Below are 49,777 nucleotides of genomic sequence, written 5' to 3' on the forward strand. Positions count from 1 at the left end.
GTCGACCACCGCCGTCCGCAGGCCGCGGAAGCCGGCGTAGTACGCGGCGTACAGGCCCGCCGGACCGGCCCCGACGACGAGCAGGTCGACCTCGATGTCCCGCCCTCCGGCGGTCGGCACGGGGGTCGGGGGCAGGGTGTGGGTGGCCGTCATGTGCCGGCGTCCTCTCGTCGTCGCTCGGAGCCGCGGGTGCGGCGCCGGTCGGGCTCGTGGTGGGGGCGGGGTCAGCCGGTGCCCAAGCGCCCGGTGGTGGCCGCGCCGTCCGCGGCCCGGACGCCGTCGAAGTAGCGGGCCGCGACCTCGGGCGAGGGCGCGACGAACGTCGCCGAGGCCTCGACCAGCGGCAGGTCCGGCGCCGCCTCCGTGGTGATCCCGCCGACGGCGGTCGTGCGCCGGCCGTCGACGGCGGACACCCGCCCGGTCAGCCGCAGTGGTGTGTACAGCGGCACCGGGCGCCGGTAGCGCAGCTGGAGGTCGATCGTCATCCCCCAGCGGCCGGCGACGATCGCCGCCTGCCCGAGGACCTGGTCCATGAGCAGCGCCGCGATGCCGCCGTGCAGGTACGTCGGTGGGCCCTCGTACACCCGGCCCAATCGAGGGCGGGCCAGGACGGCGCCGTCGGCGACCTCCCACTGCAGGGGTACGGCCATGCCGTTGCCGGCACCGACGACCGGGTTGAACACCTTGACGTTGCGTGCCATGTCGTCCAGCGGCGAGAGCTCCGTCGGCGGTCGCTGAGCCGAGGCCAGCACGGCGGTCGCCGCCCGGACGCCGACCGCGGCCGCCCTCAGCTCGGCGGCGGTGGCCGTCGTGCAGACCGCGGCCTCCAGCGCCTGCCGGACGGCGTCTCCGAGGTCGGCGACGGCGGCGGGGAGCTCGGGGTCGAGGCCCTCCCGCTCCCCGCTCACGCGGAGCCCAGGCGCGCGGCCAGGTCCCGGAGCACGGCGGCGGCCTCCTCGGCCATCGCGGGCACGAACTCCGCCACGTCGACCAGGTCGGTGATGGCGGAGGCCACCTGGCCGGTGAGGACCAGCCCGTCCCGCACGTCGCCGTCGGTCTGGGCGCGCTGCATCGACTCGATCTTCCAGCGGGTGAGCTCGACGGCGTCGACCTCGCCATCGGAGCCGTGCCCTCGCCCGAGCAACTGCTCCGACGCGGGGTTCCGGAGCCCGCGGCAGGGGCCGTAGACGCCGTCGAAGGCGACGTCGTCGCCCTCCTGAGCGTCCAGGAGCGCCTGCAGGTAGGCCGGGTGCCAGTCGCTGTTCTGGTGGCTGGTGATGAAGCGGGTGCCCATGGCCACGCCGTCAGCGCCCATGGCGAGCGCTGCGGCCAGCCCCCGGCCGTCGCGGGCGCCGCCGGTCAGCAGGACCGGGACGTCGACGGCCTCGGTGACGCTGGGCACGAGCACGAAGGTGTGCACGGCCTTGCTCGGGGCGTGACCACCCATCTCGAAACCCGCAGCGATCACCACGTCCACGCCCGCCTCGGCGGACCGCACGGCCTGCCGGGTGCTGCCGACCTTGTGCTGGTGGACCATCCCGGCGTCCTTGATGCGGGAGATGTAGGCGCCGGGGAAGCCGGCCGAGGTGGTGAGCACGCGCAGCTGCGCGGCCAGCCCCGCGTCCGCCTCCCGGGCTGCCAGCACCGTGCGGACGTACACGTCGGTGAAGGGCAGCACCTCGCCCTTCCCGTCGACGCCGACCGGGATGTTCACCGCGAAAGGCCGATCGGTGAGCGCGGCGCACTCCTCGATGTGCTCGCGGAAGGTGCGCGCCCCCGCGTCGAGGTCGACCGGCATCCCGGGCATGCTCACCGTCCCCAGGCCTCCCGCCGCCGAGACGGCGGCCGCCAGCTTGGGCGTCCGGAAGGGCCCCAGCCCCTCCTGGACGATCGGGTGCTCGATGCCCACCAGGTCGGTGTAGCGGTTGCTGATCGGACCCACGGCGCCTCCTCGGTCTCCGGACGTTCTACACGTTCGGAAAGAGGGTACCCACGAGTGTCAACCAAAGACCAGCCGCGAGCAGCCCCGGGAGGTCACCCCACGGCCCCGGTGCCGTGCTCGGCGAGCACTCGCGCAGACCGGGCTCCCCGCCACCGGACACGCAGCCAGCCGACGAGGAGGACGGCGGCCCCGGGGAGCGTCGCCACCAGGGTCATCACGCCGAAGGCGGTGGCGACGGCCGTTCCCGGACCGGCACCCCACCCCGCAGCCGCGAAGACCCAGGCCGCGACACCTTCGCGCGGGCCCCATCCCGCGACGTTGAGGGGCACCGCGGCGGCCAGCAGGACGATCAACGCCAGCGGGAGCATCTGCAGCGGGGGAGCGTGCACCCCGGCGGCGCGCGCAGCGAGGAGGAACGTGCCCAGGAGCCCCCCGACGACGAGGAGCGAGGCGAGCAGGACGGCCGGCCAGGTGGACGGCTGCAGCACCGCCTGGCGGATCTCGGCGGCGGTCCCCCGCAGCGCCCGCCCCAGGCGGGCGCTGCGCCCCGCCACCCCGCGGCCGGTGACCAGCACGGCGGCCCCGGCGGCGGCGCCCGCCAGGGCGACCAGCGGGACCGCCCCCTGCACCGGCGAGGGGAGGGCCAGGAGCACCAGGAGCGCCAGCACCACCTGGACCGCCTGTCCCGCGGCTCGCTCCCAGACGACGGCGCGCACCCCGAGGCCGAGGTCACCGGCGCCGACGCCGTGCCGCACGCCCCGGTGGACGTCTCCGAGCACCCCGCCGGGCAGCGTGCAGTTGAGGAACTGCGAGCGGTAGTAGGCGGCGGTGGCCGCGGGCAGCGCCAGGTCGAGCCCCAGAGCCCGGGCCACGACCCGCCAGCGCCACGCCGAGCAGACCGTCGTGACCGCGCCGATCGCCGTCGCGGCGAGCAGCGTGCCGGGGTCGAGCCCGCGGAGGCCGTCCAGGAACGGGTCCGCCCCCAGCTTCCGGAGGAGGACGGCGAGGAGCACGGCAACGCCCAGCAGGCGTGCCGCCGTCCACGCACGTCGCCTCACGACCGGTCGGCCTCCGTCCGTCTCACCACTCAGTACGGAGCGGCGGCCGCTCCCGTTCAGCACCGACGGCGGACAGCACCGTCCTGATCCGCCGGCCGGTCGTCCGCCAGTCCGGGAGGGTCTCCCGGCGTCGCAGGGCCGCCCGCCGGAGACGGCAGCGCACCTCGGCGTCGGTGAGCCAGCGAGCGAGAGCGGCCGCGAGGGCGTCGCTGTCGTCGGGCGGCACGAGGAGGCCGGGCACGCCGGATGCCGTGCGTCCCACGGCCTCGGGGACTCCGCCGACCTCCGCCGCGATCACCGGCAGGCCGGTGGCCAGCGCCTCGGTGATCGCCATGCCGTACGTCTCCGTCCGCGAGGGCACGACGAGCACGTCGGCGCCGCGGTACTCGAGCTGCAGCGCTGCCCCGGTGCGCGGTCCCGGGATCCGCACGCGATCGGCGATCCCCGCGTCGCCGGCCTGCCGTTGCAGCGACGCGACGAAGAGCGGGTCGCGGTCCAGCGGGCCGACGAGGGTGCAGCGCCAGGGCAGGCCGGCCGTTCGGGCCAGCGCCGCCAGCAGCAGGTCCTGGCCCTTGTGCGGCGCGAGCGCCCCGACGCACAGGAGCCGTCCCCCGCCGGCCGTCCCTGGGCTGGCGGGTGCCGTCCAGGTGCCCGGGTGGGCGACGTGCACGCGGGCAGGTGACAGCGCGTACCGGTCGAGCAGCTGCTCGCGGGTCCAGGCGCTGGTGGTGACGACGGCCCGCGCGGCGGCGAGGACGGCCAGCTCGTCGCGTTCGTCGACGGCGTCGCCGCCGAAGACCATGTGCACCAGGACGACGAGCCGCAGCCGCCCCGACCGCGGCACGAGCACCGGGCGGGCCGCGGAGGCGATCAGTCCGTCGACGAGGACCAGGTCCCCGGCCGGCAGGGCGTCGAGCGACCGCGCCAGGGCGTCCAGCGCTGTGGCGTCGGGTCGCGGCCAGGAGCCCGGAGCGGCGATCTCGACCACGGTCCAGCCGGCGTTCCGGAGGTCGTCGCAGACCTCCCGGTCGTAGCGGTTGCCGCCGCTCACCCGCGCGGGGTCGTCGATCCCGTCCGGGACGACGACGTGGACCCGGTCGACGGCGGGGTGGACCGCGCGGCCGCTCCGGTCGGGCCCGCCCACGGACGCCCTCGTCACCGTGGCGGGCGGGGCACGGTGAAGGCGTCCAGGAACCGGTCGCGGAAGGCGTCCATGCGCCACACCGGAGCGGTCGCGCTCGGCAGCAGCCCGTCCTCCCAGCGCCAGGGAGCGATGCGGTCCAGCACCGCGGGGTCGGAGGCGACCACGGAGACGGGCACGTGGTGGCTGGCGTCGGGGCCGCTGACCGTCGTGGCGGGTTGGTGGTCACCGAGCAGGACGAGGACGAGGTCGTCGTCGCGCAGGTTCACGACCCAGGAGATCAGGGCCTCCAGGGAGTACTCGATGGACTGCCCGTAGAGCCGGCGGAGCGTGTCAGGGTCGCGCAGGGCCTCGTCGGGCGACAACCCCCGCGCGGGCATGGGGTCGAAGACGGTGCCGTCGCCGAGCTGGTCCCAGGGCACCATCGTCGGCAGCGGGGTCCACGGGTGGTGCGAGGAGACGAGGTTGATCTCGGCCATCACGGGAGGGTGCCCGGGGCCGAGTTCGAGCTGCTGGAAGGCCGCCAGCGTGTACTGGTCGGGCATCGGGGCGAAGCTGAACGCGGGGCCCCGGTAGCCGAGGCTGTGCCGGTCGTAGAGCTGGTCGTAGTGGTAGAAGGACGTGCCTTGCGGCCACGGCTGGTCGTTGGCGGGAGCGACGTTGACCGTGCGCCAGCCCGCCTCGCCGAAGGCGGCACTGAGGGTGACCCGGTCGCTGGCCATCAGCTGGTCGTAGCGCGGTTGACTGTCGATCCACAGTCCGGACTGCAGGGTCGAGTGGGCGAGCCAGCTGTAGCCGCCGAAGGTGGGGGAGTCGAGGAAGGCGCTGCGCGCCTCGAGTCCGGCCCGGGCCAGCCGGGTGGTGCCGCTGCGCAGGACGGCGGCGACGCCGGGAGCGACGACGGAGTCCTGCACGGCGACCTGCCCGTAGCTCTCGATGAAGGCCACGACGACGTCCTTGCCCTGCAGGCCGGCCAGCAGCTCCGAGGTGACCCGGCCCGCAGCCGGGTCGACCGACCGGCTGGCCGCCTCGAAGCGCTGCTGGTCCCGCACGGCCTCCTCGACGTCACGGCCGTGCGCGATGGCCAGCCCGGCGGTGCTGGTCGAGGCGACCGGGCCCGCCGGGACGAGTTCCAGCGACAGGGCGGCGCAGACCGCCCACACAACGCCCAGGACGGCGAGTCCGCGAGCCGAGCGGCGGCGGTGCCGGGCGGTCACGCTGCTGACCCGGAGCGTCGACCCGACGACGACCGCGACCACCAGCGCGAGGGCGAGCCCGGCCAGGACGAGGACGACGGTGGCGGCGGTGGCTCCGATCGAGTCGCGCACCACCCCGATCGCCGGTCCGAGGAAGCCCCGGTCGAGCACCGGGTTGAACGGGCGCCCGAGCTGCTCGTGGAAACCCAGGTCGAGGAGCTTGACGATGGTGAGCAGGCCCAGCGCGACCCCGGCCGCCGTCGCCAGGACCCGTCTCGGCCGGGGCGGCAGCAGCAGCCCGATCGCGACCAGGCCCAGTCCCTCCAGCGGGATGCGGGCGAACGCGGCCGGGGTGAGCTGGTCGAGACGGGTCGGAGCGACGAGGACGGCCCAGACGACCGCGGCCGCGACCAGCGCGGTGGTGAGCCGCAGGGCCTGACGGGTGCGCCGGCCGGCGCCGGTGCGGTACAGCCAGACGATGCTGCGGCCGAACGACTCGGCCAGCAGCACCAGCGCGACGCCGACCGCGATCATGCCGACCGGGCGGGGCGGCACCCCGGATGCCGCGGCGGTGAGGACGATGCCCTGCACGGCGGCGACGACCTTGCCCCAGTACCGGGGCGGCAGCGGGGCGGCCAGCCACCGGACCGCCCACCCCGCGACCAGCAGCACGTAGCGGGCGACGCCGATGGCCAGCACCCAGCCGCCGTAGTCCCGGGACACCGCGACGCTCAGCACCAGGATCAGGAAGGCGTCGACCTCGCCGTCGAAGCGGGCTCCCAGCGGTGTGGCGGTTCCCGTGCGTCGCGCCACCTGCCCGTCCACGGTGTCCAGGGCGAGCGCCACGGACGCGAGGAGGACCAGCGCGGGAACGTGCAGCGGCCGGACGAAGGCGTCGGCGACGAGCCCCGCGACCCCGGCGCTCAGCAGCGCCCGGCTCAGGGTGACCCAGTCCGGCGGGAGGATCGCCGGCCGTCCGCTGCGGACCCGAGCGCCGACCAGCAGCGCGGTCGCCCCCCAGCCGGCAGCCAGTCCGGCGACCCAGCCGGCCGGGCCGAGGCCGGCAGTCAGGGCGAGGGCTCCGAGCAGGGCCGGCGTGGCCAGGGCCCCGACGATCGCGGCGAGTCGAACCGTACGCACGGCGCCCTCCGCAACGACCTGTCGGTCTCTCGCACTGCACTACGGATCTGCGGTCGCGTCGGTTCAACCGGCGACCACGCTGTTCACGGCACTACCCGGCGACCGGCCCGTGAAGTCGAGCTGATGAGCGATGTACAGCAGCTCGCCGGCGGCCACCTGGCGGCGGCGGACCGCCAGCCAGTCGGCCAGGGCGTCGGGCTCCACCCGGTCGGTCAGCTCATCCTGGATCGTCTGCAGGATGCTCTCCAGGAAGGATGCCTCGCCGTCGGGATACGTGCCGTCCGGGCGCGCGTGCACGACCCAGTCGGACGAGCCCGATGCCAGCGGTGGCGCTCCGGTGGCGCACAGGTGGCCGAAGAGATGGCGACCCGTCCGGCTCTCCCCCGCGGGCCGGCCGTAGCGGACGCGCTCCTCCATGCTGCGGTGGTAGGCGCCCAGGACCTCGTCGTCGCGGGGGTGGTCCGGCTGGAAGATGCTCTCGCCGTCGAAGTTGATCGTGAACCAGTAGACGCCGCCCGGGACCAGCAGCCGGAAGAGCGCGGGCAGGACGGCCGGCACGTCCACGAGATCCAGGAACGCGTTGGCGATCACGACCTCGACCTCCTCCCCGTGCCCGGCCTCGAGGTAGTCGCCCAGCTCGGCTTCCACCAGGCGCACGCGCAGATCGCCCAGGCGCACCCCGTCCGGCAGCGGTTCGGTGGGCAGGCCCCGGGCGGTCGCCCACTCGCCGAGCCACGCGCGGGAATCCCGCAACAGCCGGCGATCGACGTCCAGCAGGGTGTACTCCCCGACGGTCACGACCTGCCACTCCAGCAGGCGGGCCACCATCGTCCCCAGACCGGCGCCGACCTCCAGGACCCGCGCTGGGCCCGGCGGCATCAGGCGGCACAGTTCGGCCAGCACGTGGCGGTTGAGCGCCCGGTCGTCCACGCTCTTCTTCGCCGCCAGGTAGCCGGTGTAGGTGTGGCTCATCGCTTCTCGGCCACCAGCGCGAACTTGCGGACCCGCCCGCAGCCCAGCCAGTCCGTCCACAGCTCGTGGGCCTCGATCAGCTCGGCCAGCGCCTGCGTCCCGATCTGGCGGGCGACCTCGGCCGAGTTCCCGCGCAACGCCTGCACCATCGCCGCCGCCGTCGCGCCATGGGAGGCACTGCACTGCTCCTGCGAGGTCACGGTCAACCCGAACTCGCCCAGCAGTGCCGTCAGCTCCGCCAGCTCGATGAGCCAGACGGTGTCGGCGTCGGGCATCCGGGCCCGTTCTCCCGGGGTGAGCGGCCGGCCCTCCTCGACGGTGAAGGCGAAGCGCCCGCCGGGCTCCAGCACCCGGGCCACCTCACCCACGAGGTCCCGCTTGTCGCGGAACGCGAGCATCGTCTCCAGCAGGAGGACGACCTCGAAGCGGCCGTCCGGCAGCGGCGGGAGGTGCGCCTGCTCGAAGCGGCACGGCAGGTGACCGGCCAGGCCCCGGGCGATGTCGACGGCGCTGTCGGAGTAGTCCAGGCCGAGGTACCGGCAGCCCAGCTCCGCCGCGATCAACCGGCCCGGGCCGCCCACCCCGCAACACAGGTCGAGCACCGACACGCCGGGGCCGACCCCGGCGCGGCGGGCGAGCTGCCGGATCTCGCCGGCCCGCATGAAGCTCTCCTGACCCACGTACTCGCCGGGGGGATAGGCGGCTTCCCTGGCCCGCTGCAGCGCGGCCAGGAACGGAGCGCGCTGGTCCTGTCTCACGGCGCGGCGCCCACGGCGTCGCCCGCCCGGTCGGCACGCGAACGCCGGCCATCGACTCGGTGTGGAGCTGCGCGCATACCGCCTCCGTCACTGCCTGTGCACGAGATCACGGATCGGCGGTGGCAGCGGTTCAGTCGCATCCGGCGGCGGGACCGGCGGATCACGTCGGTGCCTGGCCGAGCAGGGGCAGCACGTGGCCGAGGCCGCGCGGGCCGGTTGCGGCCGGGGGCGGCAGCAGCAGGACGAGGAGCCCGGCGGCAGCTGCCCCGCCGTCGGTCAGCGGGTTGTCGCCGACCATCAGGGTGACCGCTTCCTCGACGCCGAGCTGCGCACAGGCGGTGCGGAAGGTCCGGGGGTCGGGCTTGCAGGTGCCGGTGTCACAGGAGAGCACCACGGCGTCGACCCATCGGTCGAGCCCGAGGAGGGAGAGCGCCGGTCGGAGGTCGAAGCCGGTGTCGCTGAGGATCCCGACCGGGACGCCCCGTTCGTGCAGCCGGCGGAGGGTGGCCGTGGTGTCGGGAAAGGCCTCCCACGACCGGGGGTCGACGGTCAGCTCGTAGAGCGCGCTGCTGAGCCCGGGCGCCAGGTCGTCGGCTCCGCACCGCCGGTAGAGCTCGGTCCAGACGGCGCGGTGACCCTGCGGGGACAGGTCGCGGCCCTTCGCCAGCTCCTCCGGCGTGCCGGCGCCGGCCAGCACCCGGCGCCAGACCGCTGCGGCGGCCGCCGCCTCGACCTGGATCCCGAGTCGCTCGGCGGCGGTGCGGAGCAGTGCGCCGGGCTCGCCGCGCAGCCGGATGAGGGTGTCCCCGGCGTCGAAGAGCACGGCCCGCACCGCCCGGGGTGTCACAGCGCGGCTGTGTAGCCGCCGAACGCAACCGGGTCCTCCCAGACCCGCACGGCCAGCGTCGTCCCGGGCAGCCGGCCGAGCGCCGCGGTCAGCTCGCCGTGCACCCACCGGGCGAACACCTCGACGGTGACCGCCTCCTCGTCCGGCATGAGCAGGTCCAGGTCGGCGCCGTCGAGACGGGCTGCGGTGTCCTGCAGCGCCTGGTTCAGGACGTCGAGGTCGACGACCATGCCGCGCTCGTCGAGGTCGTCCCGGCGGGCGACGACGTCGAGCCTGTAGTCGTGGGAGTGACGTTCGCCCTCCGGCGGCGGCATGCCCGGCATGATGTGGAAGGCGCGCACCTCGACTGCGGTCCCGGTCTCGTACATGGCGCTATGGATAGCGCAGGTCGACGTGGAGGACATCCGGAACGCGGCGGTCCAGTGCGTCGTACGCGGCGGCGGCGTCGTCGAACTCCATCTCGGTCGTGGCCAGGGCCGAGAGGGGGAGGTCCCCGAGCAGTGCGGTGGCCATCTGACGACGGCGGGTGACGTCCCAGCGGTCCGAGAGCGTCGCCGGGATGGTCGACACCTGGCTGCTCCGGATGGTCAGCCGGCGCCGGTGGAACGCCCCGCCCAGGGGCAGGCACACCTCCTGCTGGCCGTACCACGAGCCGACGAGCGCAGTCCCCTCGTGCGCCAGCAGCTGCAGCGCGTCGGCGAGTGCGGTGGGAGCGCCGGAGAGCTCGAGGAGGAGGGGCACCCCGTCGGAGGGGAGCCGGGCCGGGAGCTCCTCCGGTGGCGCGGCGGGGACGCCGAGGGAGTCGGCGATGTCCCGTCGTTCGCGGAGCGGGTCGCTGGCCAGCACGTTCGCCCCGGCCCGCTGGAGGAGCAGCGCGGTGATGAGCCCGACAGCGCCGAGGCCGAGCACGGCCACGGTCTCGTGCGCCACGTGACCGGCGTCGAGGCTCAGCTGCAACCCCGTCTCCACGAGCGGGAACAGCGTCGCCGACCGTGGGTCCGCGCCGGCCGGGAGCACGACGACGTCGTCCTCGGACACCACGAACCGGTCCTGGTGCGGGTGGAACGCGAACACCAGCGTTCCGGGGGAGAGGGAGCCGGTCGAGCTCTCGACCCGGCCCACGCAGCTGTAGCCGTACGGGAACGGGTAGCGGAAGGTGCCGCCCAGCGACCCGATCCGTTCGTCGAGCGGGAGGTCGGGGTCCAGGAGCCCGCGGTAGCAGAGCAGCTCCGTGCCGCTGCTGATCCCCGAGCGCAGGGTGCGGACCAGCAGCTGGCCGGGACCGGGTGGCGGGACCTCGACCGAGGTCGTCCGCACCTGCCGGGGGGCGACGAACACCAGACGGCGAGCCTGCACTGCGGTCGACCTCCGCGTTCTCCGGGCGGCACCTGTCGGCCGCGCGACGGTAGCGTGCGGGCCCGATCCGTGCGAGCGAGGAGTCCGTCGATGACTGCTTCACCGTCAGAGGACGGGACGAGGCCCCGCGAGGTGGCGGTCGCCACCATCCCGACGTCGTACGGCGAGTTCCAGGCACGGGCGTTCGAGAGCCCGTCCGGACACGTGCACCTCGCCCTCGTCTGCGGCGACCTCGGGGACGGCGGATCGGTCCTGACCAGGCTGCACTCGGAGTGCCTCACCGGCGACGCGCTCGGGTCCCTGCGCTGCGACTGCGGCGTGCAGCTGCGGACCGCGCTGCGCACCGTCGCGGCCGAGGGCCGGGGCATCGTGCTGTACCTGAACGGGCACGAGGGCCGCGGCATCGGCCTGGTCAACAAGCTGCGGGCCTACGTCCAGCAGGACGCCGGCGCCGACACCGTCGAGGCCAACCTGCGGCTCGGCCTGGAGGCGGACCTGCGCGACTACGCGGACGCGGCCGCCGTCCTGGAGACCCTCGGCGTCCGGACCGTGCGACTGCTGTCCAACAACCCCGCGAAGCTGCACGGCCTGCGACGCAACGGGATCGCCGTGGAGTCCATCCGACCGCTGCGGACCGCCGCCCACCCGCGCAACCGCGCCTACCTGGAGACGAAACAGGCCCGGTTCGGGCACCTGCGTCCGGGCGGCACCGGGCTCGACGAGCTGCCGGCCGCCCCGGTGGACGTCGCTGATCTCCTCGGGTCGCTGCGCCCGCGTGCCGACCGCCCCCACGTCGTGCTGAAGTACGCCCAGACCCTCGACGGACGGATCGCCACGTACACCGGGGACGCGAAGTGGATCAGCGGCGAGCCGGAACGCCGGGTGGCCCACGCCATGCGGGCGGGCTGCGACGCGGTGCTCGTGGGGGCCGGCACCCTGCTGCAGGACGATCCTCAGCTCACCGTGCGCATGGTCCCCGGCGCGTCGCCGATGCGGGTGGTGCTCGACTCCACCCTGCGCACGCCGCCGACGGCCAAGGTGCTGTCGGACGACGCCGCCACACTGATCCTCTGCCGGCCCGATGCCGACCCGGCCCGCCGCCAGGAGCTGACGGCGGCGGGCGTCGTGGTGCGGGACGTGGCCGCGGGGCCCGACGGGTTGCAGATCGACCAGGTGCTGCACCTGCTGCGCTCGCTCGGGATCGCGTCCCTCCTCGTCGAGGGCGGGGGGCGGGTGATCACGTCCCTGCTCCGTGCCTCCGCCGTCGACCGGGTGGTGGTGTCGGTGTCACCGCGGATCATCGGTGCGGGTGTCGAGGCGGTGGGCCCGCTCGGGACCGCCCGCGTCGCCGAGGGCATCCGGCTGGTCAACCGGTCGGTGCACCTCGCCGGTGACGACATCCTGCTCGGGTTCGACGTCGCCGACGCACCGGCCGCCACCGTCCCCTGAGCGGGTCCGTGCGTCTCGAGATCCGCTCAACCGACTGCAGCGCCGAACCACCGGGGCAGGTGGTCGAGCAGCTCCCTCTGGTCCTCACCGACCCACGCCACGTGACCGTCCGGCCGCACCAGCGCCGCGGCGACGTCGAGTTCCTCGCTGACGTCGACGACGTGGTCGACCCGGTCGGCCCAGCCCGCCACCGAGAGCCGGCCGGTCTGGTCGAGCAGGAGTCCCCGGCCGCCGTGCATGAGCTCGTAGAGGCGCCCCCGCTCCAGCCTCACGTCGCGCAGCCGCCGGCCGAGCAGCTCGTGCGTCTCGCCGAGGTCGTATCGGACGCCGATGGCGGTGTTCTTCTCGACCAGGTACCGGTTGACCTCGTCGATGTCCATCAGCTCCGACAGCAGCCGGCGCACCGCCCGGGGACCCGGTTCGGTGGACAGCAGGTGCATGTGTGCGCGGGTGGTGTCCAGCACCTCGGCGGCCACCGGGTGCCGTTCGGTGTGGTAGCTGTCCAGCAGCCCCTCCGGTGCCCAGCCGTCGACCTCGGCGGCCAGTTTCCAGCCGAGGTTGAAGGCGTCCTGGATCCCGAGGTTGAGCCCCTGCCCGCCGGCCGGCGGGTGGATGTGCGCCGCGTCGCCGGCCAGCAGCACCCGGCCTGCCCGGTAGCGATCGGCCAACCGGGTGGCATCGCCGAACCGGGAGAGCCAGCGCGGTGAGTGCACGCCGAAGTCGGTGCCGGCGAACACCCGCAGCTGCTGCTTGACGTCGTCGAGGGTCGGCGTGACCGAGCGGTCCTCGACCACGCCCTCGGCGGGCACCAGCACGCGGTGCGCTCCCTCCCCGACGGGCGCCAGGCCGAACCGGAGTTCGGTCCTGCGGACCTCGGCCACGACCGCCGCCAGCTCCTCCGGAGGGACTGCCACCTCCATCTCACCCAGCAGCAGCTCGACCGTGGCGGGCTCCCCGGGGAAGGCGATCCCCGCCAGTTTGCGCACCACACTGCGGCCGCCGTCGCAGCCGACGAGGTGGTGCGAGCGCAGCTGCGTGCCGTCGGCCAGCTCGGCGGTCGCCGCGTGGTGGTCCTGGCTCAGCCCGACCACCTCGCAGCCGCGCCGGATCTCGACGCCGACCTCGAGGGCGTGCTCGGTCAACAGGCGCTCGACGACCGGCTGCGGGATGCCGAGGGTGTAGGGGTGCGCCGTGTCCAGCCGGGCCGGAGGCGGCTTGGCGATGCCGGCGAAACCGCCCAGCGGGTGCTTCGTGCCGAGCGCGAGGAACCGCTCCAGCAGACCCCGTTGATCCAGGACCTCGATGCTGCGCACGTGCAGACCGAGCGCGCGGATGGCCTCGGTCGGCTCCGTGTCCTTCTCCAGCACGACCACGTGCACGCCGTGCAGCCGCAACTCGCCGGCCAGCATCAGGCCGGTGGGTCCACCACCGACGACGGTCACGTCGAAGTCCACCGGTGTCTCCCTCCCTCGTCGCTCCGGCCGGGGACTCTGCTGCACAACCAGGGGCTTGCCGCAAGCCCCCGGGTGCGTGCGAACCTGCGGTGGGAGGGACGACGCTGCTCGGGCCCGCAAGAGCGCGGGTCATGGCAGCGGCCCGGAGCTGCGGGATCACTGTCCCGGGACGGTGAGGACCCGGACCAGGTCTCCCGGACGGCGCAGCCGCACCAGCGCGTCCGGCGTATCGGCCAGGCCCACCCGCTCGCTGACCAGGTCCTGCACGGGCAACCGCGGGCCGACCACGTCACTGACGGCGGCCCGGAAGTCGGGGTAGGTGAAGGCGCAGCTGCCGGTGAGGTGCAGCCCGCCGGCCACGAGCCCCAGCAGCTCGACCCGCGCCGTCTCGTCGGTCAGGGCGACTTCGACGCAGGTCCCGCCGGAGGCGAGGACGTCCAGTGACTCGGCGATCGCCCCGGGCGCGGCGGAGCACTCGAGGACGGCGTCGAAGCGGCGGCCGGTGCTCGCGACGTACTCGCGCACCGACGTCTCGCGGGTGTCGAGCACGACGTCGGCGCCGGCGGCCCGCGCGGCCGCCCGTCGTCCCGGCGACCGGCCCGCACCCACGACCAGGCTGACCCCGGCTCCCTTCAGGGCCATGACGGCGTTGAGGCCGATCGTGCCGACCCCGTAGACGAGCGCGGCGTCGCCGGGGCCGACACCGGCGAGGCCCACCGCGTGCGCCGCGACGGCCAGCGGCTCCGCGTGGGCGCCCCACTCCACCGGCACGTCCTCGGGCAGCGGCACGAGCTGGCCGGCCGGGACGGCGGCGAACTGGGCGTAGCCGCCCGGCGCGGTGATCCCGAGGTTCGGCAGGTGGCAGCGGAAGGGCAGCCCGCGGCGACACTCCCGGCAGGTGCCGCAGGAGCCGAGGGGGTTCACCGAGACGGGCTGACCGACCCGCCAGCCGGAGGCCTGGCCACCCACCTCGACGATGCGCCCGCCGAACTCGTGGCCGAGGATCTGCCCCTCCACGGTCAGCCCGCGCTCGACGGCGTGGACGTCCGAGCCGCAGAGCCCGCAGGCGGCCACCTCGACCACCACGCCGTCGGGAGCGGGCACCGGGTCGGGGACCTCGGCGACCTCGGTGCCGCCCGGGACGCAGACGACAGCCTTCACCGTGGCGCCGCCGTCGTCGTCACTCGAGCCGGGCGCGGGCCTTCGCGGCCACGGCGGGCACGGTCAGGCCGTAGTGCTGGTACAGCTCGGCCGGGACGCCGACCGCGAGGTCCTCGTCCGGCAGTGTCACGCTGCCGAGCCGGGCGGTGACACCGGCCCGCCCCACCGCCTCGGCCACCGAAGCGGTCAGCCCGCCGATGGCGTCGTGGTCCTGTGCGGACTCGCATCGAGTCTCCTCCGCTGACGGTGTGACGCCGGCCACCTCCGGTCGTCACCGACAGGATGGTCGCCCCGAGTTCTCCACCGGGGGGACGGGCAGCGACGCCGACGAAGCGCTGACGGCCGCGGGGCCGAGGGGTCAGGCGCTGTCGGCGTCCACGGGTTCGTCCGGCGCGTCATCGACCTCCAGCTCGCGAACGCGGGCGAGGAGCCGGCGCAGCAGCTGGTTCAGCTGGGTGACCTCCTGCGCCGACAGGTCGGCGAGGATGATCTCCTGGCCGCGCATCGAGATCGGCAGCATCGCGTCGTGCATCTGGGTGCCGTCGGCCGTCAGGTACAGGTGCCGGGACCGGCCGGTGTCCTCGGCCTGCACGATGAGCCCGCGCGCGGTGAGCACGTTCACGCTCTTGGAGACGATCGCCTTGTTCATCGCGATGAACTCGGAGATCTCGCTTGCGGTCACGCCCGGCCGGACGCCGATGGCGGCGATGACGCGCCAGTCGTTGGTGCCCAGTCCGAACCGGGAGCGCAGCGCGCGCGATTCGCGATACACGAGGCTGTTCGAGAGGAGGGACAGCAGGCGCGGGGTGAAGTTCTCGCTGTCGATCACGGTCGGCATGGGGGTGCGGACGGCTTCGGGCGGCAGCTCCATCGTCGAGTCCTTCATCGGGGCGGCATGAGGCGTTGCCTCGAGTCTCGCGGACCCGGCCTCCCGTCGTCCGCGGGACCGGCGGGGGAACACCCGCCGGCCCCGCGGACGGCGTCGCTCAGGCCGATGCCTCGGCCTGAGCGGTGGAGTCCGCAGGGTGCGCGATCGAGCGGGTGTCCTGGAAGGCGCGGACGCCCTCGATGCCCTGCTCGCGGCCCATGCCCGAGGCCTTCATGCCGCCGAAGGGCGCGCGCAGGTCGAGCCGCGCGGCGCCGTGGTCGTTGACCCACACGTAGCCGCACTCCAGCTGGCCGCCGAGCCGGGTGGCGGTGTCGGTGTCCGCGGTCCACACCGAGGCGCACAGGCCGGCCCACGTGTCGTTGGCCAGCCGTACGGCCTCGGCGTCGTCGTCGAACGGGATCACCGGGATCACCGGTCCGAACTGCTCCTGGGTCACCACACGCAGCGACGGGTCGGGGTCCACCACGATGGCCGGACGCAGGAAGTTCCCGCCGGCGAGCTCGCCCTCGGGCAGCCGGCCGAACTCCAGCACCGTCGCGCCGGAGGCCTTCGCCTCCTCGATGATCTCCGAGACGAATGCCTTCTGCGCGGGCTGGTGGAGGGGGCCCATGGTGGTGCCCTCGGCGAGGCCGTGGCCGAGGACGACCTTCTCCAGCCGCGCGGTCAGCCCGGACACGAGCTCGTCCTTCCGCGACCGGTGCACGTACACCCGCTTGGCGTTCATGCAGATCTGGCCCGTGGTGTCGAAGATGGCCCCGAACAGCCGGTCCAGGTGGTCGTCGTCGAGGACGGCGTCCTCGCGGACGATCGCGGCGTCGTTGCCGCCCAGCTCCAGGGTGACCCGGGTGAGGCTGCGCGCGGCCATCTCCATGATCCGCTTGCCGCCGTTGACGCTGCCGGTGAAACAGACCTTCGCGACGTCGGGGTTGTCGATCAGGCCGGCCATCTCGCTGTCCCGGCCGGTCACCACGTTGAGCACGCCCGGGGGGAGCTTCTCGGCGACGCGCTGCACCAGGCGCGTGGTCGCCAGCGGCGTCGACGGCGGGGGCTTGACGATCACCGTGTTCCCGGCCAGCAGCGCGTGCGGCAGCGACGCGGCGAGGATCGCGATCGGCCAGTTGAACGGCACGATCACCGTCACCACACCGATGGGCTGGTAGGCGACGGTGGTCTCGACCGCGATCCCCGGGGCGGGCGGCAGCACCTTCGTCTGCTCCACCTCGTCGGCGAGCGAGAGCGCGAGCTGCCACCGGATCTCGAAGACCAGCGCGTCGATCCAGGACTCCATGCGGATCTTGCCGTTCTCCAGGGAGAGGATCCGCGCGTCCTCGTCGCGCTCGTCGGCGATGCCCTCGATGGCGGCGGCCATCCGGGCCGCCCGCTCCGAGGCGGACAGGGCCGCCCACGCCGGGTAGGCCGACCTGGCCGCCGCCACGGCGTCCGCGACGTCCTCCTCGGTCGCCGCGGCCGCGTGACCGACGACCACGCCGGGCTTGGCCGGGTCGACGACCTCGAGCGTGTCCGTCGTCGATCGCTCCTGCCCGCCGATGTAGAGCCCCGTCGTCACCGGAGCCGTCGTGTTGACCGTGCTCGTCATGCGGATCGCCACCTCTGTGTGTGTTCCGTCTGCCGCGGGTACCGGATGGCACCGTGGCCCTGCGCAGTCCGCGCCGGGAGGCCGGTTGGTGCCCCGGGGCGGGTCGGTCGAGGTCACGCACCAGCGAGTCGGTGACCGGGAGAAGCCCCCGTCGTCCGGGGCGGTGCGTGACCTGGGGGCGCCGTTCGCCGTCCCCTCGGGGGCCGCCGGCGCTGCCATGAGTATGGGCGGATCGGCGTTCACATGTAAACCGACTCAGGTGTTTACATGTAAATCGGGAGTCGCTACTGTGGCGCCCGTCACCAGCACCGCGGGCACCGGCCCGGGGCGGATGACCAGTCGAGGCAACGAGAACGACCGGCCGTGTCCGGTTCTCACTCGCATCACACGTGGAGGTACCAGTGAAGGACGATGCCGTCTGGCTGGAGGGCGAGCGCCCCTCCGTCGAGGAGCTGGAGGAGCGGGCCTACGAGCTCCGGTCCAAGCTGCTCCACCTGTGCGGCACCTACGAGGGCGCCGTGCACATCGGTGGTGACCTCTCCGCCGCGGACATCTTCACCGCGCTCTTCCACTACGGGCTGCGCGTGGACCCGCACGACATCAGCAACCCGCGCCGCGACCGGTTCCTGCTGAGCAAGGGGCACGCGGCGGTGTGCATGTACATCGCCATGTCGATGCGCGGCTTCTTCTCCTACGAGGGGATCGTCGACACCTACGGGCAGCTCGACAGCGCCTACGGCATGCACCCGTGCAAGGTGCAGCTGCCCGGCGTCGAGGCGTCCACCGGCTCGCTCGGGCACGGCCTCCCGCTCGCGGTGGGCATGGCGCTCAGCGGCCGGCACCGCGGCGAGGACCACCGCGTCGTCTGCCTGCTCGGCGACGGCGAGACCGGCGAGGGCTCCGTCTGGGAGGCCGCGATGGCCGCCCGCAGCAACGAGCTCGGCAATCTGGTGGCCTTCGTCGACCGGAACCGCCAGCTCATGACCAGCCACGCGGAGGAGCGCATCGCCTTCGAGCCCTACCCCGACAAGTGGCGGGCCTTCGGCTGGAACGTCGTCGAGATCGACGGCCACGACATGGCCTCCCTCGTCAAGGCCATCGACGACCTGCCGTCGCCCGACAGCGACCGCCCGACGGTGGTCATCTGCGAGACGGTCAAGGGCAAGGGCGTGGACTTCATGGAGCGCAATCTCGCCTGGCACGCCGGCTCCCTCGGCGCCGAGGACCTCAAGCGAGCACTGGCCGCCCTCGAGGCGTCACGAGAGAAGGAGACGGTCTGATGCCGGTCACGTTCACGTTCGGCGAGATGCTGTCGGCCCGGTCGGTGATCGGGTCCACCCTGGCCGAGCTCGGCAAGACCCACGACAACCTGTGGGTGCTCACTCCCGACATCGGCGCGACGCTGGTGGAGTTCCAGGACACGTTCCCGGACCGCTTCCTCGACGTCGGCCTCGCGGAGCAGGTGTGCGTCGGCATCGCCGCCGGCCTCGCCTACGACGGCAACATCCCGGTCGTGTCCGGCATGCTGCCCTTCCTGAGCATGCGGGCCCTGGAGCAGATCCGCACCGACGTCTGCTACCCCAATCTGCCGGTCAAGATCATCGGGACGCACGGCGGTCTGGTGGGCAACGGCGGGTCGACCCACTACGCGGTCGAGGACCTCGCCCTCATGTGTGCCCTCACCAACATGACCGTCACCTCGATCGGTGACCCCGCGATGGTCGGCGAGATCCTGCGCCAGTCGATGACCATGCCGGGGCCGATCTACATCCGGCTCGCCGTCGGCAAGAAGGACAAGGTCCTCTACGAGGAGGGCGAGCACGACGTGCGGATCGGCAAGGGGATCATCGCCCGCGAGGGCACCGACGCCACGATCTTCACGCACGGCACGACCGTGGCGCAGGCGCTCCAGGCGGCGGACGAGCTCGCCGAGGACGGCCGGTCGGTGCGGGTGGTCGACATGTTCACGCTGAAGCCGATCGACGAGGCACTGATCGCCCAGTGCGCCGACGAGACCGGCGGCCGGTTCGTGGTCCTCGAGGACCACCTCGCCTATGGCGGGCTCGCCACCCGGGTCGCCGACGTCGTCGCCGACCGCGGCATCGGCCTCACCGCCTTCGAGCGGCTCGGGATCCCGCAGGTCTACGCCGGCTTCGGCGACGACGAGGAACTGCGCAACAAGCACGGCTACGGCCTCGCGGCGACCGTGGCGGCCACCCGCCGGGTCATCGCGCACAAGGCCTGACCTCCCATCCCCTCGACCAGCGCTCGACGGAGAGACGAATGAGAACAGTCGCGGTCACCAAGATCGGCAGTCTGCGCGACCCGGACGAGTCCGCCCGGGGCCGGATCGGCATCGTCGAGCTGCCCGAGCACCCGCTCGGCCCGGAGGACGTCCGCATCCGGATCGCCTACTCGGCGATCTGCGGGTCGGACCCGCACCTGGCCGAGGGGTTCTTCGGCACCGATGTGCCGATCGGCCTCGGCCACGAGCTCTCCGGCGTCGTCGAGGCGGTGGGGGACGGCGTCCGGACGGGGATCCGGGTCGGCGACCGCATCGCCGGCAACTTCCTCCGGTTCTGCGGGAGCTGCGGACCGTGCCGGGACGGCCGCCAGCAGTTCTGCGAGTTCATCCAGGACTACAACCGCCCCGGCATGGCCGAGACGGTGACCTGGCACGAGTCGCAGGTCTACAAGCTGCCGGACTCGGTCAGCCTCCGGCGCGGCTGCCTGCTCGAGCCCACCTCCGTCGCCGTCCGCATCGCGGACAAGTCCGGGATGCGCGTCGGTGACCGCGTCGCGATCTGCGGCGGCGGTCCGATCGGGCAGCTCGCGCTGCAGGTCATGCGGCTGCACGGGGCCACCTCGCTCACCCTCATCGAGCCGATCGCCGAGCGCCGCGAGATGGCCCTGGCCGCCGGCGCGCAGCACGTGATCGACCCGGTCGAGGAGGACCAGGAGGCGCGGACGGCCGAGATCACCGGGGGCCGCGGTTTCGACGTGGTCATCGACGCCTCCGGCTCGACGCGAGCGGTCCGCGGGCTGCTGGACATCGCGGCCAAGGGCGGCACCGTCGTCTACGGGGCGATGTACCCGCACGACTTCGAGATGCCGCTGAACCTCTCGGACTTCCTCTACCTCAAGGAACTCACCCTCACCGGCGTCTTCGTCTCGCCCTACGCCTTCCCCCGGGCGGTCCAGTTGCTGCCGCTGCTGGACCTCGACGCCCTGACGGAGACCGCGTTCCCGTTCGACCAGGCCGTCGAGGCCTTCGCCGCGCACGTCAGCGGCAAGCACCCGAAGGTCCTCATCCGGTGCAACGACGTCGACGAGGCGCAGCGGTGAGCACGGCCGTGCGGCCCAGCGTCGTCGACGCGCCGCCGGCACTCGAGGCGGTCGGCATCGAGAAGCACTTCGACGGCGTCTACGCCCTCAGCGGTGCGCGGCTGTCGGTCCAGCCGGGGGAGATCCATGCCCTCCTCGGCGAGAACGGCGCCGGGAAGTCGACGCTCATCAAGATCGTGACTGGCCTCTACGCGCCGGACGAGGGGGAGATCCGGCGCAACGGGGAGACGGTCCACTTCTCCACCGTGCGCGCGGCGCACGGCGCGGGGGTCGTCGCGCTCTACCAGGAGCTGTCGATCATCCCGACGATCAGCGTGGCCGAGAACATCCTGCTGGGGGAGGAGACCCCGAGCCGCGGGGGCGTCGTCAACTGGGGGCAGCTGAACAAGCGGGCGGGCGAGCAGCTGGCCCGGCTCAACCAGCGGATCTCGCTGCGCAAGCTCGCCGGCGAGCTCTCGCCGGTCCAGCAGACGATGGTCGCCGTCGCCCGGGCGCTGGCCACGGATGCCCGCGTGCTGATCCTGGACGAACCGACGGCGTCGCTGACCGACACCGAGATCGTCGACCTCTTCGCCGTGCTCCGCCGGCTGCGGGACGAGGGCGTGGCGATCGTCTACGTGTCGCACCGCCTCGAAGAGGTGTTCGAGCTCTGCGACCGGCTCACCGTCATGCGCAACGGCGAGACGATCGTCACCAGGTCGATCGCGGAGACGAACATCGACGAGGTCATCTCCACCATGGTGGGGCGCCCGCACGGCCTGATGTACCCGGAGCGGGACACCGCCACGACGGACGTGGTGCTGGCGGTCCGCGGCCTCACCGGCTCCCGCGTCAAGGACGTGTCGCTCCAGGCGCACGCGGGCGAGGTGCTCGGCATCGGCGGGCTGGCCGGGTCCGGTCGCAGCGAGCTGCTCCGGCTGCTGGCGGGGGCGCAGAAGCGGGCGTCGGGCGAGGTCACCGTCGCCGGCACCGCCCTCACCCACGCGGTCGGGGTCGGTCACGCGCTGGAGGCGGGCATGGCGTTGGTCCCCGAGGAGCGGCGCAGCCAGGGGGTCATCCTCCACAACTCCATCCAGGACAACATCGCGGTCGCCAACATCCCCACCGTCAGCCGGGCGGGGTTGGTGAACAACCGTGCCATCGCGAAGATCGCGCGCGCGGCGCTCGGCGACCTGCAGATCAAGGCCCGGGGGCCGCGCCAGCCGGTCGGCCAGCTGTCGGGGGGCAACCAGCAGAAGGTGGTCCTGGCCAAGATGCTGGCCCGCAAGCCGAAGGTGCTCCTCATGGACGAGCCGACGCGCGGCATCGACGTCGGCACCAAGGCGGAGATCTACCGCCTCATCCGCCGGCTCGCGGCGAACGGCACCACGGTCATCGCGGTGAGCTCCGAGCTGCCCGAGCTGATCGGCATGTCCGACCGGATCCTGATCATGCACGAGGGCCGCGTCTCCGGTGAGGTCCAGGCCGCGGACGCCGACGAAGAGAACCTCCTCACCTACGCCTACGGAAGGACCGCCTGACATGGCCCAGACCGAAGCGCCCCCGGTGGTGGCGCCCGCGGCGTCGTCCGAGCGCACACCCTTCAGGCAACTGCTGTGGCAGGGCGGGACGCTGCTCGCCCTCGTCGCGCTCATCATCCTGTTCGGCGCGCTGCAGCCCGATGCCTTCCTGAGCTTCGGCAACGTGCGGAACATCCTGGCGCAGATCGCGATCCTCGCGATCATCGCGTCGGCGCAGACGGTGGTCATGGTCGTCGGCGACTTCGACCTGTCGGTCGGCGTGACCGCCACCCTCGCCGGCGCGTCCGCCGCCGCGCTGATGATCGAGGGCTGGTCCATCCCGCTGGCCATCGTGGCGGCGTTGGTCGTCGGCACGCTGGTCGGCGTGGTGAACGGGATCCTCGTCGCCTACATGAACCTGTCCGCGTTCGTCGCGACGCTGGCGACGCTCACCGCCGTCGGCGGTCTCGCGTTCATCGTCACGGACGGGACCACGCTCTTCGGCATGCCGGAGAGCTTCGAGGTGATCGGGCAGGCCCGGCCGCTCGGCCTCCCGTTGCCGATCTTCTTCGCCGTGGCCGTCTGCGTGATCGTCTGGCTGGTCCTGAAGTTCACGACGCTCGGCCGGCGGTGGTACGCCGTGGGCGGCAGCGCGGAGGTGGCCCGGCTCTCCGGTGTGAACGTACGACTGGCGAGGTTCCTCGCCTTCACGGTCGCGGGGTTCGTGTCGGCGATCGGCGGGGTCATCCTCGTCAGCCGCCTGGCGAGCGCGAGCGCGACGAGCGCGAACAACTACATGCTGCTCGCCGTCGCCGCCGTCTTCCTCGGCATGACGGTCGTCCGGTCGGGAGCGGCGAACGTGGGCGGCACGCTGGTGGGCGTCGGGATCATCGGCGTGATGAGCAACGGGCTCAACATCATCGGCGTCAGCGCCTACTTCCAGCAGGTCTTCACCGGCCTGATCATCATCGCCGCGGTCACGCTGTCGGCGCTCAAGTCACGCACCCACTGACAGGACCTCGTCCTCCCCACCCCTCGGGCTCGAGGGGTCGGGACGGGGCCGACTCCTCCTTCCCGCGACCCCCAGCGCCTGCTCCGGTCGCCCGTGACGGGGCTCGCCCGCCTCGCCACCTCCAGCAGTACTCACTCACACACAGGAGTAGATGATGCGTAGAAGTTTCTCCACGGTCGTCGGCCTGGGGGTCGCCTCGGCCCTCGTCCTGGCCGGTTGCTCGGATTCGGGCGGCGAGGGCGGTGGCGGCGAGGACACCTTCAGCGTGGCCGCGTTCACCGCCGGCTACGGCACGCCGGTCGGCAAGTCGACGCTGGACGCCTTCGTGGAGCGGGGCGAGGAGCTGGGCTGGGACGTCACCCTCTACACCAGCGACTTCGACTACGACAAGATCAACACCGACATGCAGTCGGCGATCACGCAGGGCGTGGACGCCATCCTCGCCGGCTTCCCGGACCCCCGCCAGATCCAGCCCATGGTCGCCGCCGCGCAGGAGGCGGACATCCCGATCTTCTCGATCGACGGCGGCGTGGAGCCGAACCCCGACTTCGTCGTCGACGTCACGACCGACCAGCAGCAGATCGCCGACCTCACGGTCGGGGCGCTCGAGGAGGCGATGGGCGGCCTCCAGGGCAAGGACGTGATGGTCATCGGTCACGACCCGCACGTCGGGATCAGCACGCGCAGCGCCATGGCCGTAGAACTGCTGGAGGCCGGCGGTGCCACCATCGCCGGTGGCGAGATCCGCCAGGTCCTGGCGCCCGGCACCTCCCAGGAGGAGGCGCTGAAGTTCGTCACCGACTACCTGCAGGCCAACCCCGAGGGCCTCGACGGCGTGTGGGTCGGCTGGGACCACGCCGCCGTCGGCGCCGCCCAGGCGATCACCGAGGCCGGTCGTGACGACATCTTCGTGACCGGCGTCGACGCCGTCGGCATCGCCCTGGCCGAGATCGAGAAGAACGGTCCGTTCTACGCGACCGTCGTCCAGGACTGGCCGGCCGTGCTCGACGAGGTCATGGGTTACATGGAGACCTACGCCGACAGCGGTGAGCTGCCGGAGGAGAACTTCGTCGAGACCGAGGTCACCCTCGTCGACCGCAACAACGTCGCCGACGTCGAGCCGACCGACGCCTGAGCCGTCTGCGGGGGCGGGCGACGTCCCGCCCCCGCATCGGCCCCGGTTGCACCCCCAACCCCACCGAGGAAGGAACACCATGCGCTTGGCAGGCAAGGTCGCGATCATCACCGGCGGTGCCAGTGGCATCGGCCTGGCGACGGTCCAGAAGTTCGTCCGTGAGGGCGCCAAGGTCGTCGTGGCCGACATCGACCTCGAGCGGGCCGAGAAGGTCGTCGCCGAGCTCGAGGCCGACGGCCACCCAGGTGCCGCCGCGGCGGCCCGGGTCGACGTCTCGGAGTACAGCCAGGTCGAAGCGGTCGTGCAGCGCGCGGTCGAGGTCTTCGGCAAGCTCGACGTGATCTTCAACAACGCGGGCATCGCCGGCGGCAAGCCGCTGCTCGAGCACGACCCGGCCGTCGACTACGCGCCGATGATCCGCGTGGACCAGGACGGCGTGTACTACGGGATCCTCGCCGCCGGCCGCCAGTTCAAGGCGCAGGGCACCCCGGGCGTCATCATCAACACCTCGTCGATCTACGGGGAGCAGGCGGCCGAGCTGGCCTTCTCCTACAGCGCCGCGAAGGCCGCCGTCATCTCCTTCACCCGGTCGGCGGCCTACGAGCTGGCCGAGCACGGCATCCGGGTCGTCGCGATCACCCCCGGCCGCGTCGGCACCGCGATCATCAACAAGTTCTCCGACGAGCTGAAGCGGACCTTCGCCTCCGAGCAGCTGCGCAACGTGATGACCGAGCCCGACGAGATCGCGAACGTCGTCGCGTTCCTGGCCTCCGACGAGGCCAACGTCATCAACGGCACCGTCGTGCACGTGGACGACGGCTACTCGGTGTTCAAGCAGCGCCTCGACCTGCCGGTCTTCTGAGTGGCCGTCGTGCCCGTCGACGTCGCCTGCCACCTGAACGTCCTGGTTCCGGACCTCGACGAGCCCGGGCTGACCCGGGCCCTCGGCGACCTGGCCGACCTCGGGTACTCCTCCGTCGTCCTGCCGCCGATCGACCCGGCGAGCGCTCCGCTCGCGGAGTGGGCCGCGCTCTTCCGTGAGCACGGCCTCTCGCCGATCACACTCGCCGGCCAGGCGCCCGGCGCGGACGTGTCCTCCGCCGACCCGGACGAGCAGGAGCGCGGAGCGGCCGCGCTGCGCGAGGTGGTCGAGGCCACCGTCGCCCTCGGCGGCGACCAGATGAACGGCGTCTCGTACGGGCTGTTCGGGCGGGCGGCGACGGCGTCGTCACGGGAGGCCTTCGAGCGGTCGGCGGCGCACCTGGGCAAGGTCGCCGACCACGCCCACGAGCGGGGCGTGACGATGACCTTCGAGGTGCTCAACCGGTACGAGACCGCCATGGTCAACACCGCGCAGCAGGCGCTCGACCTCGTCGCCGCCAGCGGGTCCGAGCACCTCCGGGTGCACCTCGACACCTTCCACATGGCGGTCGAGGAGGCCGACATGCTGGGCGCGGTCCGGTCCGCGGTGCCCGTGCTGGGGTACCTCGAGCTGGGCCAGTCCGGCCGCGGTCCCCTCGGGTCGGGCGCGGTCGACGCGGCCGCGGTCGTCCGCACGGCGATCGCGGCCGGCTACCGGGGGCGGATCGGCCTGGAGGCCTTCTCGCGGTCGGTGCTGTCACCGGTGGCGACCGAGATCCTCGCCATCTGGCGGGACACCTACACCGACGGCCGCGCCGTGGCCGCGGAGGCCATCGACATCGTCCGCAGGGCCGAGGCCGAGGCCGCGGCGGGGCCGCCGGACGACACCGCCTCCGCACTGCTGCGCTGAGGCCGACGGATCGCGGCGGGGGCGGGCGGAGTCGCGGCGACCCTCTCGCTCCTGCCGCGCGGCACCCGCGCGAGCACGTTGCGCAGGACGTGCACCCGGCCACGGCCAGAGTTCCCGGGGCATCACCCGGGAGGACACCCGTACGCCCACCCCCAGCGAGTCGCGATGTCTACGACGAATGTCGCGGGGCGGCTGCGTCGAAGCGCCGCACGAGTGCCGTCATCGGTGTGATCCGTTGCACTTCTCCGGCTCCTAGGCTGCTGCGGTAGGTCCTTCGGGCCACTTCATCGGCCACTCATCAGGCCACCTGTCTCCGCTCACTCATCGAAGGGGTCGCTGCCATGACCCGGACCGTTCCCGAGACCACCGCCGGCCCCGCTGTCGCGGGCGCCCCGCCGGCGCGCTCGTTCCCGCTGCGGCAGTGGTGGGTCGCCGCGCTGGGGGACGAGGTGGGCCGGACGATGATCCAGCGCTGGATCTGCGGCGCTCCGGTCGTGCTGTACCGCACGCAGGCGGGGGAGCCGGTCGCCCTGGACGACCGCTGCGTGCACCGCTCCTTTCCACTGCACCGGAGCACGCTGGAGGGCGACGAGATCGTCTGCGGCTACCACGGCTACACCTACGGCACCGACGGCCGGTGCACCAAGCTGCCGGCGACCGACCGGGTGCCCCCGCGCGCCCGGGTCCGGTCCTATCCGGTGATCGAGCGCGGCCCGTTCGTGTGGCTGTGGACCGGGCCGGTGGAGCAGGCCGATCCCGCGCTGATCCCCGAGACGCCGGGGCTGGAGGGCGAGGGCTGGACCCACGTGCACGGCTACTACAACATCCGCGCCCCCTGGCTGGACCTGCACGAGAACCTGCTGGACCTGACCCACTTCACCTATCTGCACGCCGGCAACGTGGGCACGCCCGAGTGGGCCGCGGTGCCGCTGGAGACCTCGGTCGAGGGCGACGTGCTCCGGGTCAGCCGGGTGCTGCGGGCCGCGCCGCCGCCGGCGATCTACGCCAAGCCGATGGAGGTGGAGGGGCATCTGGTCGACCGGTGGTCGGTCTCGGAGATCCCGACCCCGGCGGTGCACGTCGCGCACGCGAAGATCGTCGACAACGAGCCGGTCGGGGACCGCACCGACTACAACCTCAAGATCGTCCACGCCGTCACGCCGGAGGGCGAGGTGGGCCTGCACCAGTTCTGGGCCATCGCCCGGGACTTCCGCATCGACGACCAGTCGGTCACCGACCACCTCAACACCGGCACGATCAAGGCGTTCACCGAGGACGTCGAGGCGCTGGAGGCGATCCAGGAGCTGATCGAGCGGGACGCGCGCACCGACCACTTCCAGTTCAGCTCGCCCAGCGACAAGCCCGGCCTCACGCTGCGCAAGATCGTCGCCGCCCTCGTCGCCCGGGAGGAGAGCAGCGCCTGATCCGACCGAGTGCCGTCGTCGAACGCTCCTGCGGGTCGGTGAACAGCAACCGGTCCGACCGGACCCGCAGGCCGGGGTCCACCGGGTGCCCAGCAGCGACCGCGCCACGGGTGAGCACCGAGGCGGGACCGTCCGAGACCGGGTCATCACGGCAGGCGACAGCCCGCCCATGGAGAGGCAGAGTCCTGGGCAGGGGGCGACGTGGACGGCGGTGAGGGGCCGGTGGTGGGTGCGCCGCCCGCGACGCGGACGTGGCGGGACGACGCGGTCGAGCACGCGCCGGACGGCCTGGCCGTCATCGACGCCGAGGGCTTCTTCGTCGAGGCCAACGCGTCCGCCGTGGAGCTGTGCGGGCTGCGCGCCGTCCCCGTGGCCGGCACGCGGTCCCCGTTCCCTCCTCCCGAGGAGGCTGACGACCAGGCCGGCGAACTGACCGTGGAGTGGGTGCCGGCGCCCGGCACCCGCCGGGAGTTCTCCTACCTGCTCAACCGGATCCCCGGCCAGCCGCGGTGGGTGGTCTCCTTCCGCGACGTGACGGTGGGCCGGCAGCACCAGCGGCGGCTGGCGGCGATCGCGACGGCGGCGTCGGAGGTGGCGTCGAAGCGGTCTCTCACCGGCACCCTCGAGGCCCTCGCCCAGGAGGTGGCCCGTACCGACTCCCTGGCCGGGGTCCAGATCCTCACGGTCAACTCGACCGGGGACCGGCTGCACGTGATGGGCGCCGCCGGGTTCGGTCGTGCCCTCGACTTCTTCGACAAGCTGATGGAGTGCCGGGCGCTGGGCGCCGAGCTGCTCATGGTCGACGCCCTGGAGACACGTGAGCCGGTGGTGAGGCCGCACCGGTACGACGCGATCATGAAGGACCCGGCGTGGGCGCCGATGCACGACCACCTGCGCCATCCGCGGTGGGACGGGTTCGCCAGCGTGCCGCTCATGGCCCGGGGTGCGCCCGTGGGCATCCTCAACGCCTTCTTCGCCCCCGGTCAGACGGTGGGGGAGACCGAGCTCAGCTTCCTGCTGGCGATGGCCGAGCAGGCGGCGATGGCCGTGGACCACGCGTCGCTGCTCGAGCGCGAGCGCGAGGTGGTCCGGCGCGAAGAGCGACAGAAGCTGGCTCGTGACCTGCACGACTCGGTGGTGCAGCAGGTCTTCTCGATGATGATGCAGGCCCGGTCGCTGGGGGTGCTCGTGGGGCGGGGACTGGCTCCCGCGCCCGAGAAGGTGGCTCAGGTGGCCGACGAGCTCAGCAGCGTCGCCGAGGACGTGCTGGCGGACCTGCGGGGGATGGTGGTCGAGCTGCGTCCCGCCACGACGACGGCTCGGGGGCTCGCGACGGCGCTGCGGTCACTGCTGGACTCGACGGCCGCGCGGACCGGCCTCGAGGTGGCACTGGAGGTCCGGGACCCGAAGCGCGAACTGGCCGGATTGGACGCCGACTGCGTCGAGGACGTCTACCGCATCGTCGCGGAGGCAGTGCACAACAGCGTCAAGCACGCCGCGGCCACCGGCATCCGCGTCTCCCTCGCCATGACGACCCATGGGCGTCGACGCCGGCTCGTCGCCGAGGTGACCGACGACGGACGGGGTCTCGGTGCCGCGGCGGACGCGGACCGTCGCGACGAGGCGACCTCCAGCGGCTTCGGGATGACGGCGATGCGCGAGCGCGCGGCGCGATGGGGTGGCACCGTCCGGGTGCGCGAGGTCTCCGCCGGCGGGACGAGCGTGCGGCTCGTGCTGCCCCTCGTCACGTCACTGCCCGCGACACCGACGACCCACTGGACGGCCACGACATGACCCGGCCCGAAGAGATCCGCGTTCTGGTGGTCGACGACCACGCCGTCCTGCGGCGAGGCGTCGTCGCCTACCTGGAGGCGCTCGAGGACGTCGCCGTCGTCGGGGAGGCCGAGAACGGGCGGCACGCCCTCGACCGGCTCGCGCAGTCCGCTGCTCACGAGGATCTGCCCGACGTCGTCCTCATGGACCTGCAGATGCCGGAGATGGACGGGGTGACGGCGACAGCGGAGATCACCAGCCGGTTCCCCGGGGTCAAGGTGGTGATCCTGACCAGTTTCGGGGAGACCGAGCGTGTGCACGCCGCCCTGGACAACGGCGCCTCCGGATACCTGCTCAAGGACGCCGGCCCGGCGGAAGTGGACGCGGCGCTCCGTGCTGCGGTGCGGGACGAGGTCTTCCTCGATGCCGCGGTGACCCGCCGGCTCACCCGGGAGATGCGCGCGCCGCGTACCGGTCTGAGCGTGCTCACCGCCCGGGAGAAGGAGGTGCTCGTCCTGGTCGCCGAGGGCCGGTCGAACAAGGACATCGCCGCCCACCTGGTCATCAGCGAACGCACGGCGCGCACCCACGTCAGCCACCTGCTCTCGAAGATGGGTCTCACCTCCAGGACGCAGGCCGCCCTGGTCGCCGTCAAGGAGGGGCTCGTGCGACCCGGCTGACGGTGGAGGAGGACCTCGGCTGGATCACTGTCCTCCGAGTCGCGTGGACCCTGGTCGGCCGCACCGTCCCCAGGCGGGATGACGTCGCCGAGGGCCTCGACGTGCGGCCGGGCGACCCTCGGGGCCGGCGCAGCAGGAACCGCGGTGTCCGAGGGGGCCGTCAGAAGACGTTGTATCAGTGCACCGTGAGCGGTCGGGCGCAGACGGCAATTGCTCCTGTGACCTGTGCCTGTGAGCAGCGAATTGCCACGCTGGGCACACATGGTGCTCTGTGGCCGGCGGTACCGTCGCGCCGTGGCGGCATGGGTCATCATCGTCGTGGTGCTGTCGGGTGCGCTCGGACTGCTGGCGCATCGCCGCCTCGCCAGACGCGTACGAACCGAGAGCCAGGACTCCGCCGAGGGCATCCCGCTGACCGACCTGTTGGCCCCCGTGCGCATACTCGTCGCGCTTGTCTTGGCGTTCGTCCTCGTCCAGACGTTCTCGTCGTACGAGGACGCCAGCGACGCCGCCAACGACGAGGCCAGCGCCGTGTCGACGGAAGCCGTAGCGGCGGCGCTCCTCCCGTCGCCGACCGGTCCCGACCTCGTGGCCGAGCTGCGCTGCTATGCCCGCGCCGTCGCCGGGCCGGGGTGGGCGTCGCTCGAGGCGACTCGCCGCACGTCATCGATCTCCAGTGAGGCCGATGCGCGGGTCGCGGCCGTGGTCGCCCAAGCGCAGCAGGCCGGCATCAGCGAGACCCTGGTGGCCGAGGTCGTGGCCGCCGAGCGCGGCCGCGCCGCCGCGCGGCGGGTCCGTCTCGCCGAGGCCGCGCCATCGGTGCCGGCCATCGTGACGGCACTCCTGATCGGCTGCGTCGCCATCACCGTCGCGTCCACGGCCGCGTTCGCCGGCCGCCGTATCCGCCCGAGCCTGCGTTGGACGCTTCTGGGCGTGACCACGCTCATATTCACGGCGTCGCTGCTCGTGATCCTCGACCTCGACCGCCCCTTCGGCGGCGTGGCCAGGATCGACCCGACGGCCATGCGCGCCGTGGAGGAGCAGATCGGCGCCACGTCCCTCGGCGCCGACCCTCCGTGTGACCGGTCGGGTGCGCCGCTGGCCGGTAGCTGAACTGGGGGCGACCGCCGAACGGCGGCCTGAACGGATCCTGGCCAGTACCCAGAACTCATCTGCCGCCATCCCGACCGGACACCGCCCTGATGGCGTCCACATGGCTCTCCCACGCGCGGTCCTCGACGGGTTGCTGACCAGGGCCGATGGGAGCCGCCAGCAACTCGTCGATGGCTGCCATGAGCCGCCCCGTACCGCCGCGGGGTCACGTTCGCCCACGACGCCACCGGCCGGCACACCGACACCCGGTCCGACGTCCCCTGGCAACGGCGGCACGACGTTCTCGACTCACGCCCATCGATCACACGCCGCCGGCCGCAACACCGCGGACGGCGGACACCAACCCGCCGCCAAGCGGACGCCAAACGAGTCGTCCCAGGCTCACCACCGTCAGGAGCGGGAACGCAGCGATGGGAGCTGGCGATGTGGGATGACGTGCTCACCGCCCTGGCCGGCAGGCTGAAGCGGCAGGATTCGGAGCAGCGGCTGAAGCGCCGTCTCTACTTCAAGAGCAGCAGCCTGGACCTGTACCTCCAGATGGCGCTGAGCTACGGCGGCTTCGGCGGCTCCTCCGTCGGCGAGGCGCTCCACGCGTCCTCGCAGGTCCGGGAGAGGGACCTCGACACCTGGATCACGGCCTGGCAGACGGTCGGCGAGTCGGCCTCCCGGTACGCCGCCGAGGCGGAGGCGCGGGGTGCTGGTGCCAGCGCGCGCCAGGGCTGGCTGCGCTCGTACACCTACCTGCGCACCGCCATCCACGTGGTCCGCCCGGGGGATCCGCGCTTCCGACCCCTGTGGGATCGGGCCGCGGGCGCGTTCGAGCACGCCGCCCGCCTGTTCGACCCACCGCTGGAGCGGATCACCGTGCCGTTCGACGGCGGCATCCTCCCCGGTTACGTCATGCGGCCACCGGGCTCCCACCGACCGCGCCCCACGATGCTGCTCTTCGGCGGTGGGGAGACCTACGCCGAGGACATGTACTTCTGGGGCGGCGCGACCGGCATGGCCCGCGGCTGGAACGTCGTCGCGGTGGAGGTTCCCGGGCAGGGCTCCACGGCCTTCGACGGTCTGCACTTCCGTGCCGACGTCGAGGGTGCGGTGTCCAGGATCATCGACACCGTCCTGGCGCGGCCGGACGTCGACCCGGAGCGGCTGGCCGCGTACGGCCTGAGCCTCGGCGGCTACATCGTCCTGCGTGCCGCTGAGCACGACGAACGCATCCGGGCGGTCGCGGCCAGCACGCCGATCATGGACTGGCGCCGCCTGCTCGACGAGTCGACCCCGTCCGTGCTGCGCCGCTTCCCCGCGCTGCTGGAGGGCGCGACCACGCGGCTCGGCCGCTTCTTCGACCCCACCCAGCTCGTCGTGTTCGAGAAGTTCTTCCAGTGGCAGGTCGGTGCGAAGAGCCTCGGAGAGGCGCTGCGGTCGTTCGAACCGTGGAAGGTCGACGTCACGCGCATCCGGGTCCCCGTGCTGTCGATGGCCGGCGACGGGGAGGGACCGCCGTTCCGGCGTCAGGCCCGCGAGGTGCACGAGCTGCTGCCCGGTCCCAAGGTCCTGCGGGGGTTTCCGGCCTCCACCGGGGCGGATGCCCACTCCCAGGTCAACAACCTCGCGCTCGCGCAGGAGGTGGTGTTCGACTGGCTCGACGAGGTCCTCCAGCGAGATCGACGGGCGCTCGAGCCCGCGGTGTCGATGGTCGCGAGCTGAGGTGCAGGCGGTCCAGGTCCTCGGTGGCACGCCGCACCGCCGGTTCCGCGCCCTGCCGCCGGGCGATCGTCATCGATGCCCGGAAGGCCGCCTCGGCGTCGGCCGTTCGACCAGGGGTCAGGGCGGCCAGGGCCTGGCCGCGAAGCCGGTACAGCTCGGCCTCGGTGAACCGCTCGTCGGTGCGCTCCACGTACTCCCGCGCTTCGTCGAGGAGGCCGAGAGCCTCCTGGGCCCGGCCCGCCAGCAGTTCCGCCTCGGCGGCCAGGCTCAGCATCGTCGGGAGCATCAGCCGGGCACCGCTCGAGCGGATCGCCTCGAGGCCGTGCCGCAGTGTGGGGATGGCGCCGTCGGGGTCACCCTCGACCGCTTGCACCCACCCGAGCACCGCCCTGGCATATCCCTGCACGGCCCCGATGTGCCAGGTGGTCGCCAGGGAGAGGGCAGCGCGGGCGCGTTCGCCGCTGGTCGTCGGGTCCCGGCCGAGGACGGCGACATGAGAGCTCATACCCAGGGCGCTCGCCTGCGCGAAGAGGGAGTGCCGGGCACTGATGTGCAGTGCCTGGTCCACCGCCTCTGCCGCTGCCTTCTCCTCACCCACCAGCTCCAGGACTGCCGCGTGCAGGATCCGCGCGCGGACCGGCAGCGGCACCGGCCACGGCGGGAGGGCGGGAGCGGTCTCAGCCAGCTCGAGGCTGCGCTCCAGGTGCCGGCGGGCGTCCTGGAACCTCCCCCGGATGTAGAGGGTCCGCCCCAGCGTCATGTGCGCAGCGGCACGCAGTCCCTGGTCGTCCAGCCGAGTGGCGACGGAGAGCAACCGCTCGGCGAGCTCCTCGGCGCGGCGGTGTCTGCCCTCCGCGGTGTACGCCTCGTGAAGACCGCGCAACGCGGTGAACGCTGCGGGATCGTCGCTGACCTCAGCCGCCAGTTCGAGCGCGCGGGTGAACGCGTCGGTGGTCCCGGGCTGCGTGGGGCCGTGCAACTGGGCGAGCACAGCGCCGAGCCGGAGGTGCAGCTGGAGTTCGGAGCGGGACCGGCCGAGTGTCGACGGCAGCGAGACGGTCAGCTGCAGCGCCCGACGGAGCTGCAGCTCGGCCTCCTCGTACGCGAGCGTCGTCACCGCGGCGTCGGCAGCGGCCAGCACGTGCGGCAGAACCGTCGGGGCGCCGAGCACCGACGCGGCCTGCCACATGTGGTGCGCGAGGTCGAGCACTCGTTCAGGGCCAGGGCCGCCGGCGGCCTGCAGCACCTTCCCGATGCGGGCGTGCAACCGAGCGCGGCGCGCGCGGCTGATGTCGTCGTAGATGGCTTCCCGGACCAGCGCGTGCCCGAACCGGTAGCGGCCGACCGTCTCGCCGTCCTCCACCACGAGCCCGCTCAGCAGTGCTGCCTCCACCGCCTCGAGGGCCTCGTCGTCGCCGAGCGAAGTCACCGTCTGCACCGTCTCCAGGTCGAACTGTGGGCCGGCAACCGCGCCGACGAGGAGGACCGAGACGGTCTGCTCGGGCAGCGTGGCCAGCCGGCGCCGCAGTACGTCCCGCACGCCCACGGGGATCTGCCGCGCGAGCACCGCCTCGGCGTTCTCACCACGCAGCCGGCCTTCCCCGGCCAGGAGCCGGAGCAGCTCCACGACGAGGAACGGGTTGCCGCCCGTGCGGTCGTGGAGCAGGCCGGCCAGCCGCCGGTCCGGTTCCACGCCCGTCTCCGCGGTCATGAGCCGGGCGACGTCGTCTGCTCCCAGGCCACCGAGAGCCATCCGTTCGACGGCCGGCCGGCGCGCCAGCGCGGCGAGGGCGTCGGTGAGCGCGTCGTTCTGTGCCCCGACGTCGCGATACGTGGCAAGGACGAGCACCCGTGTACTCGGCACTTCCCCGGCCAGATAGGTGAGCAGCTGCAGCGACGGCGGATCGGCCCAGTGCAGGTCTTCCAGGATCACCACGACGAGCCGCTCGGCCGCCCCCTGCCGCAGGGCCTCGCAGACGGCCTCGTAGAGCCGGAACCGGGCGGCGTCGAGGTCCGGCGCCACCGCACCGGGGCCGGGCTGCGGGTCCGCCAGTTCGGGCAGGAGCGGGGCGAGCGCCGCTGCCACGGGCTCTGGCACCCTGTCAGGGCCGCCGGGTGGGAGACCGGCCAACAGGGCGCGGACGACCTGGACCCATGGCCACATCACAGGTGCGCCGGAACCCTCCCAGCACCGTCCCCACCCGACCTGGCCACCCACGTCGCCGGCCCGCGCCGCGACCTCTTCGGTCAGCCGGGTCTTGCCGATGCCCGGCTCGCCGGTGACGAGAACGACCCGGCCGTGCCCGGCCGCCGCCTCCGCCAGCAGCGCACCGGCCGTGGCGAGCTGCTCGTCCCGCCCGACCAGCCCCCGCCTGCCGACCGCGGCTGCGATCTCGCCCCCGTCCTGCTCTCGACAGCGACCCTGGGCGGCGACCAGTCCAGCTCCTCGGATTGCTGCAGAACCAGTTCGTGGAGCCGCCGCAGCCAGGGACCGGGCGAGATGCCGAGCTCTTCGCGGAGGGTGGAACAGGCGGCCTGGTAGGCGCGCAGGGCGTCGCCCTGCCGCCCGGCGCGGTAGAGGCCGAGCAGGAGGAGGCCGTGCAGCCGCTCCTGGAACGGATGGGTCGCCACGAGGTGCTCGAGCTCGGGGATGACGGCGGTGTGGTGCCCCAGCGCGAGGTCTGCAGTGATGCGGTCCTGCATCGCGGTCAGCCGCAACTGCTCGAGCCGGGCCCGCGCGGGCTGCACGAACGGCTCGTCGGGGAAGTCGGCCAGCACCGGCCCGCGCCACAGCGACAGTCCCTGCCGGAGCACGGTGCCGGCCTCCTCCGGCCGCTGCGCTTCCAACAGCCGATGTCCGTCGGCGGCCGACGCCTCGAACACGTGGACGTCGAGGTCCCCGTCGGCGACCGCCAGACGGTAGCCGGGCGGCTGGCTGAGCAGCGTCCTCGGCGGGGAACCCGGGCCGCGGCCGGGTTCCAGCACCCGCCGCAGGTTGGAGACGTAGGCCTGGAGGGAGCCGACGGCCTGGGCGGGCGGCTGCCCGTTCCAGAGTTGCTCGACCAGTCGGTCGAGGGAGACGACCCGACCCGCCTCCAGCAGGAGGACGGCCAGCAGGGCGCGCTGCTTCGGCCGGCCCAGGCGCACCGGCTGCCCGTCGTCGACCACTTCCAGTGGACCGAGAATCCGGAACTGCACGCTCTGCCGCCTGCCAACCCGAGCCCCGCTGGCCGGCCGCGACGGCCGGGAAGCGGAAGGCGATCTCCCAGGGACGCTCCGAGTCCGCAGCGTTCCGCCGGCGGGCGGACGGGTCAAGGCGTCGGGCGACGGCCGGGAGGCCGTCTGCGCGTGGCGTCAGGGGGCGAGGAGGAACCGGGTGACGTCGTCCGCGAAGCGACGATGGGTGATGGTGCCGCCGTGGCCGGTTCGGGGATAGCAGACCAGCCGTCCGTCGCGCACGCCGTCGGCGGTCCGCCGGAAGATCTCCGGGGTGTAGACACGGTCCCGCTCACCGGCGATCACCAGGGTGGGCGGGGTGACGTCACCGAGCCGGTCCTCCAGGTCGAAGGCATCCTCGGCCCGCGCGAACGCGACCATGTCGGAGGGGTCGGCGGGGCGGCTCAGCGGGTCCAGCAGCCACATCACCGGTGCGAGCAGGCGCGCCCCGAGGGGCGACGCGACCTTCACCGGGGCGAGGAAGTGGGCGCCGCGGCGGCCGGCGGCCACCGCCTCCACGTAGCGGAGCTGCGCGGCCCTCGCCGCCGGGCCGAGGCGGTAGCCGGCACCGGCCAGGACCAGTCGCCGAACGGCGCCGGGGTGGTCGGCGGCCAGTTGCAACGCCACCGACCCTCCCGAGGAGATGCCCAGGACGTCGACCGGGCCCCCGAACTCCGTCCGCAACGCGTCGGCGTGCTGCTCGGCGATGTCGGGCATGGTGGTGCCCGGGCGCACACCGGGTGCGCGGCCCACCGCGTAGACACGGAAGTGCCGCGCCAGCGGCACCAGCAGCCGAGTCTCGACCAGCCGCTGCAGACCGGTCGGGTTGGCGTGCACGGTGCTGAAGCCGCGCAGCACGACCAGCGGCCGACCGGAGCCCAGGGTGAAGTAGGGCAGGTCGTGCGCCAGGGTCCCCTCGCGGACGTCGAGCCGGCTCGGCATGGTGCTCCTCTCCCGTGCGGACACCCGCGCGCGGAGACCGTGCTCCGACCGCCGCGCGAACGCGAGGCGGATCATCCCGGTGATCCGCGAGAGAGGGGGCCGGTCCGATGACGGAGGCACGACGCAGCAGGCTCACCGCTTGGGTCCGCAGCGGCTCGGCACACCTCTTCCGGCCGAACCGCCGGCCCGAGCGGGACCGGGACGGGGAGAAGTCCCTCTGGTCCCGTCGCAAGACGAAGGTCTACTTCGACAACCAGGACCTCGACGTCTATCTCTCGTTCATCCTGGGCCGGGCCGCGGCGCGCGGGGCCTCGCTGGGCGAGTCCGTCGTCGCCGCCTCGGGGGTCAGCACCCGGGATCCCGCCTCCTGGGCGCGGGCCTGGACCGTCGTCGCGACCGCCGCCCGGCGGCACGCCGACGGTCTCGCGGACGTCGACCCCGTCGGAGCCCGGGACGCCTATCTGCGAGCCACCAGCTACCACCGGGCCGCCATGTTCGGGCAGGGGGTCGAGGATGCGCGGCGAAGCCACGCCGCGGCGGTGGAGACCTTCAGGCGTTTCGTGACCCTGACCGACGTCCCGATCGAGGCGGTGACGGTGTCCTGGGACGGATGGACATCACCCGGCTACTTCATCCGGGCCGGTGACACCGGGAAGCCCGCACCGACCGTCCTGCTCTTCCTCGGTGGCGAGACCATGGCCGAGGACGCGTGGGTGTGGATCGGCGAGGCCGGTGCCCGCCGGGGGTGGAACACCTTCGTCGCCGAGCCACCGAGCTTCTTCGGGTTCCGTGCCGCCAATCCCGCCTATCCCGCCGTCACCTGGTCGACGATCGAGCCGTTCCTGAAGCCGTACGTGGACGCCGTCCTCGCGCAACCCACCGTGGATGCCTCCCGCCTGGTGGCGGCCGGGTTCAGCGGCGGGGGATTCCTGGCCCTACGCGCCGCGGGCACCGATCAACGGATCCGGGCGCTGGTCGCGGATGCCCCCATCCTCGACTTCAACCGGCTGGCCACAGCCGAGTTCCCCCGCGCGCTGCGCTCCGCCCCCACGGCAGTGATGAACTCGCTCATCGCGGCGGCCGGCCGACGGGACCCCTTCCTGGCCCGCACCCTGGAGAAGTTCCTGTGGCAGTTCGCCGTGCAGGAGGTCCGCGAGTTCTTCGACGCCTTCGCCGGCACCTCGAACGAGGAGCTGATCCCGCGTCTGTCGATCCCCGTCCTCGCACTGAGCGGCGAGGGCGAGTCCGAGGAACAGCGCCGCCAGGCGGAACAGGTGTTCGCGGGTCTGTCCGGCCCGAAGCACCTGCGGATCTTCACCGCCGCCGAAGGAGCCGAAGCGCACACCCAGGTCAACCATCCCGCACTGATGCAGGAGACCGTCTTCGCTTGGCTGGCCGACGTGTGGGGCCGACCCTGCCGAGAGGGCTGAGCACGCACTCTCTTGCCGTCGGCGCCGGACTGGTGTCATGTGTCGCGCAGGCCTGCCATGGGCGGGACCGGTGGCCGCGGGACGGATCCTCCGGGGGGTGGGGCGTTGGCACAGCGGATTCGTGCCCCGATCACGACCCCCGATCGCCGGGTGCGTGTGTTCGTGTCCTCCACGCTGGAGGAGCTGGCCCCCGAGCGGCGGACGGCGCGCGCGGCGGTCGAGGGCGTCAGGCTCACGCCGGTGATGTTCGAGTTGGGTGCCCGGCCGCACCCACCTCGGGAGCTCTACCGGGCGTACCTGGCGCAGAGCGACGTGTTCGTCGGCATCTACTGGCAGCGGTACGGCTGGGTGGCGCCAGGCGAGGCGGTGTCGGGGCTGGAAGACGAGTACGCCCTGTCCGGCGACCGGCCGAAGCTCATCTACGTGAAGGCCCCGGCCCCGGACCGCGAGCCCCGGCTCGGAGAGCTCCTGCAGCGGATACAGGCCGACGACCGCGCCTCCTACAAGACCTTCAGCGACGGCGCGGAACTGGCCGAACTGCTCGCGGACGACCTGGCGGTGTTGCTGACCGAGCGCTTCACCGCCCGGGAGCAGGTCTCCTCGCCGGGGCTTCGGCCGGCCGCGCTGCCGGTGCCGCTCACCCGCATGATCGGTCGGGACACCGACCGGGACGGAGTGGTCGCCCGCTTCCGCGACGGCGCTCGACTGGTCACGCTCACCGGCCCCGGCGGGATCGGCAAGACGCGACTCGCCCTGGACGTCGCCGCCGCGCTGCAGCACGACCTCTTCGACGGCGTGTGGTTCGTGGATCTCGCGGCGGAGAGCGACCCCTCCCGCATGCTGGGGGCCATCGCCTCGGCACTCGGGGTCCGCGCCTCGGGACGTCGCGCGCTCCGCGACGTGCTCGCCGACCAGCTGACCGGCCGGCGCGCGCTGCTCCTGCTGGACAACCTCGAGCACCTGCCGTCCGCGGCAACCGACGTCGGCCGGCTGCTCGCCGCCGTTCCCGACGTGGGCGTGCTGGCGACCAGCCGCACCGTCCTCCGACTGCGGGGTGAGCACGAGTGGCCGCTGGCCCCGCTCGCCGTGCCGACGGCGGAGGACTCCCTGCGTGCGCCGGACGTGGCGGCCTCGCCCGCCGTGCAGTTGTTCGTCGCCCGCGCCGTGGAGGTCAACCCCAGCTTCGTGCTCACCGCGGAGAACGCCGGCGACGTCGGTGAGATCTGCCGTCGGCTGGACGGCATCCCGCTCGCCATCGAACTGGCCGCCGCTCGGGTTCGGATGCTCCCGCCGTCGGCGCTGAGGGACCGGCTGGGGCAGCGGCTGGACCTCGACAGCGGACTGGTGGACCTGCCGGAGCGGCAGCGCACGCTTCGATCGACGCTGGACTGGAGCTACCGGTTGCTCGACCCGCCGGAACGGCTGCTGCTCACCCGTCTGTCGGTCTTCCCGGGGGGCTGGACGCTGCGGGCCGCCGAGGCGATGGCGGGCACGGACGGGAGCTCCGGGCCGGCCGACGTCGTCACGCTGGTGTCCTCGCTCGTGGACAAGAGCCTGGTGACCGCGGACGACGGCGCATCGGCGGCGCCCCGGTTCCGGATGCTCGGCGTGATCAGGCAGTACGCCGAGGAGCGGCTGGACGAGCGCAGTGAGCGCAAGGCGGCGCTGGACCGCATGGCCCAGGTCGTGATGTCGTTCGTCCAGGAGGTCGGTGCGGGGCTGCGGACCGGCTTCCATCGGTGGGCGCCGCTGGTCGACGACGAACTGGACAACGTCCGGCTCGCGTGGCGCCATGCGGTCGAGGTCGACGACGCCGAGACCGCCTATGCCATCGCCACGCCACTCGCGTACTACTTCTGGGCCAGGAGCCTCATCCCAGAGGTGCTCGAGCTCGCGGACGCGGTGGCGGCGCTGCCGTCGGCATCCCGGTTGGATCCAGCGGCCCGCGGACGCCTGTTGTGGGGACGCGCCACCAGCTTCTTCTCGATGGGGCGCCCCGAGGGTGCCGCGGCCATGCTGGCCGAGGCCCTGCGCATGGCCGAGGACGCGGGTGACGAGGAACTGGCCATCCGCGCCCGGGTCAGCCTCAGCTATCTCGCGACGGAGGTGCAGATCCCGCAGTTGCGGACCGCCCTGGAGGACGGCGTCGCCTGGTTCCGGCGGCGCGGCGAGCTCATGGGCGCCGCCTACACCCTCTCGGCGCTCGGTCAGCTCCTCATGCGAACCGGGGAGGTGGCCGGCGTCGCGGCGGTGTTCCAGGAGTGCCTGGGGCTCGGCGAGCAGATCGACAACGAGCACCTGCAGACGCTGGCCCTGCACCAGCTCGGGTTCGACGCCTTGCTGCACGGACAACCGGACCGGGCGCGGACCATGTTCGACCGGAGCCTGGCGGCGAACGAGGGTCTGCTGGACCAGGAGGGGGTGTCCTACTGCCTGGACGGCTTCGCCCTCATCGCCCGGATGGAAGGCCGGATGGCAACGGCCGCGCGGCTGCACGCGGCGGCCGAACGCATTCGCGGCAGTCTCGGGCTCAGCGCCTGGCCGGCCCTGCGGCGGTTCCACGACGACGGCGTGGCGGCAGTGCGGTCGGCCCTCGGTGTGGACCAGTTCGAGCGGGAGTGGAGGGCCGGACTGCAGTTGCGTCCGGTCGACGCGCTGGCGCACGCGCGGCAGGACCGCCCGGACGTCTCCGCGGCAGAGGACGGGCCTGCGACGGCGGTCCACGGCGGTCCTCCCCGGTCGCGTGAGGCAGACGTCGAGCCGCCCCGACCGGCCTGACGGAGGGCGCGAACCCGCTGGACGGGCCCGCACCCGGGTTCCAGCAGCCGGCGCAGGTGCGAGACGTGGGCCTCTACCGATGCCAATGCCTGCGAAGGTGCCTGCTCCTCCCACAGCTCGTCGACCAGTCGGTCGAGGGAGACGGCCCTGCCGGCATCAGGCAGCGACTGCTTCGGCCGGGTCGTCAAGCGGATGTCCGAGATCCGCCAAGGAGGCGGATCGAGGCTCACCCCGGCATCGATCCGACCGACACCCCGAGGAGACCGTCGTGCACATCGACACCGCCCAGTTCCTCGCCGAGCTCGGAGACTGGGCCTGGAACCGCCACGGCAACGTGCTGAGCTGGTACGTCCGGCCGCTCTTCCTCATCCCGTTGGCGTGGTTCGCCCACCGGCGCAGTGGCTGGGGGATCACCGGCACCCTGGTCGCTCTGGCGACCAGCATGTTCTGGTTTCCCGCTCCTGCGGAGCCCGATCCGCGGGTCCAGGCGTTCCTCGAGTTCGAGAAGGCCTGGCTGACCGGCGACTGGAACTCACAGAAGATCCTGATGTCCCTGCTCGCTCCCTTGTCACTCGCCGCCTACTGCCTCGCGTTCTGGCGGCGGTCCTCGATGTGGGGCCTGGTGATCCTCAACCTCATGGTCGGCGGCAAACTGCTCTGGGGCGTCGTCGCGGGGGACGGCACCGGCTGGGCGATGACCGCGCCGGCACTGGCAGGCCTGCTGCTCTGCGACGCCGTCCTCGTCCGGGTGCTGCAGCGACTGCGGGCGCACCGCGAGGATCAGGTGCGCGAGCCGGCCGAGGCATCCCCGAACTCTTCGGCGGACTCGTCCGGGTCTGCGGCTCTGCTCACCTCGACCAGCCGTACGTCGACGTGAGCCGGTGACGCCGGCGTCGGCTCCACGTCAGGATCGACACCGCGACCGGAACGGGGCCTGACGCCCGCACACGGTCCTGTACCTGCCGGGCGGGCTGGGGCGGGCAGGCCGAGTCGGCATTCACCGAGCTCCGCGAGCTGGAACGGGAGTTCCGGGTCGTCTCGCGGGCCGGGCGCTCGCGCCGCCGGCTCGCCGTCGTCGCCAGGCTCCCTGAGCCGCTGGTGTGTTGGTTCCTGCGCGCGGCGACTGCCCGGCAGCTCGGCGAACTGGACCACGCCACGGCACGGTTGTGGCGCTCCTACGTGCGGGAATCCGCGGCTCGAGACGAGCGCTACCTCCGCGCGGCGCTGCCGTTCCTCCGTTCGGCAGCGGCCGCTCCGGCACCCCCGGGACGGACATCGACTGCTCCGGGTCCCCAGCCGCCGGAGGGCTGAGGGGGGCACGGTGATCGCCCGGACCGGTCCGGGGTCAGAGGGCCCGTCGGCACGGGGTCGATCGAAGCCCTCCGCCGCCGTCGGTTGACCGCCCTCCTCGGTGTGGTTCTCCACGGTCGGCTCACAGCCACAACGGCCCCCAGCGCCGCGCCTCGGCCCGGACCTGGGAGTAGGGGACGTGGGGGCTCTTCGCCTGGCCGATGACGTTGTGGCCCAGGCGCATCGTCAGATTCGCGCGCAGGGTGTGCAGCCGGTTCTCGAAGAGCATCTTCTCGCTGATCCAGGAGACCGCGTCCAGCTCGGGTTTCCACGCGTCGTGGTAGCTCGATGCCGCGCGTGCGAGAGCGGGCACGCCGGGGCCGGACTCACCGATGCAGCGGCCCAACTCGGTGGCCGCTTCCATGGCGGCGTTGACACCCTGGCCGACGGGCGGAAACGGCCCGGCGGCGTCGCCCAGCAGCACCGCCCGTCCTCCGTCGAGCCTGGAGCAGGTCAGCTTCTGGCCGATGTGATAGCAGGTCCGTCCGGCGAAGGCGGCGACGGAGGCCTCGCTGGCCAGGTCCAGCACACGTGGGCAGTTGTGCCGCAGGTAGCGGCGGGCTTCGGTGGCCGATGAGAACGAGAGCTGGCGTCGGGTCCCTATCGCGCAGAACCAGCGTGGTCCGTCGGACTCCTCGTCCCCCGGGATGGCACCGGCGATGCAGAACGGTCTGGTGGCCAGGGCTTGGAGGTAGGTCTCGTCGAGCTGGTCGCTGAGCCGGTCCAGGGCGATCATCGTCAGGTAGTTCGGTAGCGACTTCCTGGTCACGGTGAAGCCCGCGACCTGCTGCTGCATCGCCTGCCGGACCACCGAGCCGGCTCCGTCCGCTCCGACGACGAGGTCGAAGCGCCGCGTCGTGGGTTCACTGCCCGGCGGTGTGAACGACACGGCTCCGGTGGCGACGTCGACATCGCTCACGCGGCAGCCGAACTCGATGTGGACGGCGTCCGTGTGGCGGTCGGTGATCACCGCCATGAGTGCCCGCAGGATGTCGCCGCGCGATCCGGTCCACCCGGGTTCCGGCCAGTCCTCCACGATCCGGTCCTCGTACTGGATGCCCCGGAAGGGCAGCAGCCGGTCGTCGAAGTACCCGGTGGCGTCGACGTCGCGCAGGGCCCGCAGGCCGTGGCCGGTGATGTCGATGGTGTACGAGCGGTCCGGGTTGAACCGTGGGGCCAGGTCCGGGTGTGCGTCCCGTTCCAGGACCGTGGTCGGGATGCCCCGTCGGGCCAGCGCGATGGCCGCTACGAGTCCGGCGGGTCCACCGCCGACGATGGCGATCCCTCCGGTGGCGTCCTGCTGTCCGGACAGGCCGTCCTGGGGGTGGTTCGACATGGCCGGCTCCCTTCTTCCCTCGACGGACAGGTGCGCACGGTCAGGCTCCGTGTTCGCCGGCGGCGTCGCATCGATGACCTCCCCAGTCCTCCGGGAGCTAGCCTTGCCCGGTGCTGCACGGCCGTTGGCCGGAGCGCACCCGCATCGACGGCGTGCTCGCGGGTGCGCGGGCATCGCGCAGCCAGTCGCTGGTCCTCCGTGGGGAGCCGGGGGTCGGGAAGTCGACGCTGCTGGCTTGGGCGGCCCAGCGAGCCGGGCCCGCGCGGTGCCTCCAGGCCAGCGGTGTCCAGTCCGAGATGGAGCTGCCCTACGCGGTGCTGCACCAGCTGCTGCACCCGGTGCTCGATCGGCTCGCCGCCGTACCGCCGGTACAGGCCGAAGCGCTGCGCGGAGCGCTCGGTGTAGGACCGGGGCAGGGGAGGGACCGATTCCTCGTCGCGGTCGGTGTGTTGTCCCTGCTGGCCGACGTGGCCACCGACTCCGGTCTCGTCTGTCTCGTCGACGACGCGCAGTGGGCCGACTCGGCGTCGGTGGAGGCGCTGCTCTTCACCGCACGACGGCTCGAGGCGGAGGGGATCGGGCTGATCTTGGCCGCGCGCGACGGGGACGGGGAGGCCTTCGTCGCGACGGATGTCCCCGAGTTGGTGCTCGGCGGTCTCGACCCGCAGGCCGCGGCCACCCTCGTCGATGAGAGCAGGCCGACGGTGGCCGAGCCGGTCCGCCGCCGGCTCATCGAGAACACGGCCGGCAACCCCCTCGCTCTCCTCGAGGTGCCGGGCATGTTGACCGGCGCCCAGCTCGCCGGGCAGGAGCCGCTACCCGACCCGCTGCCGGTGGGAGCGTCGATCGAGCGGGTGTTCGCCGGCCGGGCGGCGGAACTCCCCGAGCCCAGCCGCCGGTTGCTGGTCCTCGCCGCCGCGGATGACACCGGGCGGCTCGACGTCGTCGGTCGGGCGGCGGCCGGACTGGGCCTGGATCTGGGTGCGCTCGGGCCCGCGGAGGCGGCTGGTCTGGTCCGGGTGTCCGGCGCTCGCCTGGAGTTCCGTCATCCACTGGTGCGATCCGCGGTGTACCAGCAGGCCCAGTTCGCCGTCCGGCAAGCGGCCCACCTCGGCCTGGCGGCGGTGCTCGACGACGTCGCGGACCTCGACCGCCGGGCCTGGCACCTCGCCGCCGGAACGGTCGGGCCCGACTCCCGCATCGCCGAGCTGCTGGAGGAGTCAGCGCAGCGGGCGCGGACGCGCTCCGGTCCCGCGGCGGCCGCGGCCGCGCTCCAGCGGGCCGCCGCGCTCACCGCGGTGCCCGCATTGCGCGGCCGGCGGCTGGTGGCCGCGGCCGAGGCGAGCTGGACCGCAGGCCGCCCCGCCTCCGCGGGCGAGCTGCTGGCGGAGGCGGAACCGCTGCTGGAGGAGCCGGCGCAGCGTGCGGCGCTGCGCGGGCTGCGGGGGCTGATCGAGCTGAGCGGCGGCTCGCCGGACACCGCCTACCCGCTGCTCGTCGCGGCCGCGCTGGAGACCGAGGACCGGACCGTGGCCCTGGCCCATCTCGCGCTCGCGGGTGAGGCGGCCTCCCTCGCAGGCGGGGCCCGGGCGGTCGAACTCGGTCGCGTCGTCCGGCAGGTCGTGTCGGGGGACCCGGGCGCCGACGGGACTGTCGTCGATCTGCTGGTCGGGGTGGCCGAGGTGGCCGCGGGTGACTGGGGGGAGGGCGCGGCCCGGCTGCGGCGGGTCGTGACGGCCGCCCGGGGGTCCGAGGAGCCCATGACGTTGCTGCGCGCCGGACAGGCGTGCCTCCTCCTCGGTGACGAGGTCGCCGCGCGCCGGCTGTACCTGCGGGCGGAACGGGTGCTGCGGCGGGCAGGCGCACTGGGGCTCCTGGCCACGACGCTCAACCGACTCGCTTTCTCCTACGCCCAGTCGGGGCTGCTCGACGACGCCGAGTCGACCTGCCGGGAAGGCATCCGCTTCGCCCGCGAGCTGGGCCAGCAGACGGCCACCGCGGCCGTCGTCCTCGCACTGGTTGCCGCATGGCGCGGCGAGGAGGAGACCTGCCGTCAGCACGCCGAAGACGCGGCCGTCGAGGCGGACGCGCGCCGGCTGGGTGCCGTCGCGGCAGGGGCGGCGTGGGCGCTGGGCCTGCTGGAGCTCGGGCTCGGCCGGCCGGACGAGGCGTTCGTCCGGCTCGATCCGGTCGCCGCCGGACGCGGCCTCGGGCATCCGGGCGTGGCGTTGTGGGCGACTCCTGATCTGGTGGAGGCCGCGGCGCGCGCCGGTCGGCCCGAGAGCGGGCGCGCTGCGCTGGAGCGGTTCGGGGCCTGGGTGCGGCGCGCGGGGACGCCGTGGGGGATCGCGCTCGCCCAGCGCGGCGCCGCGCAGCTCGCGGGCGGCGACCCGGCCGCCTACGAGGCGGCGCTGGAGCAGCACAGCGCGGCTGCGCGGCCGTTGGACGAGGCCCGCACGCGGCTCTCCTACGGTGAGGCGTTGCGGCGCCGACGCCGGCGGGTGGACGCGCGGGCTGCGCTACGAGCCGCCGCCGAGGCGTTCGATCGCGCCGGGGCCGCGCCGTGGGCGGAGCGGGCGCGCGCCGAGCTGCGGGCCACGGGGGAGACGCTCGGCCGACGCGAGACCGCCGAGTGGAGGCGGCTCACCCCGCAGGAGCGCCAGATCAGCCGGCTGGCCGCGAGCGGTGCGTCCAACCCGGAGATCGCCATGCAGTTGTTCCTGTCCCGGAAGACCGTGGAGTACCACCTGCACAAGGTCTTCACCAAGCTCGGTGTCGCCGGACGGTTGGATCTCGCGCACCTCCCGATGGACTAGGGACCTCCCGGATTCGCGCAAGCAGCCCTCTGTCCAGGCTCGGCGGTGCAGTCCTTCCGGCTACCCGACGAGGTGAGCGCCATGACGACCATCGACCGGCCCTCGACCCGCCGCCGCAGGTTCGTGGGCCTCGTGATCCTCGCCGTCGTCGTGCTGTGGCTGGTCGGCCAGTTCATCCCGACGACGACCCAGTCGCGCTCGTTCAGCATGGGTGCGGGGACATCTCTGCTGCACGTCGAGGTCGGCACCGGTTCGGTCGTCCTGACCCGGGCCGAGGACGAGGTGCTCCGGGTGCACCGGACCGTCCGCCACGGTTGGCGGGCGCCGGAGATCGACGAGCACACCTCCGGCTCGCGTGCGGTCATCGAAGCGGGATGCCCGGGGTTCCTCGGTGGCCGGTGCGAGCTCGACTACGAGATCGCGGTTCCGGACGGACATGTGGTCGAGCTCTCGACCAGCTCGGGGCATCTCGAGGTCCGGGGGCTGCGGACGCAGTTGCTGCGGACCAGTGTGTCCAGCGGTCGGACCACCCTCGTCGACGTCACCGGGCCCATCGAGTTCCGGTCCAGCTCCGGTTCGGTCAGCGCCACGGAACTGAGCAGCCGCAGCGTCGTGGCGGAGGTCTCGTCGGGCAGCACCAACCTGGAGTTCGCCGTCGCGCCGACCGATGTCATGGTGGAGGCCAGCAGCGGGGACGTCACCCTGCAACTCCCCGAGGACGGCAACCCCTACCAGGTGCGCGCGCAGAGCAGCTCCGGCCAGGTGCAGGTGGACCTGCCCGTCGACCCCGGGTCTCCGCGCTCGATCACCGTGACCGTGAGCAGCGGTGACGTCGACGTGCTGCCCGTTGACGATTGAGCGGCTGCGGATCTCCACCCGAGACGCGAGCGACCACGGAGGGCTGTCGGAGATGGCGACGCAGACGTCGTTCGCGCCGACCTCCGCCCCGGCGCAGCGGTGGACGAGCCGGCTGCGACCAGGTCCCGGACACTGCGGCGGAACTCCGCCGGATGTCCACGCCGCCCATGCGGCCTCCCGGGACTCGGCAGGCCTCAGGCCTGACCGGGGTCACCTCACGGCCCCGTGGTCGCGTCCGGGTGCTCATCGGGCGAACGCCGTCACGAGCGCGGTCATCAGTGTGTGGTGGTCGTAGGCGCGCGTGGTGTTGGCCATGACGACGATGCCCAGCCCCAGGTCGGGATAGAGACGCATCGCGTTCCAGAAGCCGCCGCCGGTGCCCCAGTGCTCGACGAACCCCGGCCGGGCATCCCGGTCGGCGGGGCGGCGGAACCACCCCACGCCCAGATCGAACGGCTTGCCGGGGGTGGCGATGGTGCGCATGGCGCGCGCAGTTGCCGGAGCGAGGAGCCGGGTGCCGTCGATGGTGCCGTCGGCGAGGTGCAGGCGGAGCAGCCGGGCGGCGTCCGGGGCGCTGCCGACGAGGCCGCCGTAGCCGGCACCTGCCACCCGGAACGGGCGCAACGCAACGTGCTGCCCGTGCCGTTCGCCCACGATCCAGGACGGCAGGGCCGCGCGCAGCAGCGGGGTGGCTGCGCGCGGGAGGTGCACGTAGCCGGTGGCCTGGTGGGTGTCGGTGCGTTGGACGAAGTCGGTGGCGGTCATGCCGGCAGGGGCCAGCAGCGCCCGCCGCACGTGGTCCTCGAACGGTCCACCGTCGACGCGGGCGATGGCCGCGGCGAGGACCAGGTAGCCGAGGTTGGAGTAGCGAGCCGGCCCGCCGGCGGGCCGCTTCGGCCGGCCGTGTCGGGCCAGTACCCGTCGGGCGTAGCGCTCCACGTCTGTGTCGGGGGCGTCGGCGGGCAGGACCCAGCGCACCGGCAGTGGGTTGGCCGCCCCGGCGGTGTGGTTGAGCAACTGCCGCACCCGTGGCTGCTCGCGCGTGGGCGCCGTGTAGTCCGGCACCAACTCGCACACCGGGGCGTCGAGGTCCAGTCGGCCCTCGTCGGCCAGCCGCATCGCCGCGGTCGCGGTGCCGATCTTGGACATCGAGAACCACAGGTAGCTGGTGTCGGGCGTGGCCGGACGCCGGGTGGCCAGGTCGGCGTGGCCGAAGCCCTCGGCGAACAGCAGTCGGTCGGCGTCGGTGACGGCGACGGTCAGGCCTGGTACGTGGTGGCGGTCCATCAGGTCGGTGATGGTGGCGCGGGCGGTGTCGAGCACGGCGGGGTCAGTGGGCCGGGTGGACGGGGGCGGGGACATCGCGGGTGCCTTCTCTCCGTTGGGATCGGACGAAGTCGATGTAGGCGCGGACGTGCGCCTCTTCATCGGCGGCCAGCGGGGGGCCGTCGTAGGTCAGCCGACCGGTCGTCTTCGGCTCGGCGGTGGGGACGGTGTAGGGGCGCGGGTCCAGGCCGCCGACCTCGCGCAGGGCCGCGTCCAGGCGTTGCAATGCGACGCGTTGCCGCGGCTCGTCGGGGCCGAGGGCGGCGGCCAGGGTGCGGGTGGCGGCGAAGAAGGTCGTCGCCGTCTCCACGTGTGCTTCCTCGCCTGCGGGGGTCAGGGCGATGAGTCGGGATCGTCCGTCGGCGGGATTGGGCCGCTGCTCCACGTGCCCGCGCTGCTGCAGCCGGCGAATCAGCGTCGAGACCGTCGTCGGCCGCATGGCCGTCCAACGGACCACTTGGGTAGCGGTGACCGGACCGAAACGGCGCAGCAGCGAGTAGAAGCCGAAGTCCTCCCCGGAGAGGCCCCCGCTGTCAGCGAGCACGTCATCGAGGGCGCCGGAGATGAGGTGGTTGACCAGCCAGAGGTCGAACAGCACGGACATCTGCGGGGTGCTGCTCTGCGACGCCATCTAGCGATATTACGGTCACGTACCAAACCGATGCAAGGTCGCAGTATCGGCCTCTTTCGCGGTGGCCCCGCGGCCGTCACTCCCGCCCCGGCGGCGGGTGACCCGGAAGGGCGGCAGCGGGTGGTCCGTGCGGCCGTTGACGGCGTGCAGCGAGAGCCGGGAGTTCGATGTCGGCGGCCGCGTGATGACCGTCGAGCCGGTGGGCCCGCGCTGGCGTCCGGCCTGATCGCGCGTAGCGCTCCGGCGGAGCAGGCCGTCAGCGGGGCCCAAGCTGGCGCGGGCGGCCGCTGTCAGGTCGATGTATGCGGGCCACGACGGTCACGGACTCCACGACGTCGCCGGCGGGGCCGAGCGCCGCGCGGACGGCTACGACGACACCGGCCGCCACCCGCTCACGTCGAGCAGTCGGGCTGCGGCCCGGCCACCCGGTGGGGATGCGGCTAGGCCGTGTTGATCAAGTCTGATTTGATCGAGATCAGGGTGGCGGCGAGGCTGACGGCGGCGCAGTAGCTGCGGAAGAGCCTGTCGGAGCGCATCGCGATTCCGCGCCACACCTAGGCCTCCTCGGCGCCCCAGCGTCCGAGCGCGACGATCGCCTCGCGCAAGGCAAGCCCGCGATCGGTCAGCGCGTAGGCCCGGGTGTTGTGCCGGAGCGGCAGACGGGTCAGTACG

The 49,777-nt window shown here is 73.1% G+C and carries 40 protein-coding genes and 1 pseudogene; 19 read left to right on the plus strand and 22 right to left on the minus strand.

Features of this window, described 5'->3' with window-relative positions; all coding sequences use genetic code 11:
- Nucleotides 1–224 precede the first annotated feature (224 nt).
- The 10 genes from MY520_RS20660 to MY520_RS20705 all read right to left on the minus strand — a co-directional run bounded on the left by MY520_RS20660 (nucleotide 225) and on the right by MY520_RS20705 (nucleotide 10,410).
- On the minus strand, nucleotides 225–908 hold the full coding sequence (locus MY520_RS20660; RefSeq protein WP_436694452.1) for a PaaI family thioesterase: 684 nt from the start codon (nucleotides 906–908) through the stop codon (nucleotides 225–227).
- Entirely contained in the window at nucleotides 905–1,942 is a 1,038-nt protein-coding gene (locus MY520_RS20665; protein ID WP_436694453.1) for an NAD(P)H-dependent flavin oxidoreductase, read from the minus strand. The genes MY520_RS20660 and MY520_RS20665 overlap by 4 nt, the downstream gene beginning before the upstream one ends.
- Nucleotides 1,943–2,034: 92 nt before the next feature.
- Nucleotides 2,035–3,000 carry a lysylphosphatidylglycerol synthase transmembrane domain-containing protein gene (locus MY520_RS20670; RefSeq protein WP_436694454.1) on the minus strand — a complete coding sequence of 322 codons (966 nt, stop codon included), beginning with the start codon at nucleotides 2,998–3,000 and terminating at the stop codon, nucleotides 2,035–2,037.
- A gap of 22 nt (nucleotides 3,001–3,022) precedes the next feature.
- Nucleotides 3,023–4,144 carry a glycosyltransferase family 4 protein gene (locus MY520_RS20675; RefSeq protein WP_436694455.1) on the minus strand — a complete coding sequence of 374 codons (1,122 nt, stop codon included), beginning with the start codon at nucleotides 4,142–4,144 and terminating at the stop codon, nucleotides 3,023–3,025.
- 11 nt (nucleotides 4,145–4,155) lie between these two features.
- The gene (locus MY520_RS20680; protein ID WP_436694456.1) at nucleotides 4,156–6,477 is read right to left on the minus strand and encodes a CDP-alcohol phosphatidyltransferase family protein; all 2,322 of its coding nucleotides are present in this window, start codon (nucleotides 6,475–6,477) and stop codon (nucleotides 4,156–4,158) included.
- Nucleotides 6,478–6,540: 63 nt separating this feature from the next.
- On the minus strand, nucleotides 6,541–7,449 hold the full coding sequence (locus MY520_RS20685; protein ID WP_436694457.1) for a hypothetical protein: 909 nt from the start codon (nucleotides 7,447–7,449) through the stop codon (nucleotides 6,541–6,543).
- The gene (locus MY520_RS20690; protein ID WP_436694458.1) at nucleotides 7,446–8,207 is read right to left on the minus strand and encodes a class I SAM-dependent methyltransferase; all 762 of its coding nucleotides are present in this window, start codon (nucleotides 8,205–8,207) and stop codon (nucleotides 7,446–7,448) included. Before MY520_RS20690 ends, MY520_RS20685 begins: the two co-directional genes overlap by 4 nt.
- A gap of 160 nt (nucleotides 8,208–8,367) precedes the next feature.
- Nucleotides 8,368–9,054: an HAD family hydrolase gene (locus MY520_RS20695; protein WP_436694459.1), complete on the minus strand. Its 687-nt coding sequence runs from the start codon at nucleotides 9,052–9,054 to the stop codon at nucleotides 8,368–8,370.
- The gene (locus MY520_RS20700) at nucleotides 9,051–9,422 is read right to left on the minus strand and encodes a 6-pyruvoyl trahydropterin synthase family protein (RefSeq protein WP_436694460.1); all 372 of its coding nucleotides are present in this window, start codon (nucleotides 9,420–9,422) and stop codon (nucleotides 9,051–9,053) included. The genes MY520_RS20695 and MY520_RS20700 overlap by 4 nt, the downstream gene beginning before the upstream one ends.
- A 4-nt stretch (nucleotides 9,423–9,426) precedes the next feature.
- Nucleotides 9,427–10,410, minus strand: coding sequence for a zinc-binding dehydrogenase (locus MY520_RS20705; RefSeq protein ID WP_436694461.1), 984 nt, complete (start codon nucleotides 10,408–10,410; stop codon nucleotides 9,427–9,429).
- Nucleotides 10,411–10,500: 90 nt separating this feature from the next.
- Here MY520_RS20705 and ribA point away from each other — a divergent pair, with 90 nt between their 5' ends.
- Nucleotides 10,501–11,859: a GTP cyclohydrolase II gene (ribA, locus tag MY520_RS20710; protein WP_436694462.1), complete on the plus strand. Its 1,359-nt coding sequence runs from the start codon at nucleotides 10,501–10,503 to the stop codon at nucleotides 11,857–11,859.
- Nucleotides 11,860–11,885: 26 nt separating this feature from the next.
- On the opposite strand, the gene rox is transcribed toward ribA, so the two are convergent.
- The 5 genes from rox to MY520_RS20735 all read right to left on the minus strand — a co-directional run bounded on the left by rox (nucleotide 11,886) and on the right by MY520_RS20735 (nucleotide 16,960).
- The gene (rox, locus tag MY520_RS20715) at nucleotides 11,886–13,313 is read right to left on the minus strand and encodes a rifampin monooxygenase (RefSeq protein ID WP_436694463.1); all 1,428 of its coding nucleotides are present in this window, start codon (nucleotides 13,311–13,313) and stop codon (nucleotides 11,886–11,888) included.
- Nucleotides 13,314–13,469: 156 nt separating this feature from the next.
- Nucleotides 13,470–14,474: a zinc-dependent alcohol dehydrogenase gene (locus MY520_RS20720; protein WP_436694464.1), complete on the minus strand. Its 1,005-nt coding sequence runs from the start codon at nucleotides 14,472–14,474 to the stop codon at nucleotides 13,470–13,472.
- Nucleotides 14,475–14,493: 19 nt separating this feature from the next.
- The gene (locus tag MY520_RS20725; RefSeq protein WP_436694465.1) at nucleotides 14,494–14,736 is read right to left on the minus strand and encodes a hypothetical protein; all 243 of its coding nucleotides are present in this window, start codon (nucleotides 14,734–14,736) and stop codon (nucleotides 14,494–14,496) included.
- Between the two features lie 96 nt (nucleotides 14,737–14,832).
- The gene (locus MY520_RS20730) at nucleotides 14,833–15,345 is read right to left on the minus strand and encodes a MarR family winged helix-turn-helix transcriptional regulator (RefSeq protein WP_436694466.1); all 513 of its coding nucleotides are present in this window, start codon (nucleotides 15,343–15,345) and stop codon (nucleotides 14,833–14,835) included.
- Nucleotides 15,346–15,460: 115 nt separating this feature from the next.
- Nucleotides 15,461–16,960: an aldehyde dehydrogenase family protein gene (locus tag MY520_RS20735; RefSeq protein WP_436694467.1), complete on the minus strand. Its 1,500-nt coding sequence runs from the start codon at nucleotides 16,958–16,960 to the stop codon at nucleotides 15,461–15,463.
- Between the two features lie 401 nt (nucleotides 16,961–17,361).
- On the opposite strand from MY520_RS20735, the gene MY520_RS20740 reads away from it, so the two are divergent.
- The 13 genes from MY520_RS20740 (at nucleotide 17,362) to MY520_RS20800 (ending at nucleotide 32,422) form a co-directional block, all read left to right on the plus strand.
- Nucleotides 17,362–18,240, plus strand: a complete 879-nt coding sequence (locus tag MY520_RS20740; RefSeq protein ID WP_436694468.1) for a transketolase — start codon at nucleotides 17,362–17,364, stop codon at nucleotides 18,238–18,240.
- Complete coding sequence (locus MY520_RS20745) at nucleotides 18,240–19,205, plus strand: transketolase family protein (RefSeq protein ID WP_436694469.1); 966 nt, start codon at nucleotides 18,240–18,242, stop codon at nucleotides 19,203–19,205. Before MY520_RS20740 ends, MY520_RS20745 begins: the two co-directional genes overlap by 1 nt.
- A gap of 38 nt (nucleotides 19,206–19,243) precedes the next feature.
- Nucleotides 19,244–20,305, plus strand: a complete 1,062-nt coding sequence (locus tag MY520_RS20750) for a zinc-dependent alcohol dehydrogenase (RefSeq protein ID WP_436694470.1) — start codon at nucleotides 19,244–19,246, stop codon at nucleotides 20,303–20,305.
- On the plus strand, nucleotides 20,302–21,825 hold the full coding sequence (locus MY520_RS20755) for a sugar ABC transporter ATP-binding protein (RefSeq protein WP_436694471.1): 1,524 nt from the start codon (nucleotides 20,302–20,304) through the stop codon (nucleotides 21,823–21,825). The genes MY520_RS20750 and MY520_RS20755 overlap by 4 nt, the downstream gene beginning before the upstream one ends.
- A gap of 1 nt (nucleotide 21,826) precedes the next feature.
- Nucleotides 21,827–22,816, plus strand: a complete 990-nt coding sequence (locus tag MY520_RS20760; protein WP_436694472.1) for an ABC transporter permease — start codon at nucleotides 21,827–21,829, stop codon at nucleotides 22,814–22,816.
- A gap of 151 nt (nucleotides 22,817–22,967) precedes the next feature.
- Nucleotides 22,968–23,951, plus strand: a complete 984-nt coding sequence (locus MY520_RS20765; RefSeq protein ID WP_436694473.1) for a sugar ABC transporter substrate-binding protein — start codon at nucleotides 22,968–22,970, stop codon at nucleotides 23,949–23,951.
- Nucleotides 23,952–24,030: 79 nt separating this feature from the next.
- Nucleotides 24,031–24,813 carry an SDR family NAD(P)-dependent oxidoreductase gene (locus MY520_RS20770; RefSeq protein ID WP_436694474.1) on the plus strand — a complete coding sequence of 261 codons (783 nt, stop codon included), beginning with the start codon at nucleotides 24,031–24,033 and terminating at the stop codon, nucleotides 24,811–24,813.
- A complete protein-coding gene (locus MY520_RS20775) occupies nucleotides 24,814–25,722 on the plus strand; it encodes a sugar phosphate isomerase/epimerase family protein (RefSeq protein ID WP_436694475.1) in 909 nt (302 codons plus the stop codon).
- Nucleotides 25,723–26,063: 341 nt separating this feature from the next.
- Nucleotides 26,064–27,146 carry a Rieske 2Fe-2S domain-containing protein gene (locus MY520_RS20780; RefSeq protein ID WP_436694476.1) on the plus strand — a complete coding sequence of 361 codons (1,083 nt, stop codon included), beginning with the start codon at nucleotides 26,064–26,066 and terminating at the stop codon, nucleotides 27,144–27,146.
- 201 nt (nucleotides 27,147–27,347) lie between these two features.
- A complete protein-coding gene (locus MY520_RS20785; RefSeq protein WP_436694477.1) occupies nucleotides 27,348–28,940 on the plus strand; it encodes a GAF domain-containing protein in 1,593 nt (530 codons plus the stop codon).
- Entirely contained in the window at nucleotides 28,937–29,599 is a 663-nt protein-coding gene (locus MY520_RS20790; protein WP_436694478.1) for a response regulator, read from the plus strand. The genes MY520_RS20785 and MY520_RS20790 overlap by 4 nt, the downstream gene beginning before the upstream one ends.
- A gap of 294 nt (nucleotides 29,600–29,893) precedes the next feature.
- Nucleotides 29,894–30,712, plus strand: coding sequence for a hypothetical protein (locus MY520_RS20795; RefSeq protein ID WP_436694479.1), 819 nt, complete (start codon nucleotides 29,894–29,896; stop codon nucleotides 30,710–30,712).
- 423 nt (nucleotides 30,713–31,135) lie between these two features.
- Nucleotides 31,136–32,422 (plus strand): alpha/beta hydrolase family protein, encoded by a 1,287-nt coding sequence (locus tag MY520_RS20800; protein ID WP_436694480.1) that lies wholly within the window; start codon nucleotides 31,136–31,138, stop codon nucleotides 32,420–32,422.
- Here MY520_RS20800 and MY520_RS20805 read toward each other — a convergent pair.
- The 3 genes from MY520_RS20805 to MY520_RS20815 form a co-directional block, all read right to left on the minus strand.
- A complete protein-coding gene (locus MY520_RS20805; RefSeq protein WP_436694491.1) occupies nucleotides 32,316–34,787 on the minus strand; it encodes an ATP-binding protein in 2,472 nt (823 codons plus the stop codon). The two genes, MY520_RS20800 and MY520_RS20805, sit on opposite strands and share 107 nt — an antisense overlap.
- A complete protein-coding gene (locus MY520_RS20810) occupies nucleotides 34,670–35,620 on the minus strand; it encodes an AfsR/SARP family transcriptional regulator (protein WP_436694481.1) in 951 nt (316 codons plus the stop codon). The genes MY520_RS20805 and MY520_RS20810 overlap by 118 nt, the downstream gene beginning before the upstream one ends.
- A 156-nt stretch (nucleotides 35,621–35,776) precedes the next feature.
- Entirely contained in the window at nucleotides 35,777–36,580 is an 804-nt protein-coding gene (locus tag MY520_RS20815) for an alpha/beta fold hydrolase (protein WP_436694482.1), read from the minus strand.
- Between the two features lie 107 nt (nucleotides 36,581–36,687).
- Between MY520_RS20815 and MY520_RS20820 the strand changes: the two genes are divergently transcribed.
- Both MY520_RS20820 and MY520_RS20825 read left to right on the plus strand, forming a co-directional pair.
- Nucleotides 36,688–38,010, plus strand: a complete 1,323-nt coding sequence (locus tag MY520_RS20820; protein WP_436694483.1) for an alpha/beta hydrolase — start codon at nucleotides 36,688–36,690, stop codon at nucleotides 38,008–38,010.
- Nucleotides 38,011–38,172: 162 nt separating this feature from the next.
- On the plus strand, nucleotides 38,173–40,788 hold the full coding sequence (locus MY520_RS20825; protein WP_436694484.1) for an ATP-binding protein: 2,616 nt from the start codon (nucleotides 38,173–38,175) through the stop codon (nucleotides 40,786–40,788).
- 56 nt (nucleotides 40,789–40,844) lie between these two features.
- Here the strand turns inward: MY520_RS20825 and MY520_RS20830 are convergent.
- A pseudogene (locus tag MY520_RS20830) lies at nucleotides 40,845–41,018 on the minus strand (hypothetical protein); the annotation flags it as partial.
- Between the two features lie 38 nt (nucleotides 41,019–41,056).
- Here MY520_RS20830 and MY520_RS20835 point away from each other — a divergent pair.
- Complete coding sequence (locus MY520_RS20835; RefSeq protein ID WP_436694485.1) at nucleotides 41,057–41,665, plus strand: hypothetical protein; 609 nt, start codon at nucleotides 41,057–41,059, stop codon at nucleotides 41,663–41,665.
- 555 nt (nucleotides 41,666–42,220) lie between these two features.
- On the opposite strand, the gene MY520_RS20840 is transcribed toward MY520_RS20835, so the two are convergent.
- Nucleotides 42,221–43,474 (minus strand): FAD-dependent oxidoreductase, encoded by a 1,254-nt coding sequence (locus MY520_RS20840; RefSeq protein WP_436694486.1) that lies wholly within the window; start codon nucleotides 43,472–43,474, stop codon nucleotides 42,221–42,223.
- 110 nt (nucleotides 43,475–43,584) lie between these two features.
- Here MY520_RS20840 and MY520_RS20845 point away from each other — a divergent pair, with 110 nt between their 5' ends.
- Together MY520_RS20845 and MY520_RS20850 are read left to right on the plus strand one after the other, a co-directional pair.
- Nucleotides 43,585–46,290: an ATP-binding protein gene (locus MY520_RS20845; RefSeq protein WP_436694487.1), complete on the plus strand. Its 2,706-nt coding sequence runs from the start codon at nucleotides 43,585–43,587 to the stop codon at nucleotides 46,288–46,290.
- An 81-nt stretch (nucleotides 46,291–46,371) separates the two neighbouring features.
- Complete coding sequence (locus tag MY520_RS20850; protein WP_436694488.1) at nucleotides 46,372–47,148, plus strand: DUF4097 family beta strand repeat-containing protein; 777 nt, start codon at nucleotides 46,372–46,374, stop codon at nucleotides 47,146–47,148.
- 243 nt (nucleotides 47,149–47,391) lie between these two features.
- On the opposite strand, the gene MY520_RS20855 is transcribed toward MY520_RS20850, so the two are convergent.
- Both MY520_RS20855 and MY520_RS20860 read right to left on the minus strand, forming a co-directional pair.
- The gene (locus MY520_RS20855; protein ID WP_436694489.1) at nucleotides 47,392–48,510 is read right to left on the minus strand and encodes a serine hydrolase domain-containing protein; all 1,119 of its coding nucleotides are present in this window, start codon (nucleotides 48,508–48,510) and stop codon (nucleotides 47,392–47,394) included.
- Nucleotides 48,479–49,105, minus strand: a complete 627-nt coding sequence (locus MY520_RS20860; protein WP_436694490.1) for a MarR family winged helix-turn-helix transcriptional regulator — start codon at nucleotides 49,103–49,105, stop codon at nucleotides 48,479–48,481. Before MY520_RS20860 ends, MY520_RS20855 begins: the two co-directional genes overlap by 32 nt.
- Nucleotides 49,106–49,777 lie beyond the last annotated feature (672 nt).

Origin of the sequence: Geodermatophilus sp. CPCC 205506 (genome assembly GCF_051383635.1) — a bacterium.
Taxonomy (GTDB): domain Bacteria; phylum Actinomycetota; class Actinomycetes; order Mycobacteriales; family Geodermatophilaceae; genus Geodermatophilus.

What these genes read in the sequence shown, in the direction of transcription:
- MY520_RS20790 (WP_436694478.1), top strand. Translation starts at nt 28,937, where the DNA reads ATGACCCGGCCCGAAGAGATCCGCGTTCTGGTGGTCGACGACCACGCC.
- MY520_RS20765 (WP_436694473.1), top strand. Translation starts at nt 22,968, where the DNA reads ATGATGCGTAGAAGTTTCTCCACGGTCGTCGGCCTGGGGGTCGCCTCG.
- MY520_RS20685 (WP_436694457.1), bottom strand. Translation starts at nt 7,449, where the DNA reads ATGAGCCACACCTACACCGGCTACCTGGCGGCGAAGAAGAGCGTGGAC.
- MY520_RS20840 (WP_436694486.1), bottom strand. Translation starts at nt 43,474, where the DNA reads ATGTCGAACCACCCCCAGGACGGCCTGTCCGGACAGCAGGACGCCACC.
- MY520_RS20815 (WP_436694482.1), bottom strand. Translation starts at nt 36,580, where the DNA reads ATGCCGAGCCGGCTCGACGTCCGCGAGGGGACCCTGGCGCACGACCTG.
- MY520_RS20850 (WP_436694488.1), top strand. Translation starts at nt 46,372, where the DNA reads ATGACGACCATCGACCGGCCCTCGACCCGCCGCCGCAGGTTCGTGGGC.
- MY520_RS20780 (WP_436694476.1), top strand. Translation starts at nt 26,064, where the DNA reads ATGACCCGGACCGTTCCCGAGACCACCGCCGGCCCCGCTGTCGCGGGC.
- ribA (WP_436694462.1), top strand. Translation starts at nt 10,501, where the DNA reads ATGACTGCTTCACCGTCAGAGGACGGGACGAGGCCCCGCGAGGTGGCG.
- MY520_RS20800 (WP_436694480.1), top strand. Translation starts at nt 31,136, where the DNA reads ATGTGGGATGACGTGCTCACCGCCCTGGCCGGCAGGCTGAAGCGGCAG.
- MY520_RS20730 (WP_436694466.1), bottom strand. Translation starts at nt 15,345, where the DNA reads ATGGAGCTGCCGCCCGAAGCCGTCCGCACCCCCATGCCGACCGTGATC.
- MY520_RS20860 (WP_436694490.1), bottom strand. Translation starts at nt 49,105, where the DNA reads ATGGCGTCGCAGAGCAGCACCCCGCAGATGTCCGTGCTGTTCGACCTC.
- MY520_RS20750 (WP_436694470.1), top strand. Translation starts at nt 19,244, where the DNA reads ATGAGAACAGTCGCGGTCACCAAGATCGGCAGTCTGCGCGACCCGGAC.
- MY520_RS20855 (WP_436694489.1), bottom strand. Translation starts at nt 48,510, where the DNA reads ATGTCCCCGCCCCCGTCCACCCGGCCCACTGACCCCGCCGTGCTCGAC.
- MY520_RS20745 (WP_436694469.1), top strand. Translation starts at nt 18,240, where the DNA reads ATGCCGGTCACGTTCACGTTCGGCGAGATGCTGTCGGCCCGGTCGGTG.
- MY520_RS20820 (WP_436694483.1), top strand. Translation starts at nt 36,688, where the DNA reads ATGACGGAGGCACGACGCAGCAGGCTCACCGCTTGGGTCCGCAGCGGC.
- MY520_RS20700 (WP_436694460.1), bottom strand. Translation starts at nt 9,422, where the DNA reads ATGTACGAGACCGGGACCGCAGTCGAGGTGCGCGCCTTCCACATCATG.
- MY520_RS20770 (WP_436694474.1), top strand. Translation starts at nt 24,031, where the DNA reads ATGCGCTTGGCAGGCAAGGTCGCGATCATCACCGGCGGTGCCAGTGGC.
- MY520_RS20735 (WP_436694467.1), bottom strand. Translation starts at nt 16,960, where the DNA reads ATGACGAGCACGGTCAACACGACGGCTCCGGTGACGACGGGGCTCTAC.
- MY520_RS20760 (WP_436694472.1), top strand. Translation starts at nt 21,827, where the DNA reads ATGGCCCAGACCGAAGCGCCCCCGGTGGTGGCGCCCGCGGCGTCGTCC.